Below are 49426 nucleotides of genomic sequence, written 5' to 3'. Positions count from 1 at the left end.
TGTCCTTCCAGGTTTCCGAGGTCGCAATCCGCAGGTTCACCACAGGCTCGCCCGAGTTCAACCGCCGAACCTCAGGGTCACGCCCCAGGTTCCCTACCAATATCACCTTGTTCACACTGCCTGCCATCGGGCGCTCCTCATCACGTGAGGCAGTTCTGGATCCCGGGGGCCGGTGGAACAAGCCGGGACACCAGTTCTGCACAGATCTGTCCCCAATTATCGATCCGATACGGAAATTTAAGGACCAATTCCACCATCGCGGCCTCTACAGCTTGAGCGAAAAGGCTCCTGGTGCGAAGCCCACGCCAGGATACGCACCGGCGAAGCACAGTCGTAAAGTTCGTGGGAAACCCTAAAGAGTGACGCTCTCTGGCATCCGCTTGCGGGACGTACCCTCTTTGTTCTAGGATCGCAGCCCTGGAATCATCTGCCGCATGTTGCGCCGGCGGATCCACCACCACATATCCGGGGCCGGCCGGGGCAAGGCCGGCACTCCTCATTTCAGGGCTTGAGCTGGCCATGGCGAAACTCGACGACTTGTTCAACCGCGCCCGGGCGGGCGACCCGGATGCGCGCGTGATCTCCGTGCGAGGCGCGCGGGAGCACAACCTCAAGAACGTCGACCTCATGGTCCCGCGGGACAGGTTCGTGGTGTTCACCGGCTTGTCCGGCTCCGGAAAGTCGTCCCTGGCCTTCGACACCATCTATGCGGAGGGGCAGCGGCGCTATGTGGAATCCCTTTCGGCCTATGCCCGCCAGTTCCTGGAAATGATGCAGAAGCCGGACGTGGACCAGATCGACGGTCTGTCGCCAGCCATCTCCATCGAGCAGAAGACCACCTCGAAGAATCCGCGCTCGACCGTCGGCACCGTCACCGAGATCTACGACTACATGCGCCTCCTCTGGGCGCGGGTCGGAATCCCCTATTCACCCGCCACCGGGCTGCCCATCGAAAGCCAGACCGTCAGCCAGATGGTCGACCGCGTTCTCGAACTGCCGGAGAAGACGCGCCTCTACCTGCTGGCGCCGGTGGTCCGTGGCCGCAAGGGCGAGTATCGCAAGGAAATCGCCGAGTTCCAGAAAAAGGGCTTCCAGCGCCTCAAGATCGACGGTGAGTATTACGCCATCGACGAGGTTCCTGCCCTCGACAAGAAATACAAGCACGACATCGACGTGGTGGTCGACCGTATCGTGGTGCGCGCGGACATCGCGGCGCGCCTGGCGGAATCGATCGAGACCGCCCTCGACCTGACCGACGGGATCGCCGTGGTCGAATACGCGGACGAAAAGGACGAGAAGGGGCAGCCGAAGCGCGTCGTCTTTTCCTCCAAGTTCGCCTGTCCGGTTTCCGGCTTCACGATTCCGGAAATCGAGCCGCGCCTGTTCTCGTTCAACAATCCCTTCGGCGCCTGCCCTACTTGTAGCGGCATCGGGCATGAGATGCGCATCGATCCCATGCTGATCGTGCCGGACGAGAGTCTGTCTCTCAAGCGCGGCGCCGTCGCGCCCTGGGCCAAGTCCACTTCGCCCTATTACAACCAGACCCTCGAGGCCATCACCCGCCACTACAAGGGTTCCATGACCAAGCCCTGGTCGGAGCTTTCCGATACGGTGCGGGACGTGATCCTCTACGGTTCGGACGATCAGGCGATCCGCATGGCCTACGACGATGGCCTTCGCGCCTATGAGGTCAGGAAGCCGTTCGAAGGGGTGATCCCCAATCTGGAGCGGCGGTACAAGGAAACCGAGAGCGACTGGGCGCGGGACGAGATCGGCCGCTTCATGAGCGAGACGCCCTGCGCCGCCTGCGGCGGCAAGCGCCTGAAGCCGGAAGCCCTCGCGGTGAAGATCGCCGGATCCGACATCGGCGATGCCACCGCCCTTTCGGTGAAGGACGCCCACGCGTGGTTCGGTGCGCTCAGCAAGCAGCTCACCAAGAAGCAGAACGAGATCGCCGGCCGCATCCTCAAGGAGATCCGCGAGCGTCTCACCTTCCTGGTCGATGTGGGCCTGGAATACCTGACGCTTGCCCGGTCCTCCGGCACCCTGTCCGGCGGCGAGAGCCAGCGTATCCGCTTGGCCTCGCAGATCGGCTCCGGGCTGACCGGCGTCCTGTATGTCCTGGACGAGCCCTCGATCGGCCTGCACCAGCGCGACAACGAGCGGCTGCTCATGACCCTGAAGCGCCTGCGCGACCTCGGCAATACGGTGATCGTCGTGGAGCACGACGAGGATGCGATCCTGCAGGCGGATTACGTGTTCGATATCGGGCCCGGCGCGGGCATACACGGCGGCAAGGTGGTGGCCGAGGGCACACCCCCGGAAATCATGGCGAACCCGAAATCGCTGACCGGCAAGTACCTGACCGGCGAGATGTCCGTGAAGGTGCCGGAAAAGCGCCGCAAGCCCAATAAGAGCCGCATCCTGAAGGTGGTGGGCGCGAAGGGCAACAACCTGAAGAACGTGACGGCGGACATTCCGCTGGGCACCTTCACGTGCATCACCGGTGTGTCGGGCGGCGGCAAGTCGACCCTCGTGATCGACACGCTCTACAAGGCAGTGGCCCGCAAGCTGAACGGTGCCCTGGAGCATCCCGCGCCGCACGACCGCATCGAGGGCCTGGAGCATCTCGACAAGGTCATCGATATCGACCAATCGCCCATCGGCCGCACGCCGCGCTCGAACCCGGCGACCTATGTGGGGGCCTTCACGCCGATCCGCGAATGGTTCGCCGGCCTCCCCGAGGCCAAGGCCCGAGGCTACCAGCCGGGACGCTTCTCGTTCAACGTGAAGGGCGGCCGCTGCGAGGCCTGCCAGGGCGACGGGGTCATCAAGATCGAGATGCACTTCCTGCCCGACGTCTACGTCACCTGCGACGTGTGCAAGGGCAAGCGCTACGACCGCGAGACCCTGGAAGTGAAGTACCGGGAGAAGTCGATCGCCGACGTGCTCGACATGACGGTGGAGGAAGCCCGCGAGCTGTTCAAGGCCGTGCCGACCATTCGCGAGAAGATGCAGACGCTGGCCCGCGTCGGCCTCGATTACGTGCATGTGGGCCAGCAGGCCACGACGCTCTCGGGCGGTGAAGCGCAACGTGTGAAGCTCTCGAAGGAGCTCTCCAAGCGAGCGACCGGCCGGACGCTCTACATCCTCGACGAGCCGACCACCGGTCTCCATTTCCACGACGTCGCGAAACTGCTCGAAGTGCTGCACGAGCTCGTCGAACAGGGCAACAGCGTCGTGGTGATCGAGCACAACCTCGAAGTCATCAAGACCGCCGACTGGATCATCGACATGGGCCCCGAAGGCGGCGACGGCGGCGGCCGCATCGTCGCGCAGGGCACCCCGGAAGACATCGCCGCATCCAAGGAAAGCCACACGGGCCGCTTCCTCAAGGAAGTACTGGAGCGGCGGCCGGTGAAGAAAGCCGCGGAACCGGCGCCGAAGAAGGCGAAGAAGGTAACCCGGCAGGCGGCGGAATAAACGACCTTCTCCCGCCTGTTTCCCATCGTCCCGATTTCATGGCCGGCCTTGTGCCGGCCATTCTCGTCTCGGGCTCTGGCGCCTCAACATCGTAATCGTCCGAGCATCATGAACGCAGCGGCCCAGATCATCGAGTGGGCTGCCCGACGCGCCACCCTCGATAAACTTCCCTCCGGGCCGCCCAAGCCCAGAGGACACGGCCCATGCCGTGATGCGCTCAGCCGTCATTCCGGGGCGAGCCTCAGCGAGAGCCCGGAACCCATCAACACGACCGTTCAGGAGAAAGAGCCATGGCAGCCGTCGCGTTCTCTTTCCTTACCCGCAGCGTGTATGGGTTCCGGGCTCGCCTGCGGCGCCCCGGAATGACCGTACTGCTCTGTCCTTCCGGGGCGAGCAGCGCGAGAGCCCGGAACCCATATCCGCTAACGATCCCGGAGAAGACACGATGGCAGCCGTGCACCCGTCCACAAACCTCACCGTGTATGGGTTCCGGGCCCGGCCCGCAGGGCCGTCCCGGAATGACGGTGGTACTCCGTGATTCCGGGACAAGCGAATGGAAGAGCCCGAAACCGCTAGCCCTAACGGCTCCGAATGGAGGACTCCGGCTCACCCGACCCCAGCGAAGCGAGAACATAGGAATTTCGTCGAGGGTTCGTGGCAGTGTTTTCCCTCACCCTTTGCGCCATTGCCGCCAAGCCCCCGAAGCACGATGATAAGGCTCGCGGCGGAGGCGAAAGATGAGCGTCACCGATGTCACCTTTACGGGCTCGATTCCCGCGCTCTATGAGCGCTATCTCGGCCCACTGCTTTTCGAGCCTTATGCCGGGATCTTGGTACGGCGCATGGAAAACAGCGGTTCCCGGACGATCCTCGAAACGGCGGCGGGAACGGGTATCGTCACGCGAGCGCTGGCCGCGACATTGCCGGGCGCGCGGATCGTCGCGACGGACCTGAACCAGGCGATGCTCGACCTTGCCGCAACCCGGCTTCAGAATGAGCGCGTTTCATGGCGCGTTGCCGACGCCCAGGCCCTCCCCTTCGAGGATGCCATGGCCGACGATGTCGTGTGCCAGTTCGGCGTCATGTTCTTTCCGGACAAGGTCGCGGCTTACCGCGAGGCTCACCGGGTCCTGAAGCCGGGCGGCACATTCCGCTTCTTCGTGTGGGGACGGCTCGACGCCAACCCGCTCAGCCAGCTGGTACATGAAACCGTCGCGGGGCTCTTCCCGGAGGATCCGCCCGGATTCTTCGCCCGGGTGCCCTTCGGCTACCATGACGGAGAGCGGATCCGTGCCGAACTCGGCCAAGCGGGGTTCGAAGACGTCACCGTCGAAACAATCGAGGAAACCTCTCGCGCACCCTCGGCTCGGGAGCCGGCCATCGGTCTCTGCCAAGGAACGCCGCTGCGGAGCGAGATCGAGTCCCGCTCCCCAGGTCGTCTCGATGGCGTGACGGACGAGACCGCAAAAGCAATTGCCCATCGCTTCGGCGAGACGGCGTTCGAAAACCGGATGAGCGCCCTCCTCGTCACCGCTGAGCGGCCGTGATCCGGGTTGCCGGCAGTGCCGCGCGGAACGTGCTAAGGTGATTGTTCGGGCGGCGCGTTCTCGACTTCGCCATAGGCCTTTGTTAAGGGGGAACAAAGGTCCCTTCAGGGCGTTACTACCGCCGAGCTTGCACTCCTTGGCCTTTGCCACACGGATGCCGGCATCCGTCTTTCGTCAGTGGCTCAGGAAGGGCAGCGTTCGTGGATCGCGCCAAGCTGAAAAGTCGGAACGTTCTCCGGCCTCTGCAAGTTCTGGCTGTCGCCAGCCTCCTCGGACCGCTCCTGTTCTTCGCGTACACCGCCTGGTCCGGCTACCGCGTCCTCGAACGTCAAGCCGACGAGCGGGTGGAGCGGGGTCTCGACGTGATCCAGGAGCACACGCTCAAAGCCTTCCAGACCATCGAGCGCACGATTGCCGAGACCAACGAGATTCTGCGCGATCTCCCGCCGGAGCGAATTCGCAGCCAGGAAGCGTACTTGCAGAACCGTCTCAGACGGACCCAAAGCACCCTGCCCCAGATCGAGGCTATCTGGGTGTTCGACCGCAACGGTCATCCGCTCGTGTCGAGCACGATCTATCCTGTCCCGCAGAACCTCGACAACTCGGACAGGGACTATTTCCGGGCCCAGGTCCCCCAGGATGCCGGAACCTTTATCGGCAGCACCATCACCGCGCGGATCAACAACATCCAGTTCTTCGTGATCAGCCAGAGACGGCCGAGCACCGATGGCAGCTTCAACGGCATTGTGGCCATCTCCGTGCACCCCGAACACTTTCGGGAATTCTATGCTCGGATATCGCGAGGGTTCGCGGATTCGTTCGGATTGATCCGGCAGGAAGGGGATTTCCTCGCGCGATATCCCGCGCTTGCAAATCAGCCTTTCAAGCTCAATGCCCAAAGCGGCTTCATGCGCTCCATCCAGACCCAGCCGGAAGCGGGACTCTTCACGGCGACGTCGCAGATCGACGGCATTACCCGCCGGGTCGGCTATCGCAAACTGCCGGGATACCCGGTTTACGCTCAGGTCGGCATGGACCGGGCAGCCCTGTGGAGCGAACTCTGGTCCACCATGGCGGGCCTCGTGGCATTCGGCATTCCGACCACTCTGGTCCTCTTCTGTCTCAGCCTCTATGCCCTGCGGCGCACCGAGAGCTTCTATGGAGAGGTTCACCGGCGAGAGCTGGCGGAAGCCGCCCTCAAGCAGGCTCAACGCCTCGAGGCTGTCGGCCATCTGACGGGGGGCGTCGCCCACGACTTCAACAACCTCCTGATGATCGTGAAGGGGAACGCGGAACGTCTTCGGCGATATGCCGCCGATGAGCGCCAGAAGCGTTCTCTCGACGCTATCGAGAACGCAGCGACGCGAGGCGCCAACCTCACCCGCCAGCTCCTCTCCTTCTCCCGCAGGCAGGCTCACGAGCCACAGGTCGTCCAGCTTTCGAGCCATCTCCCCGGCCTGCAGGATATGCTCAGATCGTCCCTGCGCGGGGACATTGCGATCCAGATGATCCTGGCGCCGGAACTTTGGAACGCCTGCGTCGATCTCAACGAACTGGAACTCGCCATTCTCAACATCGCGGTCAACGCCCGCGATGCGATGCCTGAGGGTGGATCGTTCATGATCGAGACACGGAACGTCACCCTCCCCGGCACGACCGGCCTCGGGCTCACGGGGGATTTCGTCGCCTTGAGCATTTCGGATACCGGCTGCGGGATTCCCGAAGACGTCCTCGCCCGCATCTTCGAGCCCTTCTTCACCACCAAGGAAGTCGGGAAGGGAACAGGTCTGGGTCTCAGCCAGGTCTATGGCTTCGCCCGTCAATCCGGAGGAACCGCCGTCGCCACGAGTACGCCGGGACAGGGCACGACCGTGACGGTTTTCCTGCCCCGGACGAACGAACATGCAAACTCGGACCACGACGGAGACAAGAAACCGTCGCGGCGAACCGGCCAGGGCCATATTCTGCTCGTCGAGGACAACGTCGATATCGCGGATGTCACCCGCGCCAATCTGGAAGAACTCGGATACCGCGTCACCCATGCGGGCAATGCCGAGAGGGCGCTCGACCTGCTCGGGACCGGCGAGGCTTTCGACCTCGTGTTCAGCGACATCGTGATGCCGGGCGACCTGAACGGGGTCAACTTGGCCCGTTCCGTGCGCGAGCAATATCGGTCCCTGCCGATTCTTCTGACGACCGGTTACAGCAACGTCGCACAGACCGCCCTCGACGAGGGTTTTACGATCCTGCGCAAGCCGTATGACAGCGAGGACCTCGCGCGATCCATTGGCCAGATGATTCAGGTCGAGACAATCAGGGAAGGCGCCTGAAGCCAGGTGCGCTCAAGGGGCATCGCCGTCCTTGAGCGCGGCCGTCACGAGAGTGCGCGCGATCCAGCGAACGGTACGGTCCATCTCCGCCGGCTGCAGGCCGCAGATATCCCTGAGCACAACGACCGTCTCGATTCCGCAGAGAAGCGAAAGGCCGTGAACGAGACGCTCGAAAGCTTCCTGAGGCAGCCGGGCCGCCAGCGGCTCCAATGCGGCGGAAATCCAACGAACGCGGCGTCCGCCGCGGCTGGTTCCGCCTCCGGACACGAGCCCGAGGAAAGTGCGGAAAAGCGCTTCGTTCTGAAGCACCATCGCCAGCACCGCGGACACGATGTGTTGTGCCTTCTCGGCCGGATCCGCGTCGTCCGGGAGCAGCGTTCCAATCGTCTCGAACTCGGACGCGATGGCGTCGAGGATCGCCTCCTGGGCCAGAGCGTCCGGGGTCGAGAAATAACGGTACGCGGTCGCGCGTGAGATGCCGGCACGATCCGCGGCGTCGGGGACGGACGGTGTCTCTCCGTCAACCAGCAACTCCCGCGCAGCCTTGAGCAAAGCCATGCGCGTGCGCTGCTTCTGTGCGACTCTTTCCTTGGTCTCTTGACCCATACTGAAATCCCTTTTATGAGACGAACATCTCATTATGAGACGCAAGTATCATCCAAAATCAGGATATAATGATGTCCGCACCACAGAGCAACACGTCGCCCAGGACCGGTTCGACAGTTCATCTTCTCGGCACCCTCGTGACGTTCAAGGCGACCGCCGCCGATACGGAAGGCCTGTTCTCCCTCGTGGAGGCGACCACGGCTCCCGGCCAGGGCGTCCCTCCCCATACACAGCGGGACGACAGTGAGGCGTTCTATGTTCTGGAGGGAGAATACGAATTTTTCCTCGGCACCGCCGCCACGATCCGTGGACCCGGATCGTTCGTCTACATTCCGCGTGGAACACCGCATGGGTTCAGGAATGTCGGCAATGCGCCGGCGCGGATGCTCATCATCAACCTGCCTGGCGGCTTGCATGAAAATTTCTTCGTCGAGGCAGGGGAAGCGGTCCCGGATGCAAAATCCTTCCCTCCCCTCAGTCCTCCCGACGTTCCAAGGATCATGGAAATCGGCGCACGCTACGGCATCGAGATGCTGCCCCCGCGCTGAAGGGCCGATTGTCTCGGCACGTGTGCTCGCTCTAAAGATGCAAGAACTTCAACCGCGAGATCTCCATGAAGCCGTTGATCGGGAGTCTTATGTTGTCCGCCCTGATATGGGGAACCGGCGGGCACGCTCTGGCTGTCGAGCGCAACACTCTATTCAACGTCTCTCAGGAGATCCTGCGTCTCTATAACGACGACGATTCAGAACATCTGTTTCGGCTTCTCGCGCCGGAACTGCAGACCAAGTATACACCCGACACTCTGAAACAGGTTCTGAGACGATGCAAAGAGCTTTTCGGAAGAATGCAGCGTTTCAGCCTACCGACCATGGGAACACGGACATTCGCGTTCTTCGCAGCCTACGGCACATCATCCGTCTACGACATGATCGTTGAAGTCGATAAGAATGCGAAACTCTTCCATTGGGTTATCACGTCCGATGTGCAGGCTCTGGACCAGCCCTGCTCGATCAACCGCCTTCCTGGCAAATGAGTCATGTCGGAGGGTGGCCTCATACTCCCTCAAGCCCACGGCCTCGTGGCGGCGCCATAGGATGTTCAACGCCGTCCGACACCTTCGGCCCGGAGGAGTCCGAGCCCGGAACCCGGACCCTCCTGACCTTGCTTATGGGGCCTTAGAGGCCGGACATCCGGCTCAGCAGAGCACAAAGTCCCTTCAGGCCCGGATCGTACCCGCTGTCTGATACGGAGACGCTCGCACAGGTGCGACGTAGCTCTCGTTTTTGCGTATCCGTCATCGATCTGAGTTCTGCCGCGAGAGCACCCTGAGCGCCGGGAACGTTCGGCGAGACGGAACCGGTGGTGGATGGGCTTCGTCCCGTGACCGAAGTCCCGCTACTCGCGCGATTGGACCCCACGGACAAGGAGCCTGTGCCTGTGCCTGACCGTCCGCCGACTGTACCGCCCGGAGCAGCCCCGCCGCCGTCATTGCCGCCAATGCTCAATCCGCCACCTGCATTGATACCGCCCGAGCCGCCTATGCCAGCGCCAACACCGGCATTAATGCCTCCGGAGCCGCCAAGGCTTGCGTTCGCTCCTGCCGTCACGCCATTCGATCCGCCGATCCCGAGGCCGGCTCCGGCATTGATGCCGTTTGACCCACCGATACCGGCACCGAGCCCGGCATTCACACCGTTCGATCCGCCAATATTCGCCCCGACACCGGCGTTGACCCCGCCGGACCCGCCGACGCTGGCGCCGAGGCCCGCACTGACGCCGCTCGATCCCCCGATGTTCGCTCCACCCCCGGCCGTGACGCCGCTACCTCCTCCGATATTTGCCCCGGCGCCCGCCGAAATGCCATCGGATCCGCCAAGGCTTGCGCCAACCCCTGCCGACAGTCCGCCCGAGCCGCCAATACTTGCGCCAGCCGAAATACCGTCAGATCCGCCAATGCTGGCTCCGGCGCCCACCTGCGCAACCGAAGGCTGCGCCACGAAGGACAAAACCAGCGCCATTGCTGCACCGCAAACCGTTTCCTTCAAACGATAAGACAGGACTCCATTCATCGCAATTTCCTCCTAGGGATGAGGCCCTCGCCTCAACCAGAAGGAATATTCCGAAGCGTGCGGATGTTCCGGCCCCAGATCAAGAATTCATTCTTTTGCTACTTTTTTCCGAGTATTTAAAGCTTCACAATACTATATTTAGTTAAAAAATGTTATATCATTTGGCAAATCGACTTGAAGATGCAAGTATTATTCTTTGTCGCATCAGTAATAGAATAGATTGAAGTGCGATCACCGCGGCGTCTCCACGATCATGCCGACGAGCCTGCGCACCAACGGCACCGCAGCAAGAGCTGTCGGAAAGGCGACCGCATAGGAAAGGGACCACGACTGCAGGATTCTGAAGATCAGATCCTCCGTCAGCCCAATGGCCCGGACGGTCGCAATCGCCGAAACGATTCCCGACATCACGAAGGAAAGAAGCAGAGGAAAAACGATCGTCTGCGCCCTTGATGGAAGCTTGCGAAAGCGGATGGCATGAGCATTCATGAATCGTCCCCCTTATGATATCCAGCCGGCGTCGAGAGGTGTTATGGCAGCTGCGAGATTCAGGGCGAAGAAGGCCTGGGTGTGAGGCAAGGCCATGTGGCGGTTCAAAGCCGTGACATTGTCGAAGTCCTCCATGAGCAAAAACGCACCCGGCTCGCTGAGAGACTGGAAGAACGTAAACTCGCGGCATCCGTCTTCCCGACGGGTCGCATCCTGCAGGTCCCGAAGCGCCGCGCGCATGGTCCCTTCGGATCCCGCCTTCGCGTAGATGCGCACGATTTTTCGCACGGGGGCGTCGGTTTTCGAGTCGGACAAGCCTTGTTCTCCTTTGGTCATGGCGCCACCTTGCATCCTCTGCCTCCTGTGCGAAATTGCCGAAGTTCTCACACTGGCTGTGAAAGAATCGGGAATGGTCGACTGGGATGATCTCCGCCACTTCGTTGCTCTTGCGGATTCGGGTTCTCTCTCGGCCGCGGCCCGCCGACTGGGCGTCGAGCACGCCACCGTCGCGCGCAGAGTTGCGGCGCTGGAGGCTTCCGTCGGCGCCAAACTCGTCGATCGGCGCGGTGGACGTTATGAGTTGACCCGTGACGGCGAGAGCGTGGCCCAGCACGCCCGCCGGATGGAAACCGAGACCTTCGCAATCGAGCGGTCCATCCGGGCACGCCAGGACGAAGCCGCCACCGAGGTCTCAGTCAGCGCCCCGCCCGTCTTCGCCACGGAAATCATTGCTCCGCGACTGCCACGGCTGAAAGACGCCTATCCGATGATCCGGCTCCGCCTTCTCGGGCAGAGCCACGCGGTATCCCTCCCCCGGCGGGAAGCCGATCTAGCCCTTCGGCTCGTGCGGCCTAGCGACACGACACTGGTCGCACGAAAGATCGGAACGATCGTTTATCGCCTCTACGGATCCGCGGAATATCTGGCTGCTCGCCATCCCGCCGAACATGAGTTCATCGCTTTCGATGACAGTCTCGACGACGTATCGCAGCAGGCGTGGTTGAAGATGATCGCGGCTCCCCGGCCTATCGTCTTCCGCACCAATGACCTTGCAATCCAGTGCTCGGCCGCGGAGGCCGGCTTCGGCATTGCCGCCTTGCCCGACTTTTTGGCCAAGCGCTGCGGCCTTGTGGATGCGGATCCCGAGAACCGATCACACACGCGCGATGCCTGGCTGACATATCATGAAGACCTGCGCGACAACGCCGCCGTTGCGGTCGTCGCGCGCTTTATCGCCGAATGCGTGCAGGAAGCAGGGAGCATCAAACAGGCCCCTTGACCTTGCCATCATGGCAAGGTGCAAAACCGTCAGGATGTTGAACAAGGAACCTGGCTATGCATTCCTTTCATGTCCCGACAATGAGCTGCGGTGGGTGTCTCCGGACGGTGACACGCGCCATACAGGCCCTGGACCCACAAGCCGGAGTTCATGGCGATCTGGAACGGCAGACTATTGACGTTGCGTCAACTGCGACCCGGGATTCTCTCCTCCAGACGCTACAGGAAGCAGGCTATCCGGCGGCTTCAGAGAAGGTGGCTCTCGGCTGACCCTTTCGCCCATGGCCCATATCCGTCATCCCCATTCCCCTGCTGCTTTCATGCAGGTGCAAACGTTCTTTCCATGGAGTTTCGTCATGACACTACGCATATGTTCGTTCATCCTCATGCTGACGGCGGCGCCGAGCCTGGCCTTGGCACAAGGTGCATCTCATGGCAGCCACACGGGGCACGCATCCCCTGCTCCAGCCGCCGACACGGCAGCCACGAAGGGCTATAGGGACGCCAACACCAAAATGCACAAGGGCATGGACATCTCCTACACAGGCGACGCGGATGTCGACTTCGTGCGTGGCATGATCCCTCACCATCAGGGAGCGATCGACATGGCAAAGGTCGTCCTGCAGAACGGCAAGGACGAACAGGTTCGGCAATGGGCGAACGATGTCATTCGTGAACAGGAAAGGGAGATCGGCGAAATGCGGGCGTGGCTCAAGAAAAAGGGAATTGAACAGTAAGCGATGCCCATTCTCCTGCCCCCGATCCGCTGGCGCAGGAGAATGACTGCGGCTATTGCAGGCGGAACTCGCCCTCGACCGCGCGAAGCTCCGCTGGTCGGATGAGGCGTGAATGAGAAACCGTTATCGAAAAGAGCGGTCCGTCCAGTTCTCGCCGCCAATAATCAAGAAACTTCCGTAACGTCGGAAACTTCGGGAAAAGATCGTAATCCTGCCAAATGAACTCCTGCAGAAGGGATCGATGATCAGGAATCCGATAGAAGATCCGCGCCGTGGTCAGGCCGTATCCTTGAAGCTGCAGAACGAAATCCGGTGTCGCTGTCATTGGCTCCTCGCATCAGGGGAAACGGGACGATTTCATCAGAGAGGCCGCTCGCCAGCAAGTTTACAAAAAGAATAATATCAATAAATATCAAAAGGTTAGCAGCATTTCATGAGGGCTGCTGCCAAGCCCGGGCCATCCCTTTCGCCGACAGTTCCCTGACCGCAAAAAAAAAATTTTGGGGGCCTCTTGAACCGTGAAGCTTGCCCGCCCAAATCATCGCCGCGCGAGGGCCGAAACGGCCTCGCCGCAGAAGGTAAACTCTTGAAATCATTGGAGGAAGCTTCATGAAGTTCCGTCCTTTGCACGACCGCGTTCTGGTGAAGAGGATTGACGCGGAAGAAAAGACCGCCGGTGGTATCATCATCCCGGACACCGCCAAGGAAAAGCCGCAGCAGGGCGAGGTCATCGCCGTCGGCCCGGGGGCCCGTGACGAGAGCGGCAAGGTCGTCGCCCTCGACGTGAAGGCCGGCGACATCGTCCTGTTCGGCAAGTGGTCCGGCACGGAAGTGAAGATCGACGGCGAGGATCTCCTGATCATGAAGGAAGCCGACATCATGGGGATCGTCGAAGAAACGGTCGCCCGCAAGAAAGCCGCCTGAGGCGGCATCGCCATCCATCATCAGAGTCAAACATCGTTGCGTCTCAAGGAGTGACGAAACATGGCTGCCAAAGACGTAAAGTTTTCCTCCGACGCCCGCGAAAAGATGCTGCGCGGTGTCGACATTCTCGCCGATGCGGTGAAGGTGACCCTCGGCCCGAAGGGCCGTAACGTGGTGATCGAGAAGTCGTTCGGCGCCCCGCGCATCACCAAGGACGGCGTTACTGTCGCCAAGGAAATCGAGCTTGCCGACAAGTTCGAGAACATGGGCGCCCAGATGGTCCGCGAGGTCGCCTCGAAGCAGAACGATCTGGCCGGCGACGGCACGACGACGGCGACGGTTCTGGCCCAGGCGATCGTTCGCGAGGGCGCCAAGGCCGTGGCCGCCGGCATGAACCCCATGGACCTCAAGCGCGGCATCGACATGGCGGTCGACGCCATTGTCGGCGATCTGAAGAAGAACGCCAAGAAGGTCACCTCGAACGACGAGATCGCCCAGATCGGCACGATTTCCGCGAACGGCGACCGTGACGTCGGCAAGATGATCGCGGAGGCGATGCAGAAGGTCGGCAACGAGGGCGTCATCACCGTCGAGGAAGCCAAGTCCCTTGAAACCGAACTCGACATCGTCGAGGGCATGCAGTTCGACCGCGGCTATCTCTCGCCCTACTTCATCACCAACGCCGAAAAGATGCGCGTGGAATTGGAGGACCCTTACATCCTCATCCACGAGAAGAAGCTCTCGGGCCTGCAGGCCATGCTGCCGGTTCTCGAGGCTGTTGTTCAGACCGGTAAGCCGCTGCTGATCATCGCCGAGGACGTGGAAGGCGAGGCTCTCGCCACCCTCGTGGTCAACAAGCTGCGCGGTGGCCTGAAGATCGCCGCCGTCAAAGCTCCCGGCTTCGGCGATCGCCGCAAGGCCATGCTCGAGGACATCGCCATTCTGACAGGCGGTACCGCGGTGTCCGAAGATCTCGGCATCAAGCTCGAGAACGTGACCTTGCAGATGCTCGGCCGCGCCAAGAAAGTGGTGATCGAAAAAGAGAACACCACCATCGTTGACGGCGCCGGTTCGAAGAACGACATCGAAGCCCGTGTCGGCCAGATCAAGGCGCAGATCGAGGAGACCACCTCTGATTACGACCGCGAGAAGCTCCAGGAGCGTCTGGCGAAGCTGGCGGGCGGCGTGGCGGTGATCCGCGTCGGCGGCGCCACCGAGGTCGAGGTGAAGGAGAAGAAGGATCGCGTGGACGACGCCATGCACGCCACCCGCGCGGCCGTCGAGGAAGGCATCCTGCCGGGCGGCGGCGTTGCGCTCCTGCGCTCGCTCAAGGCCCTCGATGCCGTGTCCCCCGTCAACGACGACCAGAAGACAGGCGTCGAGATCGTGCGCCGGGCCATCCAGGCCCCGGCCCGTCAGATCGCGCTCAACGCGGGCGAGGATGGTTCGATCATTGTCGGCAAGGTGCTCGAGCAGTCCGATTATGCCTCGGGCTGGAATGCTCAGACGGGCGAATACGGCGACCTCTACAAGTTCGGCGTCGTCGATCCGGCAAAGGTCGTGCGTGTCGCGCTTCAGGATGCCGCGTCGGTTGCAGGCCTTCTGATTACCACGGAAGCGATGATCGCCGAGAAGCCCAAGAAGGAAACCGCTCCTGCCATGCCGGCCGGCGGCGGGATGGACTTCTGATCCATCCCTCCTCAAGGCACAGGGCGCCGCGGCCACGCGGCGCCTTTTTTCGTTGTTCGAGAATGCTCACCGCAGGATTGCGGACAAAGCCGACAGCGTGTTGATCCACCGTACGGCATGCTCCGTGCTGGACGGCTCCAGGGCGATGGTGACCGCGTCGAGGCGTGTGGCAACGGGAATGACAGCCGCCAGATCGCAAAGAGCCGGCGTGTTGAACTCGACCTCCAGCCGGTAAGGTCCATCCAGCCTGAACGGCTTCATGCCTCCGGCCCCCCTCACCGCCTCCTCGCTTTTCGCCCTGATCAGAGCCCTTGCGCGCTCTGGTGCGAGGTTGCGCGCCGCACGCTGCCCGAGCGATTGCTTCACGACGGCGTAAAGAGCATCCGGGAAAAGGTCCTTGGTCTCGCTTTGAAGGCAGTCATCACCCGTCAGGAGAATGACCGGAACGCCGATGCTGCCGGCATAGGCGCCGTAAAGGCCCGCTTCCCCGAGTTCGAGGCCGTTCAGATGAATGCGGCCGAACGCAAAACCGTTCACCGTGTGGGCGAGGATCCCGGGTGCGCGCGCACGCGCATGATAGCCGAGACAGATGATGCCGGCATGATCGGGCGTCAGCCCTTCGAACATGTTCAGCGGCTTCGGCTTGCCGATGATCAGCTCGGCCCGCTCGTCGAGTTCGTCGGGGAGCAGATTGCGCATGTCGCCGTGGGAATCGTTCACGAGCACTTCGGTGGCGCCCCCGGCGAATGCGCCCGCGATGGCGGCGTTGACCTCCTGGGTCATCAAACGCCGGGCGCGTTCATATTCCGCATTGCCCATGGCGCCGTGCTGCGGGTTCACCACTCCGGCAACCCCTTCAATATCCGCCGAGATATAAATTCTCATGGAAGTCTCCAACCTTGCGACGGAAGGCTTAGACGACGATCCGTCTCAAGTTGGTGAAGATTTCCGGATCTGGCCTGGAATTTTCGCAGCGTATCTCTCGACGGGCCCCGAAACGGACCCGCCGGGTAAAAACCGTGTCAAGGTCTGCGTGGAATTCAGCGGGCAGCCGTTACCAGGCCTTTCAGCGCATCCTCGACAGCCCGATGAGCAATCTGGGCGATCTGCTCGCTGCGTCTCATCCTGTCGCGCCTGTCGAGCTTTTCGAGAAGCGCGTCGAATTCCTGAGGAATGGCCGGGTCCCCGAGATACCGGGGCTTGGCAGTCGTCTCATAAAGCTGTGCACGTAGCTTCTGGCCCAGATGCTCCTGAACCTGCCGCGGAAGAGGCGGCTGATTGCTCCGTGCCTTTCGGGAGTTATCGCCTATCACAGTCATGACGACCTGCCTTGTTCGAACAACTATAGTTAACGAAGCGTAACCATTAGAGTTCCCTCAAGAATTGCTAAGACTTTAAGCACATCTCGTCTTTTCACCCTCGGATCCCGGCCTAGATGTCTGTGCAGGCAAGCTCTCTTGAGGAGGTGAAACATGGATCTCAACCGCCGCGCCTTCTTGGTCGGTCTGCCCTCCGTGGCAAGTCTCGGTTTTCATTCGGAGAAGAGTTTCGCGCAGCCCCTTTCGGATCGGAACCCCTACGCGGCCATGTATGCACCGGTCGATCATGATCTGTACCCCGTTCCGGGCGTCCCGCTCTCACGGATCAACCAGGCTTTTCTACGCCGGGAAGTGCCCTACGACCGGCCGGAGCCTGCCGGCACGATCGTGATCGATCCACGGGCCCGCTATCTCTACCTCGTTCAGGACGGTGGGACGGCGATGCGCTATGGCGTCGGCGTCGGACGGGCGGGCTTTTCCTGGTCGGGGGAAGCAACGGTCCACGACAAGCAGGAATGGCCCGACTGGTATCCGCCCAAGGAAATGTTCCAGCGTCAGCCCGAGCTGATGGATCAAATGGGAGAACTTCCGGGAGGGCCCGGCATGCCCGGGGGCCCCGGCAATCCCCTCGGGGCCCGTGCCCTTTACCTTTGGCAGGGGAACAAGGATACGCTCTACCGCATCCATGGAACCTTCGAACCCTGGACCATCGGGACGAATGTTTCATCCGGCTGCATCAGAATGATCAACCAGGACGTGATGGATCTTTACGGGCGCACCTCCGTGGGCACGAGAGTGATCGTCCTGGCGGGCGGCGGTCCGGGCGCGAAACGGTCGGCCCAGCGTTCGGGATAGGACCTTAGTCCGCAAGGCGGGAGTCGAAAGTCAAGGCTCGCAGGACGTCGACGGGACGAAATTTCCCGTCGTCGCTAACGCTCGGTTAAACGCTCACCGCGAAACTGGACCCATGTTCCAGTTTGCGTCTGCCTTTGCCCGGAAGATCCGCCCGCCTGTTCTTTGGCGGCTTGCTCCAATTTTGCCATGGTTTACCGCCACGAAATGGCTTGGGACGCCGGGCGAACAAAAGAACTTCAAGGGGATTTCTCGTTACGGCCGACGTTCGGGAGGGTTACTCATGGTACCCGCGCCGCTCTTCGGCCGTCGCATCCCGATGCAACGGCTCCTCCAGATTGGTCTTTGCTCAGCCGCGTCTGCAACATTATTCCTGGCCGCTGTCGTCGCCACGCAGGACGCGGCCGCCGACGGCGACACGCGCTCCTTGAGTTTCTTCCACACCCATCGGCGCGATAGCGCCACCATCACCTTCCGGCGCAACGGGCGCTATGACGAGCAGGCCCTGGCGCAGCTCAACTGGTACCTGCGCGATTGGCGCACGGACGAGCCGGCCAAGATGGACCCGCGGCTTTTCGATGTGCTGTGGGAAGTCTATCAGGAAAGCGGATCGCGGGAGCCGATCAACATCATCTCGGCCTACCGCTCGCCTCAAACCAACGCCATGCTCCGCAACCGTTCAAGCGGCGTCTCCGAACATAGCCAACACATGCTCGGAAAGGCGATGGACATTCGGCTCCCGGACGTGGAGACCGGCCGCCTGCGCGCCATTGCGATGAAGCTGCAATATGGCGGCGTCGGCTACTACGCGTCCTCCGAGTTCGTTCACGTGGATACGGGCAATGTTCGCGCCTGGCCGCGGATGACACAGGATCAGCTGGCCCGCCTCTTCCCCAACGGCAAGACCCTGCACCTTCCGACCAACGGGCGGCCGCTGCCCGGCTACGAGGAGGCCAAGGCGGAAATCCTGCCGCGCAATGCCGCGCTCGCCGCGCAGGCAACCTCCGGCGGTTCGCTGGGCAGCATCATGACCGCCCTGTTCAAGCGCAAGGAGCCGCCACCCGCGCCCGTGGAGACGCAGACCAGCGACCCGGCGATTTCCGCAAGTCCGCCCGGCGTGCCTGCGACGGCGCTGGCCCTGGTGCCGGTTCCGCCTCAGCGCCCGAAGGATCTGATCGCCGTCGCCTCCGTCGAGCCGCCCATGCCTCCCCGCCCGGAACGGCCCATCGTAACGGCGGCCCTTACGACACCTTCGCGATCCATCGAGCCGATCCTCGGGGTCAATCGGACGGCGGCGGTCAAGGCGCTGTTCGATCCCCGGACGGCATTCCTGGATCTGGGCTTCTCGCCCGAGCTGAAAAGCGAGCTGACAACGACGAGCTTCACCGGGCCTGCGGTCAAACCCCTGCCGGTAAAATCTCCCGCTCCCGTGCGACAGGCCAGCGCTGCTCTCAACACAGGCTCGTAGCGGACAGGCCTACGACCCCTGATACTTCGCCAGATCCTTCTGGAGACTGGCGGGATCGATCTGAATCTTGAGGACCGTTCCGCCGAAATCGAGCGTGAGGACCGGTTGGCCGCGATGATCCTCGATCCGGGTCGCAAGAGGCTGGAGCGGAACGCTGCGGGGATGATGCGGGCCCGCCCCTTCCGCGAAGACCCGCGGCGGCAACGCGCGATGAACGCGTGCCATTTCGCCCAGCAGGTCGGAGACGATCGGCGTGGAATCGACCGTTCCGAGAAGAACCTCGTATTCCCGTCCCGTATCCGCGCGCACGCCGAGCGAGAACAGCTGCCCATCGGCGCCGACCTCCACTCGCCACGCCATCGAACCAATGCGCTTCACCACAGCAGGCTCCTTTGCGACCGCTCTTTTCGGTCCGTTCAGAAAGGCGTCTCAAGCCGAACGGGCGATAAAACACATGATCGGTTGAGATTTGGTTTTGACTTAGCGTGATCTGCCCGGCCGCTGCAGGGAGGCCGCCGTCGGCACCTTCAGCTCGCCTTCCGAGTCATCCGGGTCAAGAAAGTGTCCGTCCTTGGGGACGACGAGCCCGGCGCCCAGTTTCGGCGCCTTCTGCTGCGGGCCGCACACCACGGACGATGTCAGGTCCAAGGATGTCTCCGTTCCAGTTAACCGGGCCTTCCCGTTCGGAAGCGTCGCGATGCGGCCCTCGATCCGCATGTGCTGGTCCGGGAAGTCCCACTGGAATGTTTCGCCGGACTGGCTCCATCGCCCCGGCCATTGGTTCTGCGATGTCTTCGACGCGTCGAATGCGTAGGGCGTCACCACGCCCTTGTCGACCTCGCCGCCACCAACCCCGCCGTCAGGATAGAACATGATGAGAAAGCGAGAGTTGTCTCGCGCACGCACGCAATCCCACAAGGTTGCTGCGAGGGTCACACCGTCGGCAAGCGCCGGGGATGGCGCCATGAGCGCCACGACAACAGCACCGGATAAGCTTTTGAGGATTCTTTTCATGAAGCGATCCGACAAGAGACGCGGTGACCAAGGCTGTGCCGGCTGGGAACCGACTCATGATCGCGGTGAGGGACGGATTCTCCATAGCGTGTCGCGCTTCTGGAAACCATCCTCGACGCTGCGCTTCCAACGGGTGAATTGTCCGTCCGTTGCACGAATGCTCCGACAACTTGCGTCCGGATGCAAACCAACTGGAGCGCAAGAACGGACGGACCTCGTCGGAGCGCAGCTCGCAGATGACTCGAATGTCCGCACGATCGGTCTTGGAAAGCCGTTTTGAAAAGTCGCCCTGGAATCAGGTGGCTTTGACCGGACGGCCCCGCTTTGGCGGCATCGATTAAGGCGAAAATAAGAGCGAATGTTCCGGTCACGACGAATATCCGCAAACCCATGGAGCCTGCGCATGGATCAGCGGTCGGCTCTGCATGAAGCGCTCTTGATCCGCGAGTTGAGCGGAATAAACCGTCACGGTCATTCCCGCCTTTTGCCGGGCGAGCCGTTTCAAACGGTCATTCTCATTCTGACACCTCCCCGATTGGAGTTTTCCTCGACGATGACGAGAGTTTCGACGCGAGTTCTGTTTGCCGCAGTTGCCTTCACTTTATCCGGCAGTATCGCGCACGCCGCGAATGCGCGCTTGTCGCCAAGCTTCATGAAGATCGAGCCGAAGACCCGCAGCCTGCAGGTCTGCAACAATAAAGGGTCGAAGCAGATCTCGCGGGAGAAGGACTACGCACGGCTCGATCGAGTTGTGGTCGACGCACTTTCGAGCCCGACCTTCAATGAGAACGTGATTTCAGGAACCGGCGGGGCCTTTCGGCTCAAGGGTCAATGGCACCAGTTTCAATTTCAGTGCATTCTTGCGGATGATCGCCTGTCCGCAACCTCCTTCACCTACCAAATCGGGGATATCGTTCCCGAAGATCAGTGGGAGAAATATGGTCTTTGGCGTTGAGGCCGGAGCGCGGCCAAAAGAAAAAGGGCCGCTGTAACAGCGGCCCAAGTAAGGGAAGAAACTTCAGAGGGAACAACGTCGCCATCGTCGCGGCGTCATGATCCTAATGTGGTGGTCAAACCGGCCTGAAGGCAGGTCTCAGTTCGAAACGCTGGCATGCGATTCGCGCATGGCGACAAAATGCCTATCCGAACGCAATCGGCCGACCTTGGGTCACGGCCCTGATTTCACGTCGCTTCCACACCATCCGGACAGTTGGCGGAGCGACAAGACAGGTGAAGGAGCAGACGACCATACCGACGAGCAACGCAATCATGGAAACCTCCAATGAGGGAGGAAGCGTGCGCCCGTAAGGTCAATGAAGCGTTAACGGGCGCCGCCATCCCTGTTGTGCCTCGCTCCCGACGCTATCCTCCTGAAGCCCCCAACAGAAGAATGTTCGGGTTTGTCGAGGCACAAGCGGGATGATTATCGAGCTGGCTTTCCTGAGCCTTGCATGGCGTTCCGGGCAGTCGGTGATAAAATGGCGTTTCGGGCCCTCCCCGGCCATGGAACGACGCTGGGCATGGACGGTGGACCTTTCGTGAGCGGACCGCTCGATGGAAGCATACCGGTTTTCAGATCGAGATCAGGCGGGACGACAATTGGCGAGCCGTCTCGCCGGCATGGGTCTCACGGATCCGGTTGTGCTCGCGCTGCCGCGCGGCGGGGTTCCGGTCGCACAGCCTATCGCGGAGATTCTCCAGGCGCCCTTGGACCTGCTTCTGGTCCGCAAGATCGGAGTCCCTTCGCAGCCTGAGCTCGCGGCGGCCGCTATCGTCGATGGCGAGGCCCCTCAGATCGTCCAGAACGAGGCGGTGATGTCGCTTACCGGCCTGACCGAACGGGATATCGAGCGGCTGGCGGAGCCGGAGCTGAGGGAGCTGGAGCGGCGGCGACAGGTCTACATGAAGGAGCGGAAGCCGGTTTCCGTCGAAGGAAAGTCGGCGGTCGTGGTCGACGATGGAATCGCCACCGGAACAACCGTGAGAGCCGCGCTCACCGCTTTGCGCCGACGCCATCCTGCCCGCCTTATCCTCGCCGTTCCGGTCGCTCCCACGGAAACGATCGAGGTTCTTCGGCCATTGGTCGACGACATTGTATGCCCTGTCGTGTCCGACGAATTCTATGCCATCAGCCCGTTCTATCGGGAGTTCCACCAGCTTTCGGATGCCGAGGTCACACGACTTCTCGAGCGCCGGTAACGGAACCTGCCGGATTCACGATATATCGAACGCTCGGAGGAGACGAACTTAACAGACGCGCGGCGAGCACCTATAAACACCACGAACCCGCCTCGGTAGGAGGCAACCCTGCTCATGGCTCTCCGCGATGAGCTCGACATCTTCGAGGAACAGAGGCATGGCCGACGTCGTCAGTTTCGGCGAATTGCTGGTCGACTTCGTGCCGACCGTCAACGGCCTCGGCCTTGCTGGAACGGAAGCCTTCAAGAAGGCGGCCGGGGGAGCACCCGCCAATGTCGCAGTCGCCCTGACCCGCCTTGGCATCACCAGTGCGTTCATGGGAATGGTCGGCGAGGACGGTTTTGGCCACTTCCTGGCGGATACCTTAAAAGACGCCGGGGTGGACGTGTCCCCTCTTCTCTTTACCAAGCGTGCCGCCACGGGCCTGGCATTCGTGTCGCTTCAGGCCAACGGGGAACGAGAATTCCTGTTCTATCGCAGCCCCAGCGCCGACATGCTGATGGCATCCGAGGACGTGGATGCGGCGGCAATCGAGAAGGCCCGGGCGCTCCATTTCGGATCCTTGAGCCTCATCTCCGAGCCGTCCCGTTCGGCCACGCTCCACGCAGTCAATTTGGCGCGCCGCTCCGGCAAGATCATCACCTACGACCCGAATCTCCGCCTTCATATCTGGCCCGATGCCGACGCGGCACGCTCCGGCATGCTTCTCGGGCTGAAGCACGCGCAGATCGTGAAGATCTCCGAGGAAGAAGTCGCCTTTCTGACCGGCAGGGACGATCCGATCGCGGGTGCCAGAGCCTTGTGGACAGACGAATTGACCTTCATGGCGGTCACTTGCGGCAGCGCCGGTTGCTACTGGCTGACGCCAGCGGCTCAAGGAAAGGTCGCAGGCTTTGCCGTGGACGCCGTTGACGCGACGGGTGCGGGAGATGCCTTCATGGCGGGCATCATCGCCGGTCTCCTGAAGCAGCCGAGTATCCCGGAAGATCCGGCGCAACTCGATACCATCTGCCGCTTCGCCAATGCGGTCGGGGCTCTGACGGCGACCGGGCGCGGGGCGATCCCGTCGCTCCCTGCCCGAGCCGCCGTCGAAGCCTTCCTGAACGAACGGGCCTCCTGACGGTGACCATCGGACACGAAATGTCTTTTGAATTTCTGTCGGGTGGTCAGCCGCTGCCTGCCCCCTATCTCCCACTCGCGCTTTGCCGTCGGCCAGAAAGCCTTCGGCCAATGTCAAACGGCCCTACGGGTCCATGAGAGGATACAAGGAATGAACGTCGAGACTGTTGCCACGGCACCGATCGAAGGCCAGAAGCCCGGCACGTCCGGGCTGAGGAAGAAGACAGCCGTGTTCATGCAGCCCGGCTATCTCGAAAATTACGTCCAGGCGGTGATCGAAGGCGTCGGCGGGGTCGATGGTCGCACGGTCGTCGTCGGCGGCGATGGGCGCTTCTTTAACGACAAGGCCATTGGAATCATCCTGCGCATGCTCGCGGCAAACGGCGCCGAACGGGCCATCGTGGGCCAGGACGGCATGCTGTCGACCCCCGCTGCTTCCAATGTCATCCGCAAGCGGAAGGCCTTCGGCGGCATCGTTCTTTCCGCAAGCCACAATCCAGGTGGTGAAGACGGCGATTTCGGCCTCAAGTTCAACATCGCGAACGGCGGCCCTGCTCCCGAGTCCATCACCGATGCGATCTTCGCCCGAACGAAGGCGCTGACCGAATACCGTATTCTCAAAGACCAGGCGCCTTCCCTTTCGACGCTCGGCGAAACCAGGCTCGGCAACATGAAGGTCGAAATTATCGATCCGGTCGCCGACTATGTTTCCCTGATGGAGACCCTGGTCGATTTCGACCGGATCCGAAAGCTGTTCGCTTCCGGCTTCACGCTCCGTTTCGACGCGATGCATGCGGTGACCGGCCCCTATGCCAAGGCCATCATCGAAGAAGTTTTGGGCGCTCCGGCCGGCACGGTGATCAACGCCACGCCTCTTCCGGATTTCGGCGGTCATCACCCCGACCCGAACCCGGTCCATGCCGCGGAGCTTTTCCGGCTCATGTTCTCGTCGGACGCTCCCGACATGGGCGCGGCCTCCGATGGAGACGGTGATCGTAATATCGTGCTGGGGCGTGGCATTTCCGTCTCCCCATCCGACAGCCTCGCGGTGCTTGCGGCGAACATTCATCACGCAAAAGGCTATCGCGGCGGCCTGAAGGGCATTGCCCGATCCATGCCCACCAGCCGCGCCGCCGACCGGGTTGCCGAGAAGCTCAAGGTGGACCTGTTCGAGACGCCGACAGGCTGGAAGTTCTTCGGCAATCTGCTCGATGCCGGCCGCGTCACCATCTGCGGTGAAGAAAGCGCCGGAACGGGCTCTCCCCATGTCCGTGAAAAGGATGGCCTCTGGGCAATCCTTCTCTGGCTCGACATCGTCGCCGCGCGGGGACAGTCCATCGCCGAGATCGTGACGGAACATTGGCGCACCTATGGGCGCGACTTCTATACACGGCACGATTATGAGGGGATCAGCACCGCAAGCGGCGATCAGCTCATGGCGGATCTTCGCGGCAGCCTTGCAAGTCTGCCTGGAAAGACGTTCAAGGACCTGACAGTCGCCGAGGCCGACGACTTTGCCTATCAGGACCCGACCGACGGCTCGGTGACCAGCCGCCAGGGCGTGCGCATCATGTTCGACAAAGGGGCCCGTGCGGTGTTCCGCCTGTCAGGTACGGGTACGGAAGGTGCAACCCTGCGCGTTTATCTTGAAAAATTCGAGCCCGATTCATCCCGCCACGACCGCGACCCGCAGGACGTGCTGGCGGACGTCATCGCCGCTGCCGATGCGATCGCGGGCATCCGCGACCGCACGGGCCGTTCGGCTCCGGACGTCATAACCTGAGTGATCAGGCCGCCGAGCTTGGCGGCATCAGGCGGATGGCTGTCAGGCCATCTGTCTTGGTGCCGCGACAGGCGGCGATCCTTCACGGATGGCGCTTCTGATCTGGCTCCGCAATTCGGGCGTATCCTGATGACGATGCACGCTGACCGCATGCATCACTGCGGCCTCGACCAGTTCGTTTTCCGTGTCGGCGACCAGTGCAAGGCTGCAATTCATGTCGCTCGGAATCTCCCGGCAATCGATGAATTTCCGTCCCATGTCCTGCCTCCCTCGGCTCAGACGCATGCGCGGATGACGAGGCGACCGCTTTCGGAAAAACGGCACCGGCCTCATTCTACTCCAGATGCGCCAGCAACACATCCCGGACCTGCATTTTCCCGGACCTGCATTTTCGGCCAAGCTTTGCGATATTGCAAAGGAACCGGCCAAGCTACGGGACGTTCGAGAGGTGATCCTCTGAAAGGAATCGCCATGCGTTATCATCTCATTGCTTCGCTCGCTCTTCTCGCCCTTCCTCTCGCAGCCTGCCAAACCGATCAGGCCGCCGGACCTATGACGGGGGCTGCCGGTGGCGCCGTGGCGGGTGCCGTGGTTGGGGGACCCGTGGGCGCAGCCGTAGGCGGTGTGGCGGGCGCCGCCGTGGGCGGTGTTCTCAGCCCGGATGAATCGACGCGCGTCCAGACCTTCATCGTGGCTCAGCGCCGTCCTTCCATCCGCATGACGGAGGAGGTTGTTGTGGGTCAGCCGCTCCCAGCGCGTGTGAGGCTCTTTCCCATTCCGAACAGCGTCGGTCTTCAGTCCCGTTACAGCTACACGATCGTGAACGATCAGCGGGTGCTCGTCGATCCGCAGACGCGGGAAGTGGTCGAGATTATTCCCTAACGTCGCTCAGCCCTTGAGGTCGTCCGTCATGCTGAACCATGGAGGTCCGGACGCGTCTCCAAGGGCCTCATCTGCTGAACGGCCGTGAGGGTGATCCTCACCCTTGCGATGCGGTTCAGGTCCTGGGGCTTTCCAAGTCCGACCGGTGTGTTGAGATAAGCCAAGCGCCCCTCGGCGGTGACAGGATCGGTAAAGGCGACATGCTCATGCCTCGCGCTCGCCTCGAACAGGTTGAGCGCGCGCAGCTCATCCTCGCTCAAATCGACCTCGGCGACATAATAATCGGCTCGACCGGCAACCGGACGGATCTGCTCTAGCACCCTCTTCAAGAGATGCGGCCATTCGCGAACAAGTTCGGGCATCGTCACCTCCTCTGGATAAGCTAACGCGGGATCTTCGCCACCGGTTCGACCCCTCCGGAGTGTTTCGCGCTTTCCATCTCCGAATAAGCTAAGACATATAGGATACTATTTCAAAAAGAACCTGCCGGTGCACGTTGCCGGGGCAATGCGATCCCAGAAAACGTGATTTCCCGGACGCAGATGATAAACACGATGTTATCCCTCACAGCGCAGTATTACTTGCATTTATACTATAAACACTGAACAATACTTAGTTTAGAATGTTTCCATTTTAGTATTTTACTGTTGCCAGACGCATCGGTTTCGGACTAGCCATCCCGTCATCAGCATCCGGATGCGGAGATGGACATGAGATTGCGCGCAGTCGCGCTGGCGGCCCTTCTGGCCGGGGCGGCCTTCAGCAACATGGCACATGCGGAGCCTCCGCAGCCGAAGGTCGTGATTGAGACCTATGTGTCGCTGGCACAGGCCATGTACGGCGATGCCGCCAACGCCGCCCGGGATCTCGCGAAGGCTGTCGACGGCTTCCTGGCCAACCCCACCGAGGAAAGCCTGGGCGCGGCGCGCGCGGCGTGGCGAAAGGCCCGCGTTCCGTATCAACAAACCGAGGGTTTTCGGTTCGGCAACAAGGCGATGGACGAGATGGAGGGCAAAGTGAACGCCTGGCCGCTCGACGAAGGCCTGATCGACTACGTCGACCCGAAGAGCTACGGCGAAACCTCGGACGAAAATCCGCTCTATAGAGCCAATGTCATTGCCAACAAGACGATCCGGATCGGCAAGAAGCAGGTGGATGCTTCGAAGATCACCAAGAAGCTCCTCGCCGATACCCTGCAGGAGGCCGGGGGCGTCGAGGCCAATGTGGCGACAGGCTACCACGCCATCGAGTTTCTTCTCTGGGGTCAGGATCTGAACGGCACGGAGCCAGGGGCCGGAGTCCGTCCGGCAACGGATTTCTCGCTCCAGAACTGCACGCACGGCAATTGCGACCGTCGGCGGGACTACCTCAAGGCCGCGACGGATCTCCTCGTGGACGATCTCGCCGAGATGGCCAAGGCCTGGGATGCCAAGGGCAAGGCCCGGCAGGACATCGTCAAGAAAGGCCCGAACGAAGGCCTCGCGACCATTCTCACCGGCCTCGGCAGCCTGTCTTATGGCGAGCTTGCCGGCGAGCGCATGAAGCTTGGCCTCATCCTCCACGATCCCGAGGAGGAGCACGACTGCTTCTCGGACAACACGCACAACTCCCATTACGGCGATCAGATCGGTATGGTGGCCATCTACGAGGGCCGCTATACCCGGACGGACGGCAAGGCGGTTCAAGGGCCGAGCATGGCCGAATATGCCCGTGCCAAGGCTCCCGAAGAAGCGGCCAAACTGGAAGCCGCCATGAAGAACGCCACGGAGAAGCTCCGCGTCATCAAGGACCGTGCGGATTCCGGCAAAGAGGCTTATGACCAGATGATTGCCGAAGGGAACACCGAGGGCAACAAGGTGGTCCAGGACGGCGTCGACGCGTTGGTGGCACAGGCACGGGCTATCGAGGGACTGGTGAAAAAACTTGGCCTCACGATCTCGGTGGAAGGCTCGAAAAGCCTCGACGATCCGTCGGCAGTGTCGAAGTAACCGATGCCGTGTGATCGCAGGCAGATTTTGAAAGGCTTCGGCGCGGTGGCTCTGGCCACCGTTGCCGGCGGATCGAGCCTGCGCACGCGTGCCACGGCGGCCCCCGCGCTGCAGCCGCGCCCTCCGGTGTCAGGAGGGCAGATTCACGACTGGCATTTTGCCGCCGCCGAGCGACCCATGCGGCTTCTGGGCCCGCACGGTCCCGAGAGCACGGTCTGGACATACTCGGACACGCTCTTCCCGGTAAAGCGCATCCGCCTCGGCGATACGATCCGGGCCCGGCTCGAAAACAGCCTTGGCGAGCATACGGCGGTTCATTGGCATGGGGTGCGGGTGCCGAACGCCATGGATGGGGTGCCGTTTCTGACGCAGCCCCCGGTCATGAAGGGCGAAAGCTTCCTCTACGAGCTCACCCCGCCCGATCCCGGCACTTTCTTCTTCCATCCTCATTGCAACGAGTCCGGTCAGGCCGGTCGCGGCATGAGCGGCGTCCTGATCGTCGAGGGCGATCAGCGCCGTCCGGTCGATGCCGATCTGCTGGTCGCCTACAAGGACTGGCGACTGGCCGAGGACGGATCCTGGCTTCCGTTCGAAACCCCGGAAGGGGCGAGCCGCGCCGGCACCTATGGCACTGTTCGCGCCGTCAACGGTGTTGCGCCGGCCACGCACGCCGTCCCGGCAGGAGGCGATATTCGCCTGCGTATCCTCAACGTCGACAGCACCCGCGTCATCGAGGTTGGAATCGAGGGAGCGGAGGCGGCGGTGATCGCCATCGACGGCAACGCCACCTCCCCCTTCCCGCTCGAGACATGGCGCATGGCTCCCGCCATGCGGATCGACGTGCTGGTCCGGGCGCCGGCACCGGGCAAGAACTTCAAGGTCATCGACTATTTTTCGGCCGAACCCTGGACCCTCGGCACCTACGAGGCCAAGGGCCCGGCCCGTTCCAAACGGCCCTTCGAACCCGCAATCCTCTACGATGCGGGGCTCCCACGGGCGGACCTGCGCAATGCGGAGCGCATGAGTTTCAGCTTCAGCGCCGCATCGGGATCGGTCGCGGAAGCCGCCGCCCAGTGGGCCCCGGACGATCCGCTGGCCAAGATCCTGCTCGATGGATTGTGCGTGCGCGACACCTCGTTCTGGGCCATCAACAAAGCATCCTGGGCTTCCGGTCAGCAACGCCAGCTGCCGCCGCCTCTAGGGCTTCTGAAGGCGGGCCAGTCCTACGTGTTCGAACTGATGAACGCGACACCGCATCATCATCCGATCCACCTGCACGGGCATACGTTTGAAGTGCTCAGCGCGTCGCGCTTGAACCGCCCGCGCCATTTCGCAGACACGGTGCTCCTCCAGCCGAAGGAGCGGATCGAGATCGCCTTCGTGGCCGCGCCCGGCAACTGGATGTTTCACTGCCACGTCCTGGAGCATCTCGAGTACGGCATGATGGGCTATCTGCGGGTCGCCTGATGAAGCTTCGCCCCCGACGGCTCGGCCTATTCCTGGCGGTCCTGTTCCTCATGCCGGTCAGCGCCCTCGCTCTGGACGAGATGATCGGGCGTGCGCTGTTCCGGCGGGCCTGGGTTCCGGCCCCCTCCTCGACAAAGGCCAATGACGGTCTCGGCCCCCTCTTCAATGCGCGCTCCTGTGCCGCCTGCCATCGGACTCTCGACCGCTTGCCCGTGGAAACCGGAGCCGACGGGATCGTGGCGAGCGATCACATGGTTCTCCGCATCAGCGATCCTCAGGGAAGCCCTGACCCGGTCTATGGACGGCAGTTGCAAAGCGCCTCCGTGACGGGTGTCGCCCCCGAAGGGCGAGTGACGCGAACGAAGAACGGCTACGCTCCCGGTGATCTCGCCTATGGCCCCCTCGCGCCGGGTATGCGCTTTGGCGTTCTCCTGGCCCCCTCCCTGCGCGGCCTCGGCGGATTGGACGGCGTTTCGGACGAAATGCTTGCAAGGTTCGCCTCCGAGAACGCTCGGCGTGACGACGGCGTGCGAGGACGGGTGAACTGGGTGACGGACGCGCGGGGTCTGCGCCGTGCCGGGCGGTTCGGATGGAAGGCCTCGCAGCCGACGCTCGCGGTCCAGGTCCAGACGGCGTTTGCCCTCGATCTCGGCCTTTCCACTCCCGAGCACGCCGGGCCCCAGGGCGATTGCACCGCTGCACAGACCGCCTGCCTTGCCGCGCCGATGGGCAGCGAAGGCGGAGAAGCGGAAATCTCGGCGGAAATCGTCTCGCGGATCACGTCCTATCTGTCGTCGATCCAGCCTCCTGAACCGACGGCGGCAGGAGCTTCCGGCCTCTCGTCCTTCACGGCGACCGGCTGCGCTGCGTGTCATCGCCCGTCCCTTCCAACGCCGAGCGGCTCCGTCGGCGCCTTCACGGATCTCCTCCTTCACGATCTCGGTCCGGACCTCGACGGCGGCGCGACGGAACCCGGCGTCGCCGCGACGGAGTGGAGAACCGCTCCCCTGTGGGGCCTTTCGCGGACGCTTGCGAACGCCGCAGGCCTGATGCATGACGGACGCGCCCGGACAATCGAAGAAGCCGTCGGTCTTCACGGTGGCGAAGCCGCCTTTTCCAGGACACGTTTCCGAGCTCTACCGGAGGCGGAGAAGCGCCGCCTTATCGCCTTCCTGTCATCCTTGTGAGACGCGTCATGCGCACAAAGCTGCTCGCCCTCTTCTGCTTCGCCTTCTCGGTTCCGGCCGTCGCGCAGGAGAATCCCGGTCGACGGGAGACGATCCTCCGGGCGGTCAAGGACTTCGTCATTCCCCGCTATGAAACCCTCGCCCAGGCCACCAAGGCCGAACAGGACGCGTGGTCGGCTTTCTGCGCAGCTCCCAAGGCGGATGGGCTCGCGGGTCTGAAAAGCAGCTACCACACCGCGGCGGATGCCTGGTCCGGAATCGAGTTCGTGCTCTACGGACCGGTCGGCACGGATTTCCGCTTCGAGCGAATGGCTCACTGGCCCGAGCGCAAGAACGCGATCGGCAGAGGCTTGACGAACCTGTTGGCGCGCAAAGGAACCGACGATCTGACGCCGGAGCGCTTCGCGCAGACGAGTGCCGCCGTGCAAGGGTTCTCCGCTCTTGAGCGTCTTCTCTACGATCCGGATGCTGCGGGTGCCTTCACCAGTGGATCCGCGGAAGCGACACGCCGCTGCAATGTCGCGGTTGCCATTGCGAGCAACCTCGCTCGAACCAGCGCCCAGGTTCTCGATGAATGGACCCGGCCGGACGGTGTTCTCACCTCCCTCGAGACAGGAGACGATGCGAAGATCGAGGAGGCGGCGACACGCCTTGCCACGGATTATCTGGGTCTTTTCGATATCGTCGACGATCAGAAGCTCGGCGCCGTGATGGGAGACGGCACCGAGAACGTGCGGCCGACCCTGGCGGAGGGATGGCGCAGCGGTCGGTCCATGCGGGCCATTGCCATCAACCTCGAAGCGGCGCAGGCGCTGGGACAGATCCTGGTCGATCCTGCGTCCGATGAGGGAAGTTCCCTTGGTTTCGCTCTTCGCACCGCGCGCGGCATGACGGAAGGCGCGCCCGCCGATATCGGGAAGGCCACCGCGGATCCGAAGGAGCGACGCAATCTCGTCCTGCTGCGCGATGCCGTGCATTCCCTGCGCGAGACCGCACAGGCCGCCGTTCCTGCGGCTTTGGGCATTTCCTTGGGGTTCAACAGTCGTGACGGTGATTGATCGACGCTCGTTTCTGGGCGCGCTCGGCGCAGCCGTCGCGGGCTCCTTCTACCCCCGACGGGCCTACGCTGCCGGTGAACGGCCGCTTTTCGTGTCTGCCTGCTTCGCGGGCGAAAACGCTGCATCCGTCGCCGTGTTCTCCCTCGACGGCGAGATGCTGTTCAACACGCGCCTGCCCGACCGTGGGCACGACATCGCCCTAAGGCCTGCCTCGTCCGATCTCGTCGTGTTCGCCCGGCGACCGGGAAACTGGGCGGCGATCGTCGACCGGATGTCCGGCGAGGTGCGCCAGGTCGTGACCTCCCCGGAGGGGAGACACTTTTATGGCCATGGCGTCTTCTCCGCGGATGGCGCGCTCCTTTACGCGACCGAGAATCATGTTGCCGCCGGAGACGGTGTGCTCGGCATTTACGATGCCCGAAACGGGTACCGGCGCGTCGGCGAGATGCCGAGCTTCGGCGTCGGTCCGCATGATCTCGCCTACCTGCCGGGCAACCGTCACATCGTGGTGGCCAATGGCGGGATCAGGACGAACCCGCAAACCGGGCGCGAAATCCTGAACAAGGACCAGATGGAGCCCAGTCTCGCCATTGTGGATCCTTCCAGCGAAAGCGTTCTCCTGAAAGTCGATCTCGGACCTGATCTGAAGGGGTTGAGCATCCGCCATCTTGCCGTATCGCCTCGCGGAGAGACCCTGTTCGGCTGCCAGTTCACGGGCGACGACACGGAAATGCCGGCTCTCGTCGGAACCCTCATGCCGGACGGCAAGAGCCGTTTCCTCGAAATGCCGGACGACGCCCTCGATGCCATGAGGAATTACGTGGGATCGGTGGCGCTCGACGCTTCGGGGACGTTCGCGGCAGCGACAAGCCCCGTCGGGAACACCATTGCATTCTGGAATCTGGACACGGGCCGCTTCCTCGGCCGTCGCCGCATGTCCGACGTGTGCGGTGTCGTTGCCGCGCCGATGGACGGCGTATTCCTGGCGACATCGGGCAATTCCGGGGTCAGCCTCGCGCCCGTTGCGCAAGATCAGCTGAAATCGCTCGGTGGAACGGAGCTCGGGCGGTGGGTGTGGGATAATCACGTGGTTTCGATCTGAAGATCGCAAGCCGCCTCTTGAGTTACGCTGCGTCATGACACATCTCGGCTCCGAACAGGAGAGCGCAATGGATAAGCGTCGTTTGGGCCGATCGAACCTCATGGTGCCGCCGTTTTGTCTCGGAGGAAACGTCTTCGGATGGACCGCCGACGAGCAAATCTCGTTTCGCATTCTCGATGCCCTGGTGGAGGCGGGCTTCAACTTCATCGACACCGCCGACGTGTATTCGCGCTGGGTTCCGGGCCATGAAGGCGGAGAATCGGAAGCCATTATCGGCCGGTGGATGAAGGCGCGCGGAAACCGTGACCGGGTCGTGATCGCCACCAAGGTCGGCTCGGAGATGGGGCCGACGAAGAAGGGGCTGTCGAAAGCCCGTATCACGGCTGCTGTCGAGGAATCCCTCAAACGACTTCAGACGACTTACATCGACCTGTACCAATCGCACCGCGACGATCCCGAGACGCCTCAGGAGGAAACGCTGAGCGCCTATGCGGATCTCATCAGCAGCGGCAAGGTCCGCGTGATCGGCGCGTCGAATTTCACGGCCGCCCGTCTCAAGGAAGCGCTCGATATCAGCGCCCGGATGGGGCTTCCGCGCTATGAGAGCCTGCAGCCCCTCTACAATCTCTCGGACCGTGCCGAGTTCGAGCGCGAACTCGGGCCTTTGTGCCGCGAAAACGAGGTCGGGGTCATTCCCTATTACGGCCTCGCCAGCGGCTTTCTCACCGGCAAGTACCGCTCGGAAAAGGATTTCGGGAAAAGTGTCCGCGGCGGGAACATGGCGAAATACCTGAACGACCGGGGTCTGCGGATTCTATCCGCCCTCGATGAGGTCGCGCTTCATCACAACGCGAGTCCGGCGCAGGTTGCCTTGGCCTGGCTGATGGCCCAGCCCAGCATCACGGCTCCTATCGCGAGCGCCACCAAGGTCGAGCAACTCAACGAACTCCTCGGCGCGACCCGGCTCCGCCTCGACGCGGTGGCGCTGGAGCAACTGAACAAGGCGAGCGGATTCTAGAGTCAACGCAAGATTTCGCGGCTTTTCATGCACCATGCGCGACGGAGACCTCTCCGCCGCGCATGTTTGCGAACCTTGTAGGAGGCAGCCCTCTTATTATCTCATCTTGGTTCGGGTATTCCCGAATTCCACAATCTATATGAGATAATAATGAGCACATCCGCCGATCCTCTTCTCCAGCCGTTTCGGCTCGGAGACCTCACGTTGCCCAATCGCCTCGTGATGGCGCCGCTGACCCGCAATCGTGCCGGCGAGGCCGATGTGCCCGGTGCGCTGGCGGCGACCTATTACGCACAGCGGGCCACCGCAGGCCTTCTGATCTCGGAAGGTTCGCAGATCTCCCCCGAGGGCCAAGGCTATCTCAGCACGCCGGGTATCTATTCGCCAGAACAGGTCGCCGCCTGGAGAAAAGTGACCGATGCCGTTCACAAGTCGGGAGGCCGGATCTTCATTCAGCTCTGGCATGTGGGCCGGGTTTCCCATGTGTCGCTCCAGCCCGGCGGCAGCGCCCCGGTCGGCCCTTCGGCCATACGCGCCAACACGAAGACTTTTCTTCAGAACGGCTTTGCCGACGTGTCCGAACCGCGAGCACTGGAGCTTTCCGAAATCCCGCGCATTCTCGGCGACTATGAAACCGCCGCCCGCAACGCCAAGGAAGCAGGCTTCGACGGCGTCGAAATTCATGCGGCCAACGGCTACCTGCTCGACCAGTTCATGAAGGACGGCTCAAACAAGCGCACGGACGCCTATGGCGGCTCCATCGAGAACAGGGCGCGTCTGACCCTCGAAGCGACGGAGGCCGTTCTCAAGGTCTGGGATCGCAACCGTGTCGGCATCCGGCTGTCTCCGGCCCCGGTCAATGACGCGGCGGATTCCGATCCACAAGCCTTGTTCAGCCATGTGGTGGGCAAGCTCGACGCCTTGGGGATCGGCTATATTCACGTCATCGAAGGGGCCACGGGCGGCGATCGGAACGCGGTTGCGGTGGACTACGCCGGCCTGCGCGCGGCCTTCCGCGGCACTTACATTGCGAACAACGGATACGACCACGCGACGGCGTCCGAGGCTGTTGCGAGCGGACGTGCCGATCTCGTGGCCTTTGGACGGCTGTACATCGCCAATCCGGACTTGGCGGAGCGGTTCCGCCTCAAGGCTCCACTCAACGAGCCCGATCGGACGACGTTCTATGGCGGTCAAGCGGAAGGCTATACCGACTATCCGTCGCTCGAACGGGCCGCGTAAGCCTCAGCAGCCGTTACAAATGCCGCGCTTCACCCGCCGATTGATATCCTGCTCCCGGCGGTTGAGCTGCTCTTCGCGCTCGGTCGGCGCAATCGCTGCGGGATCGGTCGGCCGACGGGTGTTGGGACCGCCGATGCCCGGGCCGCTCGATCCGGTTGTCGTCGGCCCGGCACCGCTGGAGTCCACCCCGCCGGTATTGTTGCCGGCGGCGGTACCACTGCTCCCCTGACTGCCCGGGGGCGGCAAAGGTGCCGTCTGGGCGTTCGGCGAAGAGCCTGGAGAAGGCGTTCCGGGCGTCACTCCGGGCGAGCCCGTGCCAACGCCTGAGCCGGTAGCGCCGGACGAGCCCGTTCCACCGCCCGAGCTCCCGCCGCCCGAACTTGCACCGGAGCTCGCCCCGCCGCTGCTGCCGCCGCCGGATCCGCCACCCGATCCACCGCCGGAACCGCCTCCGCTTTGGGCAATGGCTGCTCCGGCCAGGAGAAGACTGGCGAGAACAGCTGTCGTAGCAAGGTATCTCATGGTTCCTCCCGGGGCTCTGCCTCGGGTCAACGTCAGAGATGGGCCGAGGTTTCGGTCAGCGCTGCCAAACGGTCAGGCTGACGGGACCCACAGGGTCGAGAATCCGACGTCCGCCGGGACGTAAGCCGTTTCCGGCCAGGACGGTCTCTGCCGTCACGCCGTTATCGCAAGCGGAAAATAGAGCCGTCCCGCCGGGGACGCTGACGCCTTCGGCCCTCGTGAGGTGGAAAGCCGTGTAGCCGATCCCGAGAAACAGGTCGAAGACCCGGCGTCCTCCGGGCACGGCAACCCGCCCGCCGCTCGGCAGGACGGTGCGGCCTGCCTCGCTCCACGAGACACCGGCCGGATTCCACCACCAGCCGTCGGGGCGTCTTTCGAGATCGCGGACCGATGATGAGACCACGACGCGCAATCGGCTTCGGGGATTGGGATGAGCCTCGTGTCCGAGCCGTCCGAGCACCGTCGCGGCGGATCGATCGAGCTCCTGCTGGAAATACGTCCAGTCCGCCTCGCTGCGCAGGGCATCGGGCATTCTGCCCTGCGCGTCGGCGATCCGGTCGTCATCCGATACGATCGCGTATCCATGGACCTCGATCATCGGGCAATCCCGTTCCGGTGCGCGATGGCGGCGAGCGTCAGGATTCCCAACACAACCCCGTTCAGGATGTGCCAGAGAAAATGTGTCCCGATCGGCAAGGTCGCACAGATCGCCTGATCGAAGGAACGGAACACGAGGGAGACGGCGAAGACCAGAGCCGCCCAAAGCAACGCCCGTCCCGCCCGTACTTCGCCCTTCGACATGCAAAGGGCGCCGACGACCAGGAGCGCGGCCGCCGCCGGCACGTAGCCGAGAGAGCCGTTGAGGGTCACTTGCGGGACGACGCTGCGCCAAAGAGGCTCGAACGACATGTTGAAGGCAGCGAACGCCAGTGTCACGACGATGGCCGGAACGGTGCCGAGCCCCAGATACCGGCGCATGGCGAGGAGGAAATAGCTATAGATGAAGACCGCGATCGGCAGGACATCCGCCAGAAGGGCCCAGCGCTCCGCAACGGTATGGAAGAGAAAGCTTCCGATGCCGACGACCGTCGTAACGGCAATGAGCCAAAGGGCCGGCGCATCCTTTCCGCCCCCTCGCCGCCACTGAACGAACGCATAGGCGGCCGCCGCCAGGAAGGCCGCGTTGGTGATGGCGTTCAGCGGCTCGGACCAGAATGCGGCGCTGGTGCGTTCGCAATAGTTGTCGACGGCCGAGAACCAGGAGGCGGACATCGCAGTATCCGTGTTGATGAGTTCCTGTTTCGCCTTGCCAGTCCTTGACGAACATCCGATGAAACAGAAGCTGGAGAAAGAAGTGAGCGAGAGACGATGAGAATTGCCACGTGGAACGTCAATTCGATCAAGCAGCGATTGGAGCATCTCGCCACCTTCGTGAAAAGTGCAGAGCCCGACGTGGTTTGCCTCCAGGAACTGAAATGTGTGGATGAAGCCTTCCCGCGCGCGGAGGTGGAGGCGCTGGGCTACAACGTCGTGACCCATGGGCAGAAGGCCTATAACGGCGTCGCGATCCTGTCCAAGCGCCCCCTCGAGGATGTGCGACGCGGTCTTCCCGGCGACGAGGCGGACGAACAGGCACGCTACCTCGAAGGCATTGTTTCGACCGACGCGGGAGTGGTGCGGATCGCCTCGATCTACCTGCCGAACGGCAATCCGATCGGGACCCCCAAATTCGATTACAAGCTCGCCTGGATGGACCGGTTGAAGACCCACGCCCGCCATCTTCTCACCCTGGAAGAGCCTTTGGTTCTTTGCGGCGACTACAACGTGATCCCGGACCCCCAGGACGCGGCGGATCCGGCCGCCTGGGTCAACGATGCGCTTTATCAGCCCACCAGCCGGGCAAAGTTCCGCGAACTGCTGAACCTCGGTTTTGGGGACGCCGTACGCGCCTGCAGCGATCAGCCCGGGCTCTATTCCTTCTGGGACTACCAGGCCGGCGCATTTCAGCGCAACAACGGGATCAGGATCGACCACCTTCTTCTGTCGCCGCAGGCGCAGGATAAGCTGAAGGCGGCGTCCATCCGCAAGGAGGTTCGCGGCTGGGACAAGCCTTCGGACCATGTGCCGGTCATGGTGGATCTGGATATCGACTAGGCGTGGGGGCTCGGTGAACGTTCCCGTCGATTGGATCATCGCCGCAGCCATCTTCGCATTCGTGATCGTCCAAGGCCGCAAGCGCGGGAAACGTGGACAGAGCGGGGATGCGGGCGGAGGCTCTGACGCGTCCGGCTGCGATGATGCCGGAGGCGGAGACGGTGGGGGTGGCGATGGTGGTGGAGGCGGAGACTAGATTGTCGCCCGCCTAGTGCCGTGACTGCATGTATTGCTCGAGGAGAGCCAGGGCGAGCTTCCGGTCGCCGTCGCCCGCGTTCTCGAACGCATCATCGTAGAGCTTCACGATCCACTGGTCCTTCGTCGGATCGATCGACTCGCGGGCAAGGGTCAGCCACATCAGGCCCCGGGCCCTCTGGCGCGGAACGCCCTGCCCGGTGATCAGAAGGTGCCCGAGAACCGCCTGGGAGGCATGATGACCCTTCTCGGCCGCGAGGTTGAGCCAGCGCGCCGCGAGCCGCACATCCTTGTCGACCCCGGTTCCCTCGAGATACAGGCGCGCCAGGTTGTACTGCGCATTGGAATCGCTGAAGTAGGAAGCGGCGTAATTGAACATCTCCACCGCGCGGGCCGGATTGGCGGCGACGTAGGTGCCCTTGATGCCGTCGAGGAAATAGGTGCCCAGCGCGACGAAAGCGCTGGAAATCACCGGCGCGTTCGGAGAATCGGGGCTTTCATCCGCGTTCTGATCGGCAAGCTTCGAGAAGTACTCGAAAGCCTTGAGGTCGTCGTGCTGAACGCCGTCGCCATCCGCATACATGCGACCGAGCTTCCAGAGTGCCAGGGTGTGACCCTGCCCGGCCGCGTATTCGAGCGCCTGAGCGGCTCCCAGCTTGTCTCCGGCGTTGTAGTCGCGCATTCCCGTACGCAGGGCCTCACGGACCGATCCGTATTTCGTCGCGGGCATCAGCGGTTGCGGACGCGGCGCGGCATCGAGCGCGAAGACCATGTTGGGGGTAAGGACAGCCGCCCCCAGAATGGCGGCAATAAGTCTAGACGTCCGCATAGGTTTCTTTTTCTGCAGCGCCGCCAGGATGGGTGACAGCCCCATCCCGCGCAGGCCCTACGGTTTGTGCGTATTTCCAAAGATAGCCCGAGGTGGAACTGGTCTCGCGCGGGCGCCAGGCGGCGCGACGGCGAGCCAGCTCGTCTTCCGAGAGTTCGACATCGATGGAACCGCGGATCGCATCGATTGAAATGATATCGCCGTCCTGAAGGAGGCCAATGGGACCGCCCACCGCCGCCTCGGGCCCGACATGGCCGATGCAGAAGCCGCGGGTCGCGCCGGAGAAGCGTCCGTCGGTGATGAGCGCCACCCGATCGCCCATCCCCTGGCCGTAGAGGGCGGCCGTGGTGGACAACATCTCGCGCATGCCCGGCCCGCCCCTCGGACCCTCGTAGCGGATCACCAGGACGTCGCCCTCATTGTACCGGCGCTGGGAAACGGCCTCGAAGCAGGCCTCCTCCCCGTCGAAGACGCGTGCCGGTCCGCGAAAAACCTGTTTCTCGGCCGGAATTCCGGCCACCTTCACGATCGCCCCTTCGGGAGCGAGGTTTCCTTTGAGACCGACGACCCCGCCGGTCGGGGTGATGGGATCGTTCGCCGGACGAACCACGTCCTGATCCGGGTTCCATCGCACCGACGCGAGGTTCTCCGCCATGGTGCGCCCGGTCACCGTCATCACGTCCCCATGCATGAAGCCATGGTCGAGCAACGTCTTCATGAGAAGCGGAATGCCGCCGACCTCGAACATGTCCTTGGCCACGTAGCGGCCGCCGGGCTTCAGGTCGGCAATGTAGGGCGTGCGGCGGAAGATTTCGGCGACGTCGAAAAGGTCGAACTTGATGCCCGCCTCATGGGCGATGGCGGGAAGGTGCAGCGCCGCGTTGGTGGATCCGCCGGACGCCGCCACGACCGTTGCGGCATTCTCCAGAGCCTTGCGGGTCACGATGTCTCGCGGACGGATGTTCCGGGCGACGAGTTCCATGACCATCTCGCCCGCCATGGCGCAAAACCGGTCGCGGATCTCGTAAGGCGCCGGGGCTCCGGCCGAATAGGGAAGCGCAAGGCCGATGGCTTCCGACACCGTCGCCATGGTGTTGGCGGTGAATTGCGCGCCGCACGCACCGGCGGACGGACAAGCAACCTGTTCGAGCTCCGTCAGGTCCTCGTCGGACATCTCGCCGACCGAATATTTCCCAACCGCCTCGAACAGATCCTGCACCGTAACCTGGCGCCCGCGGAACGAGCCGGGCAGGATCGAGCCGCCATAGATGAAGATCGACGGCACGTTCAGGCGCACCATCGCCATCATCATGCCGGGGAGAGACTTATCGCATCCGGCCATGCCGACGAGGGCGTCATAGGAGTGGCCCCTGATGGTGAGTTCGACCGAGTCGGCAATCACCTCGCGGGACGGGAGCGATGCCCGCATGCCCTTGTGGCCCATCGCCATGCCGTCGGTCACCGTAATGGTGCAGAACTCGCGCGGCGTGCCGAACGCGGAGGCAACGCCCTTCTTCACCGCCTGAGCCTGGCGCATCAACGAGATGTTGCAGGGGGCGGCCTCGTTCCAGCAGGTTGCGACGCCGACGAGCGGCTGTGCGATCTGCTCCCGGGTCAGGCCCATGGCGTAAAGGTAGGAGCGATGCGGAGCACGAGCCGGCCCTTCCGTCACATGACGGCTGGGCAATCGCGACTTGTCGATCCGGCGCGCATCCATGTTTGTGCTCTTCCCCGCTCGGCCTTCCACCCTAATTACGAAAGGTTACGGAACTAACGTGATCTGCCACGTGCCGCAGCGGAGACGCAACGACTCCCGAAAGCAAAAGCCAAGAAGGCTTAATGCCGTGCTTTCTTTGATCGCTTTGTTCTAAAGCCTTGGGTTAGAAGCAGTTTAGCCTGTGTTAATCAGGTGAGCTTCGTTTATGGCGGCATCTTGGCGGAGCTTGGGCCAAGATGGGCATCATCAGGAAGCTTTGAAGGTGTTGCTGTGACGCAACATTTTTACGGTGCTCCCGCCTTGTCGAGGGCACCCGCCGACCGGCTTTCGAGTGTCTTGGCAAAGGCAAGGCATCGGTGCCGGCCACCTTGCAGCCGACGCCTTCCGCAGGACCCTGCTGCCTGATTCGCTACATGCGGAAAACGCCGAACTTCGTCTCGGGAACGGGGGCGTTGAGGGTCGCGGAAAAGGCCAGCGCCAGAACACGGCGCGTTTCAGAGGGGAGGATAATGCCGTCGTCCCAAAGACGGGCCGTTGCGTGGTACGGACTACCCTCCTCCTCGTACTTCCGGCGGATCGGGTCCTTGAACGCCTCTTCTTCCTCGTTGGCCCAGGTCTTGCCCTCGGCTTCGAGGTTGTCGCGCCGGACCGTGGCGAGAACGCTGGCCGCCTGCTCTCCACCCATGACGGAGATGCGCGAGTTGGGCCATGTGAACAGGAAGCGAGGAGAATAGGCCCGGCCGCACATGCCGTAGTTGCCGGCGCCGAAGGAGCCGCCGACCAGAAGCGTAATCTTCGGCACCTGGGCGCAGGCGACAGCCGTCACGAGCTTTGCGCCATCCTTCGCGATGCCGCCCGCCTCATACTGGCGGCCCACCATGAAGCCGGAAATGTTCTGCAGGAACAGCAGCGGAATGCGCCTCTGGCAGCACAACTCGATGAAATGAGCACCCTTCAGGGCGCTTTCCGAAAACAGAATGCCGTTGTTGGCGATGATGCCGATCGGCATGCCCCAAAGACGCGCAAAGCCGGTGACCAGCGTCGTCCCGTACAGGCGCTTGAACTCATCGAACTCGGACCCATCCACAAGGCGGGCGATCACTTCGCGGATGTCGTACTGCTTCTTGAGGTCGGTGGGCACGATCGCATCGAGATCCTCGATCGGATACTTCGGATCCAGGGGCTCGGACAGGTCGATATCGGGGCGCTTGCGCGTATTGAGCGTGCCGACGATGCGGCGCACGATCGCAAGGGCATGGACATCATCGGTTGCGTAGTGATCGGCAACGCCCGACTGGCGCGCATGAACGTCCGCGCCGCCGAGATCCTCCGCGGAGACGACCTCCCCGGTCGCGGCCTTCACCAGGGGCGGCCCCCCGAGGAAGATCGTTCCCTGTCGCCGGACGATCACCGTCTCGTCCGACATGGCGGGCACATAGGCGCCGCCAGCCGTGCACGACCCCATCACGCAGGCGATCTGCGGAATTCCGAGGGACGAAAGCGTCGCCTGGTTATAGAAGATCCGGCCGAAGTGATCGCGATCCGGGAACACCTCCGTCTGATGGGGCAGGTTCGCGCCCCCGGAATCCACCAGGTAGACGCAGGGAAGGCGATTCTCCCGGGCGACTTCCTGGGCCCGCAGATGCTTCTTGACCGTCATCGGGTAATAGGTGCCGCCCTTGATGGTCGAATCGTTGCAGACGATCATGACCTCGCGGCCCGAGACCCGCCCGATTCCCGTGATGATCCCGGCCCCGTGAATGGCGTCGTCATACATGCCGTGGGCGGCAAGACCGCCGAGTTCAAGGAATGGTGCTCCCGGATCGAGGAGCCGCGTCACACGCTCGCGCGGCAGAAGCTTGCCGCGTGCCAGATGTCTTTCCCGCGCCTTCGCGGGGCCACCATCCGCCACCACGGCGCGTTTTTCGATGAGGTCCTGGGACAGACCGGCCCAGGATTCCCGATTGGCCCTGGCGGCGTCGGAGGTCAGATCGGCGGATGTGGCGATGACAGGCACGTCGTGGCCCCCTGCTCATGCTGAAGCCCCGGAGCGCCCGGAGGCACGATGGAAAGCGCCCGGCCTGGCCGGGCTTTCATGGGCCGCAGCCGCCATGCGGCCGCGGATCAGGGCTCTCAGCCCTTCGCGCGGATGACGACCCGTTCGCGGGTCGCCGGTCCCGACGCGCAGCGATAGGCGATGCCGCGAACCAGCAGCCAGTCATTCGAGCGCTTTTCGAGATAGAGGTGCGTCCCGCCGAGGGCGAGGGTTGCCTCCAGCATCCCTTCCGTGGCCGAGCCGAAGCCCGGGGTGGTCGGAACGGTCGGGCTTACTTCGCCGAGACGGGTGCAGAAACGGACATCCGCGGGGGAATCGACGATGTGGATGGTTTCCGTCGGGGTGGGAGTATAGGAGCATGCCGAAGCCGCGAGGGCGACGATGGAAGCGAGAAGCGCGCGATGCATGGATTATCCGCCGATGATCAACCGTTCGGACAAGCTTAGAGCATGAAGCCGGCTTGAGGAGAAGGCCTGGAGCCCCTGCGGCGGGAAAACCCGGCCTCAGTTGCCGGAAAGCAACGGCTCCGCCGTTCTCGCGGTTGCCCCGAAGATCTGCTCGAAGGTCTTGCGCATCATCGCATCGACCTCGGGCATGGTGACCGGAATGCCCAGATCCACCAGACTGGTGACCCCGTGCTGATGGACCCCACAGGGGATGATGCCCGAAAAATGGCTCAACTCGGGCTCCACGTTGAGGCTGACGCCGTGAAAGGTCACCCAGCGGCGAACCCGGATCCCGATCGCGGCGACCTTGTCCTCGACGCCGGCGCCCTTCTCGGGCCGACGCACCCAAACGCCCACCCGGTCTTCCCGCCGCTCGCCCCGGATGTTGAACTCGGAGAGGGTGTCGATCAGCCAAGCCTCGAGGGCGGCCACGTAGCGCCTCAAATCCTTTTGACGACGCGCCAGATCGAGCATGACGTAAGCCACCCTCTGACCCGGCCCATGATAGGTGTACTGCCCGCCTCGCCCGGTTTCGAAAACGGGAAATCGGTCAGGATCGACGAGGTCGGATTTCTGGGCGGAGGTTCCGGCGGTGTAGAGCGGAGGATGCTCGACGAGCCAGACCAGCTCGGGCGCACGGCCCTCGACGATCGCCGCGACCCGCTCCTCCATGAACCGGACGGCTTCCTCGTAGCCGGTCAGCCCCTCCTCGATTCTCCATTCGACGGGGGCTGATGGGTCCAGGGGCCGGAAAGTGTCCGCCAGATTGTCACGAAGGCTCAGCACAGGATCCTCACTGCCCGAAAGATGGTGATGTTTTGATCCCTTTGCCAGCGTCAGGTCAACGGCGCGTTTCCCAGTGGACGAACCCGCGGGAGGTCGCTATAGGAGCGCAGCCCAGCCGGCGATCTTCCTCATCGGAATGCCTCTTTCGGCACCTTGAAGAAGTCTTCGACGGATGGGCTTGCGGTGGCGCAATCGATCTTGTATAGCCACCGCCTCGCCAGGGAAAACAGCCCTGGCTTCGAAGGTTTCGCGGTCGTGGCGGAATTGGTAGACGCACTACCTTGAGGTGGTAGCGGGGAGACCCGTGGAGGTTCGAGTCCTCTCGACCGCACCAAACCTTCGACAAGGCCCTTGAGGGCCACGAAAAAAGGTCCCGCTTGCGGGACCTTTTTTGTTGCCGAAAGTTAGTTGTCACACAGCCGTGAGGAGGCTTCACTAGCCCTGTCACGCTTAACCCCGAATCTCCCGCCGGTGATGGGTCCCGGGACTGCTGAATCAGCATTTCAGGAACCGCCGCTAACCGATTAGTTCTCCTCAGGCTTTAGGGCGCATTGTGCTGATCCGGACGCGCGCCTAAAAGGCCGGTGTTTCTCTTCTAGGGACAGGCCCATGCAGGACGTCGAAAACAGGACGACGCCGCCCTCGCCTTCCGGCGCGGTCGTGGAGCCGTTGAATTTCAGGGACGAGAAGGAAGAGATCAATCCCGCCTTCATGGCGGCGGTCGCGGAGGCCATTCATGCTCCGGACACCGAGCGGCTTCAGCAGCTTGTGGAGGATTTCCACGAATCCGACCTCGGGGACCTGCTGGAAGCCCTGGAGCCGGATGACCGTCCGCGCCTGATCGAACTTCTCGGTCCGGCCTTCGACTTCGCTGCCCTGACGGAAGTGGACGACGCCGTTCGCGAGGAGATTCTCGAAGAACTGGAAACGCAGACCGTCGTCGAAGGCGTCCGCGAGCTCGACCACGACGATGCCGTCTACATCCTCGAAGACCTGAACGAGGAAGACAAAGCCGAAATTCTCGACCAGCTTCCCGCGGTCGAGCGCGTCGCTCTCCAGCGCGCCCTGGAATATCCCGAGGGTTCGGCGGGACGGCGCATGCAGACGGAGCTGATCGCGGTGCCCCCCTTCTGGACCGTCGGCCAGACCATCGACTTCATGCGCGACACGGAGGAGCTGCCGGATACCTTCTACGAGATCTTCGTCATCGATCCGGGCGGCCATCTGCTCGGCGCGGTTCCGCTCGACCGGCTTTTGCGCAGCAAGCGGCCGATCACGATCCAGGGGATCATGAACAATGATCCCGACCGGGTGAAGGCGACCGACGCACAGGATGATGCCGCACGGCTCTTCCAGCGCTACAACCTCGTCTCCGCCGCCGTGACCGACGAAGCCGGACGTCTGGTCGGGGTGATGATGGTGGACGACATCGTCGACGTCCTCGACGAGGAGGCGGATGCCGACATCAAGCAGCTCGGTGGCGTCAACTCGGAGGAAGAACTCTCGGATACGGTGTGGGACATCATGAAGAGCCGGTCCACGTGGCTGTTCGTGAATCTTTGCACCGCCCTCCTCTCGGCATCCGTCATCAGCGCCTTCTCGGCCTCCCTGCAGAAGATGGTCGCCCTCGCGGTTCTCATGCCCATCGTCGCCTCGATGGGAGGCAATGCCGGCACCCAGACCATGACCGTGGCGGTGCGGGCCCTCGCCACGCGCGAATTGGGCCGGAGCAACGCCTGGCGGATCATCCGCCGCGAGATGGTGGTGGGCCTCCTCAACGGCATCGCCTTTGCGACCCTCATGGCAGGCGTTGCGATCTTCTGGTTCGGTTCGGCCAATCTCGGTCCGGTCATCGGCCTGGCGATCATCATCACACTCGTATCGGCCGCCTTCGGAGGGATCATCATTCCCTTGATCCTCAATCGCTTCCGCGTGGATCCCGCCGTTTCGTCCGGTCCCCTGGTCACCACGATCACCGACGTGGTCGGCTTCTTCTCGTTTCTGGGGATCGCGACCCTCTGGTTCGGTCTTTGACCGCTCGCCGCATCCGGCCTCCACCTTCGTCAAAGCGGCACTTTTGGGGATGCCCGCTGTTCAGGCTGTAGACAAATGTCCCAAACCCGTGTCTTTTTCCCTGGTGAGCGGCATCCATCAAGAGTCCGTTAAGGACTTTCGGGCATCGCTCATAGGGTCCAACAGTTGCGTAATTTTCTGATTGATCCCGATGACGCGCCGCACATCCCGCCGCCCTAAAGCCCGACGGATCTCGCCCTTGGCCGTGGCACGCTTCATAGCGGTGACCGCGATCGCCATGGGGCTGGCCTCCTGCGCCATCGCACCGTCCAGCCGCTATCCCATGAAGAGCGATGTGAAGCCGCATGCGGGCGTCGCATCGGCCCACCGGCTGCCGATTCACGGGGTCGACATCTCCAAGTGGCAGGGCAAGGTCGATTGGGCCGCCATGCGTCAGGCCGGAACCAAGTTCGCCTTCATCAAGGCGACCGAGGGCGGCGATCACGTGGACAATCGCTTCCTGGAAAACTGGTGGGGCGCCAAGAACGCCGGCGTTCCGCGCGGAGCCTACCACTTCGTCTACTGGTGCCGGCCGGCCCATGAGCAGGCCGCCTGGTTCAAGAAGAATGTCCCGCAGGATCCGGAGGCCCTGCCTCCCGTTCTCGACGTGGAATGGAACGGCGAATCCGTGAACTGCCCCCGGAAGGTTCCGCGGGAGCAGGCCCTCGCGATGATCGATACCCTCCTGAAGGAAATGCAGGCCCACACGGGCAAGCGTCCGATCATCTACACGGACATCACCTTCCATAAGGAAATCCTGGAAGGGGAATTCACCGATTACCCGTTCTGGATCCGGAGCACCGCCGCCGAGCCCCACGAGCGCTATAACCAGCGCCGCTGGACCTTCTGGCAGTTCACCACCACCGGCCGCGTGCCGGGAGTTTCGGGCGACGTGGACCGCAATACCTTCTACGGCACCGAGAACCAGTGGCGCATGTTCGTTCAGAGCGCCTGCGATCCCCGTGACCACGAGCGCCTGCGGCCGAGCGGGGTCTGCCGCGATATGGATCCAGTTCAGACGGCCAGCATCGACGAGTAATCCGAGCAGATTCCGTTTTCAGAGCATCCCGCGAAGCCCGGTCATATCGATTGGCCGGGCTCTTTCGCGTGGAGCGGCCCCAAACACGCCTTCGATCATCGCATATCGATTGAGCAAGAAGGTCGGCGATACGTTCCAGCCTAACGTTGCCCCAGAGTAACAGGGCATAACAAACGTAATTCCTCAGTATCAAACCCTGTAGAATATTAGGTTTAGTCTCTTATGCTTCGGCGAATCCACGCAATGCGCTTTGCTACGGATGTTATATCACATTAAAGCTTTGCTTGACGTTGCAACCCGACCTGGATCTCGGAGAACTACGATGCGTTTGTGCCGTTTCACTTTGCTATCCAGCACATCCGCACGAACGGTCCTGACAGCCTCCACCCTTGCCGGTGCGGTCATCTTCGGAACACCTGCGCTTGCTCAGGTTCACAATACGGGCGATGCGACCACGTTCAACGCCGGAATCGCCGCGAACAACTCAAGCGGGGTCGACGACCCGTTTCGCATTATCGCCAGCTTCAACACTACGAGCCCGACAGCTCCCCTGAGAATCCTGCCGATCGATCTCCAGACCTTCACCCTCGGCATCACCAATATGAGTGGGGCGGGAGGGCTCAACGTCTATAGCGGCGGAGCGGGCGTTCTGTCATTGACGGGCACCAATCTCTTTGCCGGAGGCATTCAGGCTTCCAGCTCGACCGTCGCGATCGACGGCGGCGCGGCGCTCGGCGCCGGCACCTTGAACCTCAACAGCGCAACTTTGCGGCTGCTGAACAACGTCAGCATTTCCAACGCCATTTCTCTCACCAGCCTCGGCGCGACCTTTGACACCGCAGGCTTCAATGCAACCGTATCAGGGCCGATCAGCGGCCCGTCACCTCTCTATTTGGTCGGCGGCGGAATGCTGACATTGACCAACGCCAACACCTTTGCGGGCGGGACGACCATTAACAGCGGCGGTATCATCGCAAAGGCCACAGGTGCCCTCGGTTCGGGGGCTGTGACGGTCGATGGCGGTACGTCATCGCTGGCCTATGACGGGGCAGGCGTGACGGCTGGTTCGACGGCGATCATCCTCAACAACTCCAGCGCCCTGACCTTCAGCAACGGCGCGAGCGCCGGTTTGTCCAACATCGTCGTCTCGAACGATCCGACACCAGGGCTTGGAATGGGGGTTTTCTTCGAACAGAACTCCTCCGCCGGGAACGCGACGATCAACAATGCTTATGGTGGCGGCTACACCACCGTGACCTTCCGCGCGACCAGCAGCGCTGGCACCGCGTCGATTGTTAACACCGGCGGCGCCATCACGTCCTTCGAGAACAGCAGCACGGCCGGTAACGCGCAAATTTTCAACAGCAACGGCAGCGTCTTCTTCCAAAACACCACAAACGCCGGCACGGCGACTTTCAACAACACCAACGGGACGGTCGACTTTTCCGGATCGGCCAGTGCCGGCTCGGCGACGATCATTAATGGCGCAGCCGGTCGCACCTACTTTTCCAACAACTCCTCGGGAGGATCCGCGCGCCTGATCAACAACGCCGGTGGCCTTCTGGACATCTCCAGCCTGGTTCCGTCGGGCACGACCCTCGGCTCCATCGAGGGCGCCGGAACCTTCGCGCTCGGCGCAAAGAACCTGACGGTCGGCTCCAACAACCTGAACACCACCGTGTCCGGCACCATCACCGGTCCCACCGGCTCCCTGACCAAGACCGGCGCCGGCACGCTGACGCTGACGGACGCCAGCACCTATGGCGGTGGCACGACGATCGGCAATGGCACGCTCGAGGTCCAGAACGCCGCCGCGCTCGGGACCAGCCTCGTGCGATTGGCCGGCGGCCATCTGCGCTCCAACATCGCCGGCACCACGACGCTCCCGAACGAGATCCGCTTCCAGCCCGGCCAGACCAGTACCCTGTCGGCGGCCCCGGGACAGACGCTGAACATCGACTTCTTCGCTTCAGGCACGGGTTCGACGATCCGCTTCGGCACTCCCGCCGACACGGGAACCATCATCGTGGCGGGACCGAGCTTTGCCTATTCCCGGCACGCGCTCGAGGTGAACGGCGGCACGCTCAGGGCCGGCTCCGACCAGCTCTCCTCCCATCTCAACGGGGCGCACACGGTGACCGTTGCCCGCGATGCCACGCTGGATCTGGCGACCTACGATACGCGCATCAGCGGCCTGCAGGGCGACGGCACGCTGATCAGCGATGCGCCAAGGCTGCGGATCCTGTCTGGGACGTTCGGCGGCACGATTGCGGGCAGTGCCGCTCTCGTCAAACCGTGGACCGGCACCCTGACCCTGACCGGCACCAGCACGCTCACCGGCCCGACCACGGTCGAGGGTGGCCTGTTGGTGGTGAACGGGTCTCTGGCTTCGTCCCCAGTTTCGGTGAGTGAAGACACCACCCTCAACACGAAGGGAACTCTCGGCGGCACCGGCACGGTTGGTGGTTTGAATGTGCTCTCGGGCGGCACGGCAGCGCCCGGCAACTCGATCGGCACGCTGAGCGTCAACGGCAACGTGGCGTTTGGCCCCGGCTCGTTTTATGCGGTTGAGATCAACGGCGCCGGCCAAAGCGACCGTATCGCCGCCACCGGCACCGCGACGCTGAACGGCGGCACCGTCCAGGTGCTGCCCGACCAGGGCATCAACTTCGTCGAAAACACCCCCTACACCATCCTCACCGCCCAGGGCGGCGTCACCGGCACCTTCGCCGGCACGCAAAGCGCCGAGTTCGCCT

At 62.7% G+C, this 49426-nt stretch carries 49 protein-coding genes and 1 tRNA gene; 30 read left to right on the top strand and 20 right to left on the bottom strand.

Annotated elements, in window-relative coordinates; genetic code table 11:
* A partial coding sequence (gene ssb, locus LJD17_RS22395) for a single-stranded DNA-binding protein (protein WP_227385947.1) occupies nt 1-127 on the bottom strand: 127 nt, incomplete at its 3' end.
* Between the two features lie 392 nt (nt 128-519).
* Here ssb and uvrA point away from each other — a divergent pair.
* The 3 genes from uvrA (at nt 520) to LJD17_RS24300 (ending at nt 7360) form a co-directional block, all read left to right on the top strand.
* The gene (gene uvrA / locus LJD17_RS22390) at nt 520-3483 is read left to right on the top strand and encodes an excinuclease ABC subunit UvrA (RefSeq protein WP_227386426.1); all 2964 of its coding nucleotides are present in this window, start codon (nt 520-522) and stop codon (nt 3481-3483) included.
* Between the two features lie 737 nt (nt 3484-4220).
* Nucleotides 4221-5030 (top strand): class I SAM-dependent methyltransferase, encoded by an 810-nt coding sequence (locus tag LJD17_RS22385; protein ID WP_227386425.1) that lies wholly within the window; start codon nt 4221-4223, stop codon nt 5028-5030.
* Between the two features lie 200 nt (nt 5031-5230).
* Nucleotides 5231-7360, top strand: coding sequence for an ATP-binding protein (locus LJD17_RS24300; protein WP_227386424.1), 2130 nt, complete (start codon nt 5231-5233; stop codon nt 7358-7360).
* A 12-nt stretch (nt 7361-7372) separates the two neighbouring features.
* On the opposite strand, the gene LJD17_RS22375 is transcribed toward LJD17_RS24300, so the two are convergent.
* On the bottom strand, nt 7373-7966 hold the full coding sequence (locus LJD17_RS22375; RefSeq protein ID WP_227386423.1) for a TetR/AcrR family transcriptional regulator: 594 nt from the start codon (nt 7964-7966) through the stop codon (nt 7373-7375).
* Between the two features lie 68 nt (nt 7967-8034).
* On the opposite strand from LJD17_RS22375, the gene LJD17_RS22370 reads away from it, so the two are divergent.
* A complete protein-coding gene (locus tag LJD17_RS22370) occupies nt 8035-8514 on the top strand; it encodes a cupin domain-containing protein (RefSeq protein ID WP_227386422.1) in 480 nt (159 codons plus the stop codon).
* Between the two features lie 65 nt (nt 8515-8579).
* Nucleotides 8580-9002, top strand: a complete 423-nt coding sequence (locus LJD17_RS22365) for a hypothetical protein (protein WP_227386421.1) — start codon at nt 8580-8582, stop codon at nt 9000-9002.
* A gap of 142 nt (nt 9003-9144) precedes the next feature.
* Here LJD17_RS22365 and LJD17_RS22360 read toward each other — a convergent pair whose 3' ends face one another.
* The 3 genes from LJD17_RS22360 to LJD17_RS22350 all read right to left on the bottom strand — a co-directional run bounded on the left by LJD17_RS22360 (nt 9145) and on the right by LJD17_RS22350 (nt 10842).
* Entirely contained in the window at nt 9145-10038 is an 894-nt protein-coding gene (locus LJD17_RS22360) for a hypothetical protein (protein ID WP_227386420.1), read from the bottom strand.
* Between the two features lie 231 nt (nt 10039-10269).
* Complete coding sequence (locus LJD17_RS22355; RefSeq protein ID WP_227386419.1) at nt 10270-10527, bottom strand: DUF2798 domain-containing protein; 258 nt, start codon at nt 10525-10527, stop codon at nt 10270-10272.
* A 12-nt stretch (nt 10528-10539) separates the two neighbouring features.
* Nucleotides 10540-10842, bottom strand: a complete 303-nt coding sequence (locus LJD17_RS22350) for a putative quinol monooxygenase (RefSeq protein ID WP_227386418.1) — start codon at nt 10840-10842, stop codon at nt 10540-10542.
* Between the two features lie 94 nt (nt 10843-10936).
* On the opposite strand from LJD17_RS22350, the gene LJD17_RS22345 reads away from it, so the two are divergent.
* From LJD17_RS22345 to copM, 3 genes are all read left to right on the top strand, one after another.
* Nucleotides 10937-11806 (top strand): LysR family transcriptional regulator, encoded by an 870-nt coding sequence (locus tag LJD17_RS22345; RefSeq protein WP_227386417.1) that lies wholly within the window; start codon nt 10937-10939, stop codon nt 11804-11806.
* A gap of 56 nt (nt 11807-11862) precedes the next feature.
* Nucleotides 11863-12075, top strand: coding sequence for a heavy-metal-associated domain-containing protein (locus LJD17_RS22340; protein WP_227386416.1), 213 nt, complete (start codon nt 11863-11865; stop codon nt 12073-12075).
* A 116-nt stretch (nt 12076-12191) separates the two neighbouring features.
* A complete protein-coding gene (gene copM / locus LJD17_RS22335; protein WP_406600866.1) occupies nt 12192-12542 on the top strand; it encodes a CopM family metallochaperone in 351 nt (116 codons plus the stop codon).
* A gap of 52 nt (nt 12543-12594) precedes the next feature.
* On the opposite strand, the gene LJD17_RS22330 is transcribed toward copM, so the two are convergent.
* Nucleotides 12595-12867, bottom strand: coding sequence for an usg protein (locus tag LJD17_RS22330; RefSeq protein ID WP_227386414.1), 273 nt, complete (start codon nt 12865-12867; stop codon nt 12595-12597).
* Between the two features lie 284 nt (nt 12868-13151).
* Between LJD17_RS22330 and groES the strand changes: the two genes are divergently transcribed.
* Nucleotides 13152-13466 (top strand): co-chaperone GroES, encoded by a 315-nt coding sequence (gene groES, locus LJD17_RS22325; RefSeq protein ID WP_227386413.1) that lies wholly within the window; start codon nt 13152-13154, stop codon nt 13464-13466.
* Nucleotides 13467-13526: 60 nt separating this feature from the next.
* Nucleotides 13527-15155: a chaperonin GroEL gene (gene groL / locus LJD17_RS22320; protein ID WP_227386412.1), complete on the top strand. Its 1629-nt coding sequence runs from the start codon at nt 13527-13529 to the stop codon at nt 15153-15155.
* Nucleotides 15156-15221: 66 nt separating this feature from the next.
* Here groL and LJD17_RS22315 read toward each other — a convergent pair whose 3' ends face one another.
* Together LJD17_RS22315 and LJD17_RS22310 are read right to left on the bottom strand one after the other, a co-directional pair.
* Nucleotides 15222-16040: a M55 family metallopeptidase gene (locus tag LJD17_RS22315; protein ID WP_227386411.1), complete on the bottom strand. Its 819-nt coding sequence runs from the start codon at nt 16038-16040 to the stop codon at nt 15222-15224.
* 155 nt (nt 16041-16195) lie between these two features.
* Nucleotides 16196-16474, bottom strand: a complete 279-nt coding sequence (locus LJD17_RS22310; protein ID WP_227386410.1) for a hypothetical protein — start codon at nt 16472-16474, stop codon at nt 16196-16198.
* A 153-nt stretch (nt 16475-16627) separates the two neighbouring features.
* Here LJD17_RS22310 and LJD17_RS22305 point away from each other — a divergent pair, with 153 nt between their 5' ends.
* Nucleotides 16628-17329: a L,D-transpeptidase gene (locus LJD17_RS22305; RefSeq protein ID WP_227386409.1), complete on the top strand. Its 702-nt coding sequence runs from the start codon at nt 16628-16630 to the stop codon at nt 17327-17329.
* A gap of 280 nt (nt 17330-17609) precedes the next feature.
* On the top strand, nt 17610-18794 hold the full coding sequence (locus LJD17_RS22300; RefSeq protein WP_227386408.1) for a DUF882 domain-containing protein: 1185 nt from the start codon (nt 17610-17612) through the stop codon (nt 18792-18794).
* 9 nt (nt 18795-18803) lie between these two features.
* On the opposite strand, the gene LJD17_RS22295 is transcribed toward LJD17_RS22300, so the two are convergent.
* Both LJD17_RS22295 and LJD17_RS22290 read right to left on the bottom strand, forming a co-directional pair.
* On the bottom strand, nt 18804-19175 hold the full coding sequence (locus LJD17_RS22295) for a hypothetical protein (protein ID WP_227386407.1): 372 nt from the start codon (nt 19173-19175) through the stop codon (nt 18804-18806).
* Nucleotides 19176-19274: 99 nt separating this feature from the next.
* Nucleotides 19275-19808: a hypothetical protein gene (locus LJD17_RS22290; RefSeq protein ID WP_227386406.1), complete on the bottom strand. Its 534-nt coding sequence runs from the start codon at nt 19806-19808 to the stop codon at nt 19275-19277.
* 403 nt (nt 19809-20211) lie between these two features.
* Between LJD17_RS22290 and LJD17_RS22285 the strand changes: the two genes are divergently transcribed.
* The 4 genes from LJD17_RS22285 to LJD17_RS22270 all read left to right on the top strand — a co-directional run bounded on the left by LJD17_RS22285 (nt 20212) and on the right by LJD17_RS22270 (nt 24909).
* Nucleotides 20212-20763: a DUF930 domain-containing protein gene (locus tag LJD17_RS22285; RefSeq protein WP_227386405.1), complete on the top strand. Its 552-nt coding sequence runs from the start codon at nt 20212-20214 to the stop codon at nt 20761-20763.
* A 644-nt stretch (nt 20764-21407) separates the two neighbouring features.
* On the top strand, nt 21408-22007 hold the full coding sequence (locus LJD17_RS22280; RefSeq protein WP_264478548.1) for a phosphoribosyltransferase: 600 nt from the start codon (nt 21408-21410) through the stop codon (nt 22005-22007).
* A gap of 157 nt (nt 22008-22164) precedes the next feature.
* Nucleotides 22165-23127 carry a PfkB family carbohydrate kinase gene (locus LJD17_RS22275; RefSeq protein WP_227386403.1) on the top strand — a complete coding sequence of 321 codons (963 nt, stop codon included), beginning with the start codon at nt 22165-22167 and terminating at the stop codon, nt 23125-23127.
* Nucleotides 23128-23277: 150 nt separating this feature from the next.
* On the top strand, nt 23278-24909 hold the full coding sequence (locus LJD17_RS22270; protein WP_227386402.1) for an alpha-D-glucose phosphate-specific phosphoglucomutase: 1632 nt from the start codon (nt 23278-23280) through the stop codon (nt 24907-24909).
* 42 nt (nt 24910-24951) lie between these two features.
* On the opposite strand, the gene LJD17_RS22265 is transcribed toward LJD17_RS22270, so the two are convergent.
* Entirely contained in the window at nt 24952-25167 is a 216-nt protein-coding gene (locus tag LJD17_RS22265) for a DUF1059 domain-containing protein (RefSeq protein ID WP_227386401.1), read from the bottom strand.
* A 213-nt stretch (nt 25168-25380) separates the two neighbouring features.
* On the opposite strand from LJD17_RS22265, the gene LJD17_RS22260 reads away from it, so the two are divergent.
* Complete coding sequence (locus LJD17_RS22260; RefSeq protein ID WP_227386400.1) at nt 25381-25791, top strand: DUF1236 domain-containing protein; 411 nt, start codon at nt 25381-25383, stop codon at nt 25789-25791.
* A gap of 26 nt (nt 25792-25817) precedes the next feature.
* Here the strand turns inward: LJD17_RS22260 and LJD17_RS22255 are convergent, their stop codons facing one another.
* Nucleotides 25818-26153, bottom strand: a complete 336-nt coding sequence (locus LJD17_RS22255; protein ID WP_227386399.1) for a hypothetical protein — start codon at nt 26151-26153, stop codon at nt 25818-25820.
* Between the two features lie 348 nt (nt 26154-26501).
* On the opposite strand from LJD17_RS22255, the gene LJD17_RS22250 reads away from it, so the two are divergent.
* The 7 genes from LJD17_RS22250 (at nt 26502) to LJD17_RS22220 (ending at nt 34853) form a co-directional block, all read left to right on the top strand.
* The gene (locus tag LJD17_RS22250) at nt 26502-27779 is read left to right on the top strand and encodes an imelysin family protein (RefSeq protein WP_227386398.1); all 1278 of its coding nucleotides are present in this window, start codon (nt 26502-26504) and stop codon (nt 27777-27779) included.
* A gap of 3 nt (nt 27780-27782) precedes the next feature.
* Nucleotides 27783-29246, top strand: coding sequence for a multicopper oxidase family protein (locus tag LJD17_RS22245; protein ID WP_227386397.1), 1464 nt, complete (start codon nt 27783-27785; stop codon nt 29244-29246).
* Nucleotides 29246-30433, top strand: a complete 1188-nt coding sequence (locus LJD17_RS22240) for a di-heme oxidoredictase family protein (protein WP_227386396.1) — start codon at nt 29246-29248, stop codon at nt 30431-30433. Before LJD17_RS22245 ends, LJD17_RS22240 begins: the two co-directional genes overlap by 1 nt.
* A gap of 8 nt (nt 30434-30441) precedes the next feature.
* On the top strand, nt 30442-31491 hold the full coding sequence (locus LJD17_RS22235) for an imelysin family protein (RefSeq protein WP_227386395.1): 1050 nt from the start codon (nt 30442-30444) through the stop codon (nt 31489-31491).
* Nucleotides 31478-32593: a DUF1513 domain-containing protein gene (locus LJD17_RS22230; RefSeq protein ID WP_227386394.1), complete on the top strand. Its 1116-nt coding sequence runs from the start codon at nt 31478-31480 to the stop codon at nt 32591-32593. Before LJD17_RS22235 ends, LJD17_RS22230 begins: the two co-directional genes overlap by 14 nt.
* 67 nt (nt 32594-32660) lie before the next feature.
* Nucleotides 32661-33611, top strand: coding sequence for an aldo/keto reductase (locus tag LJD17_RS22225; RefSeq protein WP_227386393.1), 951 nt, complete (start codon nt 32661-32663; stop codon nt 33609-33611).
* A 150-nt stretch (nt 33612-33761) separates the two neighbouring features.
* On the top strand, nt 33762-34853 hold the full coding sequence (locus LJD17_RS22220) for an alkene reductase (RefSeq protein WP_227386392.1): 1092 nt from the start codon (nt 33762-33764) through the stop codon (nt 34851-34853).
* Between the two features lie 3 nt (nt 34854-34856).
* On the opposite strand, the gene LJD17_RS22215 is transcribed toward LJD17_RS22220, so the two are convergent.
* Genes LJD17_RS22215 through LJD17_RS22205 form a run of 3 tightly spaced genes read right to left on the bottom strand, consistent with a single transcriptional unit; the run spans nt 34857 to nt 36647 of the window.
* Nucleotides 34857-35375 (bottom strand): hypothetical protein, encoded by a 519-nt coding sequence (locus LJD17_RS22215; RefSeq protein ID WP_227386391.1) that lies wholly within the window; start codon nt 35373-35375, stop codon nt 34857-34859.
* Nucleotides 35376-35430: 55 nt separating this feature from the next.
* The gene (locus tag LJD17_RS22210; protein ID WP_227386390.1) at nt 35431-35973 is read right to left on the bottom strand and encodes a hypothetical protein; all 543 of its coding nucleotides are present in this window, start codon (nt 35971-35973) and stop codon (nt 35431-35433) included.
* Nucleotides 35970-36647 carry a ceramidase domain-containing protein gene (locus tag LJD17_RS22205; RefSeq protein WP_227386389.1) on the bottom strand — a complete coding sequence of 226 codons (678 nt, stop codon included), beginning with the start codon at nt 36645-36647 and terminating at the stop codon, nt 35970-35972. Before LJD17_RS22205 ends, LJD17_RS22210 begins: the two co-directional genes overlap by 4 nt.
* A gap of 96 nt (nt 36648-36743) precedes the next feature.
* On the opposite strand from LJD17_RS22205, the gene xth reads away from it, so the two are divergent.
* Together xth and LJD17_RS22195 are read left to right on the top strand one after the other, a co-directional pair.
* Nucleotides 36744-37529: an exodeoxyribonuclease III gene (gene xth, locus LJD17_RS22200; RefSeq protein ID WP_227386388.1), complete on the top strand. Its 786-nt coding sequence runs from the start codon at nt 36744-36746 to the stop codon at nt 37527-37529.
* Between the two features lie 13 nt (nt 37530-37542).
* The gene (locus LJD17_RS22195) at nt 37543-37725 is read left to right on the top strand and encodes a hypothetical protein (RefSeq protein WP_227386387.1); all 183 of its coding nucleotides are present in this window, start codon (nt 37543-37545) and stop codon (nt 37723-37725) included.
* A 12-nt stretch (nt 37726-37737) separates the two neighbouring features.
* Here LJD17_RS22195 and LJD17_RS22190 read toward each other — a convergent pair whose 3' ends face one another.
* From LJD17_RS22190 to lipB, 5 genes are all read right to left on the bottom strand, one after another.
* Nucleotides 37738-38553 carry a tetratricopeptide repeat protein gene (locus LJD17_RS22190; protein WP_227386386.1) on the bottom strand — a complete coding sequence of 272 codons (816 nt, stop codon included), beginning with the start codon at nt 38551-38553 and terminating at the stop codon, nt 37738-37740.
* Nucleotides 38540-40270, bottom strand: coding sequence for a dihydroxy-acid dehydratase (gene ilvD / locus LJD17_RS22185; protein ID WP_227386385.1), 1731 nt, complete (start codon nt 40268-40270; stop codon nt 38540-38542). Before ilvD ends, LJD17_RS22190 begins: the two co-directional genes overlap by 14 nt.
* A 409-nt stretch (nt 40271-40679) precedes the next feature.
* Nucleotides 40680-42287 (bottom strand): carboxyl transferase domain-containing protein, encoded by a 1608-nt coding sequence (locus tag LJD17_RS22180; RefSeq protein ID WP_227386384.1) that lies wholly within the window; start codon nt 42285-42287, stop codon nt 40680-40682.
* Nucleotides 42288-42403: 116 nt separating this feature from the next.
* The gene (locus LJD17_RS22175) at nt 42404-42733 is read right to left on the bottom strand and encodes a hypothetical protein (RefSeq protein WP_227386383.1); all 330 of its coding nucleotides are present in this window, start codon (nt 42731-42733) and stop codon (nt 42404-42406) included.
* A 96-nt stretch (nt 42734-42829) separates the two neighbouring features.
* Nucleotides 42830-43558, bottom strand: a complete 729-nt coding sequence (gene lipB, locus LJD17_RS22170; protein WP_227386382.1) for a lipoyl(octanoyl) transferase LipB — start codon at nt 43556-43558, stop codon at nt 42830-42832.
* Between the two features lie 249 nt (nt 43559-43807).
* Between lipB and LJD17_RS22165 the strand changes: the two genes are divergently transcribed.
* From LJD17_RS22165 to LJD17_RS22150, 4 genes are all read left to right on the top strand, one after another.
* Nucleotides 43808-43892 (top strand) — tRNA-Leu (locus tag LJD17_RS22165).
* A gap of 275 nt (nt 43893-44167) precedes the next feature.
* Complete coding sequence (gene mgtE / locus LJD17_RS22160) at nt 44168-45592, top strand: magnesium transporter (RefSeq protein WP_227386381.1); 1425 nt, start codon at nt 44168-44170, stop codon at nt 45590-45592.
* Between the two features lie 190 nt (nt 45593-45782).
* Nucleotides 45783-46670 carry a glycoside hydrolase family 25 protein gene (locus tag LJD17_RS22155; RefSeq protein WP_406600865.1) on the top strand — a complete coding sequence of 296 codons (888 nt, stop codon included), beginning with the start codon at nt 45783-45785 and terminating at the stop codon, nt 46668-46670.
* Between the two features lie 322 nt (nt 46671-46992).
* Nucleotides 46993-49426, top strand: a 2434-nt coding sequence (locus LJD17_RS22150; RefSeq protein WP_227386380.1) for a beta strand repeat-containing protein, incomplete at its 3' end; no start/stop codon positions are given.

The organism is Microvirga rosea (assembly GCF_020595095.1).
In the GTDB taxonomy this organism is placed as follows: Bacteria; Pseudomonadota; Alphaproteobacteria; order Rhizobiales; family Beijerinckiaceae; genus Microvirga; species Microvirga rosea.
The sequence above is the reverse complement of the archived record's forward strand: the minus strand, read 5'-3'. Positions and strand labels throughout refer to the sequence as shown.

Coding starts and splice junctions, on each gene's coding strand:
- uvrA (WP_227386426.1), top strand. CDS start 520: ATGGCGAAACTCGACGACTTGTTCAACCGCGCCCGGGCGGGCGACCCG.
- LJD17_RS22385 (WP_227386425.1), top strand. CDS start 4,221: ATGAGCGTCACCGATGTCACCTTTACGGGCTCGATTCCCGCGCTCTAT.
- LJD17_RS22375 (WP_227386423.1), bottom strand. CDS start 7,966: ATGGGTCAAGAGACCAAGGAAAGAGTCGCACAGAAGCAGCGCACGCGC.
- LJD17_RS22370 (WP_227386422.1), top strand. CDS start 8,035: ATGATGTCCGCACCACAGAGCAACACGTCGCCCAGGACCGGTTCGACA.
- LJD17_RS22365 (WP_227386421.1), top strand. CDS start 8,580: ATGAAGCCGTTGATCGGGAGTCTTATGTTGTCCGCCCTGATATGGGGA.
- LJD17_RS22360 (WP_227386420.1), bottom strand. CDS start 10,038: ATGAATGGAGTCCTGTCTTATCGTTTGAAGGAAACGGTTTGCGGTGCA.
- LJD17_RS22355 (WP_227386419.1), bottom strand. CDS start 10,527: ATGAATGCTCATGCCATCCGCTTTCGCAAGCTTCCATCAAGGGCGCAG.
- LJD17_RS22345 (WP_227386417.1), top strand. CDS start 10,937: ATGGTCGACTGGGATGATCTCCGCCACTTCGTTGCTCTTGCGGATTCG.
- LJD17_RS22340 (WP_227386416.1), top strand. CDS start 11,863: ATGCATTCCTTTCATGTCCCGACAATGAGCTGCGGTGGGTGTCTCCGG.
- copM (WP_406600866.1), top strand. CDS start 12,192: ATGCTGACGGCGGCGCCGAGCCTGGCCTTGGCACAAGGTGCATCTCAT.
- LJD17_RS22330 (WP_227386414.1), bottom strand. CDS start 12,867: ATGACAGCGACACCGGATTTCGTTCTGCAGCTTCAAGGATACGGCCTG.
- groES (WP_227386413.1), top strand. CDS start 13,152: ATGAAGTTCCGTCCTTTGCACGACCGCGTTCTGGTGAAGAGGATTGAC.
- groL (WP_227386412.1), top strand. CDS start 13,527: ATGGCTGCCAAAGACGTAAAGTTTTCCTCCGACGCCCGCGAAAAGATG.
- LJD17_RS22315 (WP_227386411.1), bottom strand. CDS start 16,040: ATGAGAATTTATATCTCGGCGGATATTGAAGGGGTTGCCGGAGTGGTG.
- LJD17_RS22310 (WP_227386410.1), bottom strand. CDS start 16,474: ATGACTGTGATAGGCGATAACTCCCGAAAGGCACGGAGCAATCAGCCG.
- LJD17_RS22305 (WP_227386409.1), top strand. CDS start 16,628: ATGGATCTCAACCGCCGCGCCTTCTTGGTCGGTCTGCCCTCCGTGGCA.
- LJD17_RS22300 (WP_227386408.1), top strand. CDS start 17,610: ATGGTACCCGCGCCGCTCTTCGGCCGTCGCATCCCGATGCAACGGCTC.
- LJD17_RS22290 (WP_227386406.1), bottom strand. CDS start 19,808: ATGAAAAGAATCCTCAAAAGCTTATCCGGTGCTGTTGTCGTGGCGCTC.
- LJD17_RS22285 (WP_227386405.1), top strand. CDS start 20,212: ATGGATCAGCGGTCGGCTCTGCATGAAGCGCTCTTGATCCGCGAGTTG.
- LJD17_RS22275 (WP_227386403.1), top strand. CDS start 22,165: ATGGCCGACGTCGTCAGTTTCGGCGAATTGCTGGTCGACTTCGTGCCG.
- LJD17_RS22270 (WP_227386402.1), top strand. CDS start 23,278: ATGAACGTCGAGACTGTTGCCACGGCACCGATCGAAGGCCAGAAGCCC.
- LJD17_RS22265 (WP_227386401.1), bottom strand. CDS start 25,167: ATGGGACGGAAATTCATCGATTGCCGGGAGATTCCGAGCGACATGAAT.
- LJD17_RS22260 (WP_227386400.1), top strand. CDS start 25,381: ATGCGTTATCATCTCATTGCTTCGCTCGCTCTTCTCGCCCTTCCTCTC.
- LJD17_RS22255 (WP_227386399.1), bottom strand. CDS start 26,153: ATGCCCGAACTTGTTCGCGAATGGCCGCATCTCTTGAAGAGGGTGCTA.
- LJD17_RS22250 (WP_227386398.1), top strand. CDS start 26,502: ATGAGATTGCGCGCAGTCGCGCTGGCGGCCCTTCTGGCCGGGGCGGCC.
- LJD17_RS22245 (WP_227386397.1), top strand. CDS start 27,783: ATGCCGTGTGATCGCAGGCAGATTTTGAAAGGCTTCGGCGCGGTGGCT.
- LJD17_RS22240 (WP_227386396.1), top strand. CDS start 29,246: ATGAAGCTTCGCCCCCGACGGCTCGGCCTATTCCTGGCGGTCCTGTTC.
- LJD17_RS22235 (WP_227386395.1), top strand. CDS start 30,442: ATGCGCACAAAGCTGCTCGCCCTCTTCTGCTTCGCCTTCTCGGTTCCG.
- LJD17_RS22225 (WP_227386393.1), top strand. CDS start 32,661: ATGGATAAGCGTCGTTTGGGCCGATCGAACCTCATGGTGCCGCCGTTT.
- LJD17_RS22220 (WP_227386392.1), top strand. CDS start 33,762: ATGAGCACATCCGCCGATCCTCTTCTCCAGCCGTTTCGGCTCGGAGAC.
- LJD17_RS22215 (WP_227386391.1), bottom strand. CDS start 35,375: ATGAGATACCTTGCTACGACAGCTGTTCTCGCCAGTCTTCTCCTGGCC.
- LJD17_RS22210 (WP_227386390.1), bottom strand. CDS start 35,973: ATGATCGAGGTCCATGGATACGCGATCGTATCGGATGACGACCGGATC.
- LJD17_RS22205 (WP_227386389.1), bottom strand. CDS start 36,647: ATGTCCGCCTCCTGGTTCTCGGCCGTCGACAACTATTGCGAACGCACC.
- xth (WP_227386388.1), top strand. CDS start 36,744: ATGAGAATTGCCACGTGGAACGTCAATTCGATCAAGCAGCGATTGGAG.
- LJD17_RS22190 (WP_227386386.1), bottom strand. CDS start 38,553: ATGCGGACGTCTAGACTTATTGCCGCCATTCTGGGGGCGGCTGTCCTT.
- ilvD (WP_227386385.1), bottom strand. CDS start 40,270: ATGGATGCGCGCCGGATCGACAAGTCGCGATTGCCCAGCCGTCATGTG.
- LJD17_RS22175 (WP_227386383.1), bottom strand. CDS start 42,733: ATGCATCGCGCGCTTCTCGCTTCCATCGTCGCCCTCGCGGCTTCGGCA.
- mgtE (WP_227386381.1), top strand. CDS start 44,168: ATGCAGGACGTCGAAAACAGGACGACGCCGCCCTCGCCTTCCGGCGCG.
- LJD17_RS22155 (WP_406600865.1), top strand. CDS start 45,783: ATGACGCGCCGCACATCCCGCCGCCCTAAAGCCCGACGGATCTCGCCC.